Annotated in this window: 50 protein-coding genes (2 of these 50 running past the window's edge); 38 read left to right on the top strand and 12 right to left on the bottom strand. The window is 60.0% G+C overall.

What is annotated here, in order from left to right:
- Positions 1–1,823, bottom strand: the 5' portion of a protein-coding gene (locus tag RO009_03610; protein ID MDT3684113.1) for an FAD-dependent oxidoreductase. The gene continues 148 nt to the left of window position 1, outside the view; the window shows 1,823 of its 1,971 coding nt (coding positions 1–1,823); its start codon is at positions 1,821–1,823; its stop codon lies off the left edge, out of view.
- 12 nt (positions 1,824–1,835) lie between these two features.
- On the bottom strand, positions 1,836–3,488 hold the full coding sequence (locus RO009_03615) for an AMP-binding protein (GenBank protein ID MDT3684114.1): 1,653 nt from the start codon (positions 3,486–3,488) through the stop codon (positions 1,836–1,838).
- A gap of 160 nt (positions 3,489–3,648) precedes the next feature.
- Here RO009_03615 and RO009_03620 point away from each other — a divergent pair, with 160 nt between their 5' ends.
- From RO009_03620 to RO009_03705, 18 genes are all read left to right on the top strand, one after another.
- Complete coding sequence (locus RO009_03620; GenBank protein MDT3684115.1) at positions 3,649–4,482, top strand: IclR family transcriptional regulator; 834 nt, start codon at positions 3,649–3,651, stop codon at positions 4,480–4,482.
- Between the two features lie 261 nt (positions 4,483–4,743).
- Complete coding sequence (locus tag RO009_03625) at positions 4,744–5,439, top strand: GntR family transcriptional regulator (GenBank protein MDT3684116.1); 696 nt, start codon at positions 4,744–4,746, stop codon at positions 5,437–5,439.
- On the top strand, positions 5,423–6,628 hold the full coding sequence (locus tag RO009_03630) for a thiolase family protein (protein ID MDT3684117.1): 1,206 nt from the start codon (positions 5,423–5,425) through the stop codon (positions 6,626–6,628). Before RO009_03625 ends, RO009_03630 begins: the two co-directional genes overlap by 17 nt.
- Positions 6,629–6,638: 10 nt before the next feature.
- On the top strand, positions 6,639–8,156 hold the full coding sequence (locus RO009_03635; protein MDT3684118.1) for an AMP-binding protein: 1,518 nt from the start codon (positions 6,639–6,641) through the stop codon (positions 8,154–8,156).
- A 20-nt stretch (positions 8,157–8,176) separates the two neighbouring features.
- Positions 8,177–10,306, top strand: coding sequence for a hydantoinase/oxoprolinase family protein (locus tag RO009_03640; GenBank protein ID MDT3684119.1), 2,130 nt, complete (start codon positions 8,177–8,179; stop codon positions 10,304–10,306).
- Positions 10,303–11,970: a hydantoinase B/oxoprolinase family protein gene (locus RO009_03645; protein ID MDT3684120.1), complete on the top strand. Its 1,668-nt coding sequence runs from the start codon at positions 10,303–10,305 to the stop codon at positions 11,968–11,970. The genes RO009_03640 and RO009_03645 overlap by 4 nt, the downstream gene beginning before the upstream one ends.
- Positions 11,960–13,093 (top strand): acyl-CoA dehydrogenase family protein, encoded by a 1,134-nt coding sequence (locus RO009_03650; GenBank protein MDT3684121.1) that lies wholly within the window; start codon positions 11,960–11,962, stop codon positions 13,091–13,093. Before RO009_03645 ends, RO009_03650 begins: the two co-directional genes overlap by 11 nt.
- Positions 13,090–13,488 (top strand): cobalamin B12-binding domain-containing protein, encoded by a 399-nt coding sequence (locus tag RO009_03655; GenBank protein MDT3684122.1) that lies wholly within the window; start codon positions 13,090–13,092, stop codon positions 13,486–13,488. The genes RO009_03650 and RO009_03655 overlap by 4 nt, the downstream gene beginning before the upstream one ends.
- 10 nt (positions 13,489–13,498) lie before the next feature.
- Positions 13,499–15,112 (top strand): methylmalonyl-CoA mutase family protein, encoded by a 1,614-nt coding sequence (locus tag RO009_03660; protein MDT3684123.1) that lies wholly within the window; start codon positions 13,499–13,501, stop codon positions 15,110–15,112.
- A 10-nt stretch (positions 15,113–15,122) separates the two neighbouring features.
- The gene (locus RO009_03665; GenBank protein MDT3684124.1) at positions 15,123–15,989 is read left to right on the top strand and encodes a xanthine dehydrogenase family protein subunit M; all 867 of its coding nucleotides are present in this window, start codon (positions 15,123–15,125) and stop codon (positions 15,987–15,989) included.
- The gene (locus RO009_03670) at positions 15,973–16,455 is read left to right on the top strand and encodes a (2Fe-2S)-binding protein (protein MDT3684125.1); all 483 of its coding nucleotides are present in this window, start codon (positions 15,973–15,975) and stop codon (positions 16,453–16,455) included. The genes RO009_03665 and RO009_03670 overlap by 17 nt, the downstream gene beginning before the upstream one ends.
- A 1-nt stretch (position 16,456) precedes the next feature.
- A complete protein-coding gene (locus tag RO009_03675) occupies positions 16,457–18,844 on the top strand; it encodes a molybdopterin cofactor-binding domain-containing protein (GenBank protein ID MDT3684126.1) in 2,388 nt (795 codons plus the stop codon).
- Positions 18,841–20,031, top strand: a complete 1,191-nt coding sequence (locus RO009_03680) for a CaiB/BaiF CoA-transferase family protein (GenBank protein ID MDT3684127.1) — start codon at positions 18,841–18,843, stop codon at positions 20,029–20,031. The genes RO009_03675 and RO009_03680 overlap by 4 nt, the downstream gene beginning before the upstream one ends.
- Positions 20,028–20,588 carry a V4R domain-containing protein gene (locus tag RO009_03685; protein ID MDT3684128.1) on the top strand — a complete coding sequence of 187 codons (561 nt, stop codon included), beginning with the start codon at positions 20,028–20,030 and terminating at the stop codon, positions 20,586–20,588. Before RO009_03680 ends, RO009_03685 begins: the two co-directional genes overlap by 4 nt.
- Positions 20,589–20,706: 118 nt before the next feature.
- On the top strand, positions 20,707–21,846 hold the full coding sequence (locus RO009_03690; GenBank protein MDT3684129.1) for an ABC transporter substrate-binding protein: 1,140 nt from the start codon (positions 20,707–20,709) through the stop codon (positions 21,844–21,846).
- Positions 21,847–21,906: 60 nt separating this feature from the next.
- A complete protein-coding gene (locus RO009_03695) occupies positions 21,907–22,947 on the top strand; it encodes a branched-chain amino acid ABC transporter permease (GenBank protein MDT3684130.1) in 1,041 nt (346 codons plus the stop codon).
- Positions 22,947–24,719, top strand: coding sequence for a branched-chain amino acid ABC transporter ATP-binding protein/permease (locus RO009_03700; protein MDT3684131.1), 1,773 nt, complete (start codon positions 22,947–22,949; stop codon positions 24,717–24,719). Before RO009_03695 ends, RO009_03700 begins: the two co-directional genes overlap by 1 nt.
- Entirely contained in the window at positions 24,703–25,446 is a 744-nt protein-coding gene (locus RO009_03705; GenBank protein ID MDT3684132.1) for an ABC transporter ATP-binding protein, read from the top strand. The genes RO009_03700 and RO009_03705 overlap by 17 nt, the downstream gene beginning before the upstream one ends.
- 37 nt (positions 25,447–25,483) lie before the next feature.
- Here the strand turns inward: RO009_03705 and RO009_03710 are convergent, their stop codons facing one another.
- Positions 25,484–27,496: a 3-hydroxyacyl-CoA dehydrogenase NAD-binding domain-containing protein gene (locus RO009_03710; GenBank protein ID MDT3684133.1), complete on the bottom strand. Its 2,013-nt coding sequence runs from the start codon at positions 27,494–27,496 to the stop codon at positions 25,484–25,486.
- 213 nt (positions 27,497–27,709) lie between these two features.
- On the opposite strand from RO009_03710, the gene RO009_03715 reads away from it, so the two are divergent.
- From RO009_03715 to RO009_03735, 5 genes are all read left to right on the top strand, one after another.
- On the top strand, positions 27,710–29,242 hold the full coding sequence (locus tag RO009_03715; protein MDT3684134.1) for an AMP-binding protein: 1,533 nt from the start codon (positions 27,710–27,712) through the stop codon (positions 29,240–29,242).
- Positions 29,243–29,671: 429 nt separating this feature from the next.
- On the top strand, positions 29,672–31,189 hold the full coding sequence (locus tag RO009_03720; protein ID MDT3684135.1) for a DUF5906 domain-containing protein: 1,518 nt from the start codon (positions 29,672–29,674) through the stop codon (positions 31,187–31,189).
- 421 nt (positions 31,190–31,610) lie between these two features.
- Positions 31,611–31,967 (top strand): transposase, encoded by a 357-nt coding sequence (locus RO009_03725; GenBank protein ID MDT3684136.1) that lies wholly within the window; start codon positions 31,611–31,613, stop codon positions 31,965–31,967.
- Positions 31,964–32,308 carry an IS66 family insertion sequence element accessory protein TnpB gene (gene tnpB / locus RO009_03730; GenBank protein MDT3684137.1) on the top strand — a complete coding sequence of 115 codons (345 nt, stop codon included), beginning with the start codon at positions 31,964–31,966 and terminating at the stop codon, positions 32,306–32,308. Before RO009_03725 ends, tnpB begins: the two co-directional genes overlap by 4 nt.
- A 73-nt stretch (positions 32,309–32,381) precedes the next feature.
- Positions 32,382–33,986 carry an IS66 family transposase gene (locus RO009_03735; GenBank protein MDT3684138.1) on the top strand — a complete coding sequence of 535 codons (1,605 nt, stop codon included), beginning with the start codon at positions 32,382–32,384 and terminating at the stop codon, positions 33,984–33,986.
- A 611-nt stretch (positions 33,987–34,597) separates the two neighbouring features.
- On the opposite strand, the gene RO009_03740 is transcribed toward RO009_03735, so the two are convergent.
- Together RO009_03740 and RO009_03745 are read right to left on the bottom strand one after the other, a co-directional pair.
- Entirely contained in the window at positions 34,598–35,086 is a 489-nt protein-coding gene (locus RO009_03740; GenBank protein MDT3684139.1) for a hypothetical protein, read from the bottom strand.
- Complete coding sequence (locus RO009_03745) at positions 35,086–35,790, bottom strand: DUF3800 domain-containing protein (GenBank protein ID MDT3684140.1); 705 nt, start codon at positions 35,788–35,790, stop codon at positions 35,086–35,088. Before RO009_03745 ends, RO009_03740 begins: the two co-directional genes overlap by 1 nt.
- 187 nt (positions 35,791–35,977) lie before the next feature.
- Here RO009_03745 and RO009_03750 point away from each other — a divergent pair, with 187 nt between their 5' ends.
- The 8 genes from RO009_03750 (at position 35,978) to RO009_03785 (ending at position 44,562) form a co-directional block, all read left to right on the top strand.
- Entirely contained in the window at positions 35,978–36,781 is an 804-nt protein-coding gene (locus RO009_03750) for an RES domain-containing protein (GenBank protein MDT3684141.1), read from the top strand.
- 177 nt (positions 36,782–36,958) lie between these two features.
- On the top strand, positions 36,959–37,480 hold the full coding sequence (locus tag RO009_03755; protein MDT3684142.1) for a hypothetical protein: 522 nt from the start codon (positions 36,959–36,961) through the stop codon (positions 37,478–37,480).
- 105 nt (positions 37,481–37,585) lie between these two features.
- On the top strand, positions 37,586–38,236 hold the full coding sequence (locus RO009_03760; GenBank protein ID MDT3684143.1) for a hypothetical protein: 651 nt from the start codon (positions 37,586–37,588) through the stop codon (positions 38,234–38,236).
- On the top strand, positions 38,223–38,450 hold the full coding sequence (locus RO009_03765; protein MDT3684144.1) for a hypothetical protein: 228 nt from the start codon (positions 38,223–38,225) through the stop codon (positions 38,448–38,450). Before RO009_03760 ends, RO009_03765 begins: the two co-directional genes overlap by 14 nt.
- A 231-nt stretch (positions 38,451–38,681) precedes the next feature.
- Complete coding sequence (locus RO009_03770) at positions 38,682–40,433, top strand: Mu-like prophage major head subunit gpT family protein (GenBank protein MDT3684145.1); 1,752 nt, start codon at positions 38,682–38,684, stop codon at positions 40,431–40,433.
- A 424-nt stretch (positions 40,434–40,857) separates the two neighbouring features.
- Positions 40,858–41,892, top strand: coding sequence for a tyrosine-type recombinase/integrase (locus tag RO009_03775; GenBank protein MDT3684146.1), 1,035 nt, complete (start codon positions 40,858–40,860; stop codon positions 41,890–41,892).
- 17 nt (positions 41,893–41,909) lie between these two features.
- Entirely contained in the window at positions 41,910–42,962 is a 1,053-nt protein-coding gene (locus RO009_03780; protein MDT3684147.1) for a hypothetical protein, read from the top strand.
- Positions 42,963–43,266: 304 nt separating this feature from the next.
- A complete protein-coding gene (locus RO009_03785; GenBank protein MDT3684148.1) occupies positions 43,267–44,562 on the top strand; it encodes a site-specific integrase in 1,296 nt (431 codons plus the stop codon).
- A gap of 432 nt (positions 44,563–44,994) precedes the next feature.
- On the opposite strand, the gene RO009_03790 is transcribed toward RO009_03785, so the two are convergent.
- The 3 genes from RO009_03790 to RO009_03800 form a co-directional block, all read right to left on the bottom strand.
- Positions 44,995–45,645: a NifU N-terminal domain-containing protein gene (locus RO009_03790; protein ID MDT3684149.1), complete on the bottom strand. Its 651-nt coding sequence runs from the start codon at positions 45,643–45,645 to the stop codon at positions 44,995–44,997.
- A gap of 159 nt (positions 45,646–45,804) precedes the next feature.
- A complete protein-coding gene (locus RO009_03795; GenBank protein ID MDT3684150.1) occupies positions 45,805–46,065 on the bottom strand; it encodes a DUF2249 domain-containing protein in 261 nt (86 codons plus the stop codon).
- Positions 46,062–46,442: a hypothetical protein gene (locus tag RO009_03800; protein ID MDT3684151.1), complete on the bottom strand. Its 381-nt coding sequence runs from the start codon at positions 46,440–46,442 to the stop codon at positions 46,062–46,064. Before RO009_03800 ends, RO009_03795 begins: the two co-directional genes overlap by 4 nt.
- Before the next feature lie 138 nt (positions 46,443–46,580).
- Here RO009_03800 and RO009_03805 point away from each other — a divergent pair, with 138 nt between their 5' ends.
- The 5 genes from RO009_03805 to RO009_03825 all read left to right on the top strand — a co-directional run bounded on the left by RO009_03805 (position 46,581) and on the right by RO009_03825 (position 51,765).
- Complete coding sequence (locus RO009_03805; protein ID MDT3684152.1) at positions 46,581–47,414, top strand: DUF2249 domain-containing protein; 834 nt, start codon at positions 46,581–46,583, stop codon at positions 47,412–47,414.
- 108 nt (positions 47,415–47,522) lie between these two features.
- A complete protein-coding gene (locus RO009_03810) occupies positions 47,523–47,801 on the top strand; it encodes a hypothetical protein (protein MDT3684153.1) in 279 nt (92 codons plus the stop codon).
- Positions 47,802–48,643: 842 nt separating this feature from the next.
- On the top strand, positions 48,644–49,630 hold the full coding sequence (locus RO009_03815; GenBank protein MDT3684154.1) for a tripartite tricarboxylate transporter substrate binding protein: 987 nt from the start codon (positions 48,644–48,646) through the stop codon (positions 49,628–49,630).
- Positions 49,631–49,639: 9 nt separating this feature from the next.
- The gene (locus tag RO009_03820; protein ID MDT3684155.1) at positions 49,640–50,851 is read left to right on the top strand and encodes an NAD(P)/FAD-dependent oxidoreductase; all 1,212 of its coding nucleotides are present in this window, start codon (positions 49,640–49,642) and stop codon (positions 50,849–50,851) included.
- Positions 50,848–51,765 (top strand): ABC transporter substrate-binding protein, encoded by a 918-nt coding sequence (locus tag RO009_03825; protein MDT3684156.1) that lies wholly within the window; start codon positions 50,848–50,850, stop codon positions 51,763–51,765. The genes RO009_03820 and RO009_03825 overlap by 4 nt, the downstream gene beginning before the upstream one ends.
- 49 nt (positions 51,766–51,814) lie before the next feature.
- Here the strand turns inward: RO009_03825 and RO009_03830 are convergent, their stop codons facing one another.
- Complete coding sequence (locus RO009_03830; protein ID MDT3684157.1) at positions 51,815–53,188, bottom strand: UbiD family decarboxylase; 1,374 nt, start codon at positions 53,186–53,188, stop codon at positions 51,815–51,817.
- Positions 53,189–53,195: 7 nt separating this feature from the next.
- Positions 53,196–53,828 (bottom strand): non-oxidative hydroxyarylic acid decarboxylases subunit B, encoded by a 633-nt coding sequence (locus tag RO009_03835; GenBank protein ID MDT3684158.1) that lies wholly within the window; start codon positions 53,826–53,828, stop codon positions 53,196–53,198.
- Between the two features lie 184 nt (positions 53,829–54,012).
- Here RO009_03835 and RO009_03840 point away from each other — a divergent pair, with 184 nt between their 5' ends.
- Positions 54,013–54,537: a helix-turn-helix domain-containing protein gene (locus RO009_03840; protein ID MDT3684159.1), complete on the top strand. Its 525-nt coding sequence runs from the start codon at positions 54,013–54,015 to the stop codon at positions 54,535–54,537.
- A gap of 73 nt (positions 54,538–54,610) precedes the next feature.
- A complete protein-coding gene (locus RO009_03845) occupies positions 54,611–56,056 on the top strand; it encodes a UbiD family decarboxylase (protein ID MDT3684160.1) in 1,446 nt (481 codons plus the stop codon).
- A gap of 125 nt (positions 56,057–56,181) precedes the next feature.
- On the opposite strand, the gene RO009_03850 is transcribed toward RO009_03845, so the two are convergent.
- Both RO009_03850 and RO009_03855 read right to left on the bottom strand, forming a co-directional pair.
- Entirely contained in the window at positions 56,182–57,459 is a 1,278-nt protein-coding gene (locus RO009_03850) for a TRAP transporter large permease (GenBank protein ID MDT3684161.1), read from the bottom strand.
- Between the two features lie 19 nt (positions 57,460–57,478).
- Positions 57,479–57,671, bottom strand: the final stretch of a protein-coding gene (locus RO009_03855; GenBank protein ID MDT3684162.1) for a TRAP transporter small permease subunit. It continues 320 nt past the right edge of the window; the window shows 193 of its 513 coding nt (coding positions 321–513); the start codon falls outside the window, past its right edge — the gene reads right to left on this strand; it ends in the stop codon at positions 57,479–57,481.

Below are 57,671 nucleotides of genomic sequence, written 5' to 3' on the forward strand. Positions count from 1 at the left end.
ATCACCGTGTCGGCGGCGACGATCCGGTTTTCGCCCTTGCCGTCGACGACATGCACGCCATCAGCCGCCACCTTGAGCGTGCGCGCCCCGGTGATGGACGCGATCTTGAGCTCTTCGACCCATGCGCTATGCCGCCACTTGAACGAGGGCATAACGTCGCCCGCCAGCCGTTTCTGCGCCTCAATGATGGTGACGGTGTGCCCCTGCGTGGCAAGCGATTCCGCGATCGTCAAACCGACCTTGCCGCCGCCCAGCACGGCCACCGTTCCGGTTGCCCTCTCCTTCCCGAGCGCAACATCGAGCGCATCGAGAATCTTGCGGCCGTCCTCACAGGGCGGCAACGCCGCGCGATGCAGTACCGTGCCTGTGGCAATCACCGCCACGTCGTAGGTATGCAGCATCTCGCGCATTAGCCGCGGATCGACCGTCGTGCCAAGCCGCAGCTCGACGCCCTGCTTCCTCGCCATGGTCTCGTAGTAGGAAATCACCGAGAGAAGATCGTTACGGTTGGCGAGATCGTTGGCGGCATAGCCGAGCAGCGCGCCGCCGACCTTGTCCGACTTGTCGAACACGGTGACCTCGTGGCCGCGCTGCGAGGCAGTGATCGCGAATTCCATGCCGGCTGGACCAGCGCCGACCACCATGATCTGCTTCTTCACCGCGGCGGGCGTGATCGCATATTCCGGCTCGACCTCATGCCCGAGCGCCGGATTCATCGTGCAGGTGTAAGGTAGATCGCGGAACAGCCGCGAGAGGCAGTTCAGCGAGCCGACGCAGCGGCGCACCTCGTCCATCCGGTCTTCCGCCGCCTTGTGCAGCATCTGTGGATCGGCCAGCAAAGGACGGCACACTTCCCAGAAATCAAACTCGCCGTTTTTGATGCATTCGTTGGCCATCGCCGGATCCGGCAGACGCACGCCGAAGGCGATCGGCGTATTCGGCAGAAGTTTCTTGGCGCGCGCGGCGAGCCGGTTCCAGTGGCCGGGCGGAATATCGCGGCCGATGGAGGAATCCGGCGCCTCCTGCCAGCCCACGGTGACACTGATCATGTCGACACCGCAGGAGGCGGCCTGCTGCATCAGCTCGAAGCACTCGTCCTCGGAATTGCCGCCCCAGCGGTCCATCAGCTCGGCACCGTTGAGGCGCACGATCAGCGGATTATCCGGCGTCGCCTGCTTGATGCTGTCGATCAGCTCGCGCATGAAGCGGCCGCGATTCTCGATGGAGCCGCCATATTCATCGGTGCGCTGGTTGGTAAAGCGAGAATTGAAGGTCGCGAGCAGATAGCCCATGAAGCTCGTGACCTCGGTGCCGTGGAATCCCGCCTTGACGGCGCGAACGGCGGCTTCGGCATGCTCTTTGATCGTCTGCCGGATCTGCTCTTTGGTGATTTCCCGGGGTGGCCGGAAGTGCGGCAGCGTCTGCGGCACGACGGACGGCTGGATGCAATAGCCGAGATCAATGCCGCCATAGCGGCCCGCATGCAGGATTTGCTGGATCGCAATGCCGCCATTGTCGCGGATCATGCGCGCGATGACTTCGAACTGCGGCAGGAACTTGTCGTCAAAGATCGCCACCTGCCGGAAATAGGCTTTGCCCTCGCCATGCGGATCGGGATAGGCGCCCTGGTTGGTGATCATCCCGCAGCCGGTCTCGGCGATTACCTTGGTGCGCGCCAGCTCGCGCGGCGTAATGAAACCGTCGCGGGTGTTGTAGTTGGACACGCAGCAGGCGCCGTACTTGACACGGTTCTTCAGTTCGAACCGTCCCCACTTGGCGCGTTGGAACAGATGGGACAGCTTCACTTCACCCGGCTTGGTCATCGTTGGCACCTGTTACGAAGAAAGGGACTGTTCGTTGCGTAGCTTGGTTTCGATCATCTCGCGCAATGTGCGGCGCAAGATCTTGCCGGCGCCCGAGACCGGGAATTCCGCGAGGATTTCCAGGCGTTCGGGCAGCTTGAATTTCGCAATCCGCTGCGTGAGCAGAAACCGGCTCAGTTCCTCGAATGTCAGCGTCGTGCCCGGATTGAGCACGACGAAAGCGCAGGCGCGTTCGCCGAAAGCCGGATCCGGCATCGCCACGATTGCAACGCTGCGGACGGCCGGATGCTTGAGAATCAAATTCTCGACTTCGTCGACGCTGATCTTTTCGCCGCCGCGGTTGATCAGGTCGTTCTTTCGACCTTCGACGGTCACATAGCGCCCCGATTTGCGAACATAATCCCCCATCCGGTAGAAGCCGTCCGCCGTGAAGGCCCGAGCGTTGATCTGCGGCGCATTGTAATAGCCACGAATCGTATAGGGCCCGCGCGCGACGAGCTCGCCGACCTCGCCATCGGCGACTTCGTTTCCTTTCTCGTCGAGCACCTTGATCTCGTCGTCGTCGCAAATCGGCGCGCCGGAACTGTGCAGAACGACGTCGTCGGGATCGTCGAGCCGCGTCAGATTGAGCAAACCTTCCGCCGTTCCATAATCTTCCTGGAACTGACAGCCGAGCCGCTTACGCAGGCGGTCGCGTAATTCGGACGACAGCCGCGCTCCGCCCTGCTGCACCACCTTCAGCGACGAGAGATCGAAGCGATCAAGCGCCGGATCGTTGAGCCAGTTGACGATAAGCGGCACCGCCGCCTGGATGACGGTGACGCGCTCTTTCTCGACCAGTGAGAAGACAGTGCTGCAGTCACCGCGTGGGGCGATGATGACGCGCCCGCCCAGCGCGAGCGCGCCCAGCATTCCCGGCGAACCCAGATTGTAATTGTGCGCCAGAGGCAACGTCAGCAGCAGCACGGTATCCGGACCGAGGCCGGCAACGCGCGCGCTCTGCGAAAAGTTGTAGATATAGTCGTTGTGAGTCCGCGGAATGAGCTTGGGCAATGCGGTGGTTCCGCCGGAGAGCAGCATGAAAGCGACGTCGCCGGGATCATGCTCGATCCGGTCGATGGCAGCCACATCGTTGGCATCCGCGCGACGCGCCATTAGCGCATTGAGCGAGACATCCTGCTCGCGGGCTTCGCCAAGAACGAAGACGTTTTGCAGCAATGGCGCTTCGGCTTTGACAGCGTCGGCCATCTGTCTGAAGTCGAATTCCTTGATCCGGTCGGGGATCAGAAGAGAAGACGACTCCGCCGATCTGATATAATGAGCGATTTCGGTTTGTCGGTGCGACGGCAGCGCCATCACCGGGATGACACCGACGCGTAGCAGCGCCAGGAAAGCAATCAGGAATTCGGCGCCGTTCGGCAACTGAAAGACCGCGCGCTGGCGAGACTGCAGGCCAAGGCCGCGAAAGTGCGCGGCCAACTGCCCGCTCTGCTCCCAAAGCTGGCCGAGGCTTATGCGGCGTTCGCCGTCGACGATAGCAAGGCGCTCAGGCGCAGCGCCGGCAAGGCGCGCGAAATACTGCGGGATTGAAACGTCGAGCCAATAGCCCTTGCGGCGATACTCACGCCCGAGCTCTTCGGGCCACGGAACGCACCCCGGCAGCATCGACTCTCCCTTACATTTTATTTTATTGCCTTTTGTGCAAGTGTTTTTCCAATATCCAAACTGGGGCCGGGCAGACATGACCAAGGTCAAGCCCGGGATCGTGGCGCTGTTTCAATGAATCGCACAAAGAACGGTGGACGCGCCGGAGCAGGCCGCGAGCATGGCTAAGCGCTCCAGAAGCGGACAGCGGCGGACAGCGACGCCGGCACTGCGCCGCGCGCCCGCAACCGTGCTGGTCCGCCGCGGTATCCAGTCGGCGGGAATTGCTTTTGACGTGCTCTCAGCGCTGGCCGCCGAACCAGAGGCCGCCGGGCTGACCGCGGTGGCGCGGCGCGCGGGCCTTTCTGCCTCGCAGACGCATCGCTATCTGGCGAGCCTGATCCGCGCCGGCTTCGCACGGCAGAATCCGGATTCGGGATTGTACGACCTGGGTCCGGAGGCCATCCAGATCGGCTTGGCCGCCCTGGCGCGCACGGATGTGTTCGCGCTCGCCGACCCGGCGATCGCCGAATTCACACGCACGACAGGTCGCAGTTCACTGCTCGCTGCGCGCGGCCCGCTCGGCCCGACGGTCGTGCGGTGGCACGCCGGGCGCATCCCGGTGATCACCTCGGTCTCTGTCGGATCCGTGCTGCCCTACCTGCGCTCGGCCACCGGTCGCGTATTTCTGTCTTTCCTGCCGGAAAACGAGACCGCAAAGGAAGTCTCCCGCGAGCTTACGACGGCGCGCATGCAGAAGCCATTCAACATTCGCGCTATCCGCGCGCGGGTGCGCGCCGACATGAGTGCGTCGGTCGACGAGCTCTTGATCGCCGGATTGCGGGCAACAGCCGCACCTATTCTTGACATCCAGGGACGCGTCGCTCTGGTCGCCACCGTCATGGCGACACGCGCTTTCGATCCCGCCGAGGACGCGGCCATTATAGAACAGCTCAAAACGCTCTGCCGCCGGCTCACCGAAAATATCGGAGGACGTTGGTCGGCATCAGGTTGATGGGTTTTGCGTTGCCAAACACTCGATCGACGCGATCACGGATCTCAGATTCAGTTTCTGCGAATGCCAACGTTCCGGATGCGCAAGATCAGAACGTTGTCTGATTCCGCGACGCAGCAACGCATGTGTTTTGAAAAATATTGATCTTCACAGACCAACGATGCTGTGAGGTCTCACTCACCATTGACCAAAGTCAAGGACGTCTAGCCGACCGATTTCAAGTATCCCGTATACAGGACACAGGCATCGGGACGCGACGTCATGTTACTGGGTGCAATTGATCGGCCCCAATCGTTGACTGATCGCGTCTATCAGACCTTGCGCGAGCATGTCTGTTCCGGACGATTGCCAAGCGGACAACCGCTTCAGGAAGCAGCCCTCGCCGCGCAGCTTGGCGTATCGCGCACTCCCGTCAGAGAAGCACTTGGCAGGCTTGCCAGCGAGGGACTGCTCGACACTCTGGGACGCAGTCTCATCGTTCCATCGCTGTCAGAAGCTGATATCAACGACATCTATGAACTGCGCCTCCTGCTCGAGCCGGAGGCGCTTCGGCAGGTCGCTCTCTGTGTCGATGCGGCCAAAACCTTGATGCCGCTGCGCCACGAACTGGCCAGCATGGCGGCTGCTCACTCCAACAGCGATGCGAGCGCATTTATGCAGGCCAATTATCGCTATCGAGCGGCATGGCTGGCGCTCGTTCCAAATCAAAGGCTTTTGCGTGCCATCGAGCTCTATGCGGATCACGTCCGTTACTTACGAGCGCTGACACTCGGAAAGCCGCAAACGCGGCAGGTCGTGCTGCATGGCCTCGAACGCCTGGCCACAGCGCTTTCTTCGAGAGACGCGGACGCCGCTGCCGCCGCCATGCGCCATCACCTGTCGGAGGCGAAGCGTATTCTGCAGGAGCTTCTCAGCCGACGGGACAAGGGAGAGAACGGCCGTGGCATACCGGGCTGAGATTCCATACGGCGCTTATTGGAGCACGCCGTTCGCACGCTGGCAGGGTGCATTCTCCAACCTGCATGCCATCGAGTTCGCCGCCTTCGTCGCAAAAGGAGAAATGGCTCGACGCGGGATTGCCGGCGAGGCAATCGATTACGGCGTACTCGGCATGAGCGTTCCGCAAAAGCATTCGTTCTATGGCATGCCTTGGCTTTGCGGGCTTGCCGGCCTTGGGCATGTTGGCGGACCGACCGTCATGCAGGCCTGCGCAACGGGTGCGCGCGTGCTGCTGACGGCGGCCGAGGAGGTCGGCGCCGGGAGATCGGCGGTAACGCTCGCCGTGACGTGCGATCGCACCTCGAATGGGCCGCATCTCTACTACCCTAATCCACGCGGACCCGGCGGCACCGGAGGGCACGAAGACTGGGTGATGGACAATTTCGGCTGTGACCCGCTCGGTCCCCACTCGATGCTGAGCACGGCTGAGAATGTCGCCACCAAACACCAGATCTCGACGGCCGAGCAGCATGACGTCGTGTTGATGCGCGAGGCGCAGTACCGCGATGCACTGGCGGATGATTGCGCCTTCCAGAAACGCTTCCTGACTCTGCCGTTCGAGGTGCCCGATCCATCGTATCGGAAATCGGTCGCGAGCCTGCCGTCGGATGAAGGCGTCAAGCTCTCAACAGCCGAAGTTCTTGCCAAACTCAAGCCGGTGGTTGATGGCGGCAGCGTGACATTCGGCGGGCAGACCCATCCTGCCGATGGCAACGCGGCGATCATCGTTGCCGCTCCTGAGCGCGCCCGCGAGCTCAGCCGTGATCCGAAGATTCGCATTCGGCTGCGCGGCTTCGGCGCGGTGCGCGCGGCGCTTGCCCATATGCCGGAGGCGCCCATTCCGGCGGCCCGGCGCGCGCTCGACGCGGCTGGGCTCAGCATTGAGCAGATGGACGCGATCAAGACTCATAATCCCTTCGCGGTGAACGATGTTCTGTTCGCGCGTCAGACCGGCGTCGATCTCGCGCGCATGAACAATTTCGGATGCTCGCTGGTCTGGGGCCATCCTCAGGCTCCCATGGGAACGCGCGCCATCATCGAACTTATTGAGGAACTGGCCAGCCGCGGTGGTGGCCTTGGTCTGTTTACAGGGTGCGCGGCCGGCGACACGGCAATGGCGGCGGTGATCGAGGTAGGCGACGAGTAGGTCAACGAAAATGGATCTCGCCCATTGGATCGAGCGGCACGCGGCGTTCTCGCCTGAAAGGCCTGCGATCCGCTTTGGCGGTGGCGCCCTGACCTACGCGGCTTTTGCACGGCGTATTCGACAGGCTGTCGCGCGGCTCGGCGCACTCGGCGTCGCAGAGGGCGACATCGTCGCGTTTCTCGGCCACAACAGTCCGGACATGCTGGTGGCTTTGTTCGCATGCGCGCGACTGGGCGCGATGCTGATGCCGCTCAACTGGCGCCTCGCTTTGCCGGAACATGCGCGCGTGCTCGGACAGTGCACGCCCTGCATGGTCCTGATCGAGGAAGCGTTCCTCGCGAGCAGCCAGGAGCTGCGCGATGCGCACCCCGACGTCATTTGGACAGTTGTCGACGATCTCTTGGCGGCGGATCGGGCTTGGGAAAGCCTCCAGGAGAAGCCTGGACCTGCGCAGACGCGCACCTCGGCCGATGAGGCCGATCTCCCGGTCTTGTTGTGTCAGACCTCCGGATCGACCGGCGCCCCCAAGGGGGTCGCGCTCACCCAGGGCGCGTTGTTCTGGAATTCGGTCAACAGCGCGCACATGCACGATCTGACCAGTGCCGACCGCGTGCTGACGACGCTTCCCATGTTTCATGTCGGCGGGCTCAATATCCAGACCTTGCCGGCTTTGCGTGCGGGTGCCTGCGTGACGCTGCATGCGCGATTCGATCCTCTGGCTACAATCGAGACCATCGAACGCGATCGTATCACCCTGACCGTGCTGGTTCCCGCGCAGCTCATAGCGATGATGGAGCATCCGCGCTGGGCAGAGGCTGATTTGTCGAGCCTGCGCTCGATCACCACCGGTTCAACGATCGTACCTGAATCGTTCGTGCGGCGCGTCAATGCTCGCGGGCTGCGGCTCATTCAGGTTTATGGCTCCACCGAGACCTGCCCGATTGCAGCCTATCTGCGCGCCGAGGAGTCCGATCGCAAAGCCGGCGCTGCTGGGCTGCCGGCGCTGCACTGCGAGGTGCGTGTGGTCGATGACGACGGCAACGAACTTGCGCCTGGTTGTGACGGCGAGATCGTGGTGCGCGGACCCAATGTGATGCACGGCTATTGGAACGCGCCGCCAGCCACTGCCGCCGCGCTGCGCGGCGGTTGGTACCGCTCGAGTGATATCGGGCACTTCGACGATGAAGGCTATCTGCACGTTGTGTCGCGCAAGAGCGACATGATCATTTCCGGCGGCGAAAACATCTACCCGGCCGAGCTCGAGACCATCCTCGCCGAATGCCCGGCCATCCGCGAGGCCTGCGTCGTCGGCCAGCAGGACCAGCATTGGGGAGAGATTGTCGTGGCGTTCGTGGCGCTGCAGCCGTCTGCATCCATGAACGAAGCGGATGTACTCGCGCTCTTTGCCGGCCGCATAGCCCGCTACAAGCATCCACGCGCCGTGCGCTTCGTGGACGCCTTGCCGCGCACCGAGCTCGGCAAGATCAAGCGGTCGGCGCTGCAAGCCGTTGAACCGGCGATGGCATGAACGGGATGCGGAACGTAACCATGGCACTCAAGATTGGCATCGACGTCGGCGGCACCTTCACCGACTTCATCGTCGCCGGACACGGCGCCGAACCGCTCATTCACAAAATCTTGTCCTCGCCGAACGACCCGTCAATCGCGGTGATTGCTGGCTTACGCGAACTCGCCGAAAGGCTGGCGCCGGGCGAGACTTTCGAACGCTTCGTCGGCTCGATCGGCACAATCGTTCACGGCACGACGGTGACGACCAATGCAACGCTTACGCACACCGGCGCGCGTTCTGCCCTTCTCACGACGAGCGGCGTCCGCGACGCGCTGGAAATGCGTCGCGGCATTCGCGAATGCCAATACGACAACCGCTACACCAACGTGCTGCCGCTGGTCCCGCGCTATCTGCGGATTGGCGTTGGCGGGCGGCTGGACCGCAACGGCCGCGAGATAGAGCCGCTCTCGCTCGCCGACATCCGTCAAGCCATCGCGCTGTTCAAGGCGGAGAAGGTTGAGGCGATCTCCATTTGCTTCATGAATGCCTTCGCATCCCCACAACACGAGCGTGCCGCAGCAGACCTTGTGCGCCGGGAGCTTCCGGATGCCTATCTGACGGTATCGACGGCGCTGCTGCCAACCATCCGCTTCTACGAACGGGTAAGCACGACTGCGCTCAATTCCTATGTCGGACCGAAACTGAATCGCTATCTCGACCGGTTGGTCATCAGCCTGAAGGAGGTCGGCTTCGGCGGCATCCTGCTGATCATGCAATCAAACGGCGGTGTGATGTCACCGCAAATTGCCCGAGAAAAAGCTGCGCTCACGCTGCTGTCGGGACCGGCCGGTGGACCGGCGGCCGGGCTGTTCTACGCGGGGGCGCATGGCATCGACAAATGCATCACGACCGACATGGGCGGCACTAGCTTTGAGGCGTCGGTGTCGTTTGGCACTCCCGCGTTGGTCAACGATGGCGAGATCGCCCGCCACAAGATCGCGCTGCCGATGCTCGACATCCACACCATCGGCGCGGGCGGCGGCTCGATCGGCTGGCTCGACGAGGGCGGCCTGCTGCGCATGGGTCCACAGAGCGCAGGCGCGGCGCCAGGTCCGGCCTGCTACGGCCAGGGCGGCACCGTGCCGACGGTGACCGATGCCAATCTGGTCCTCGGCTACCTCGACGCAGGTTATTTTGCGGGCGGCAAGATCAGGCTCGATCCGGAAGCCGCGCGCCGCGCCATCCGCGAGCACATCGCCGAGCGCATGAAGCTGACCATCGAGCAGGCCGCCGCCGGCATGTATCGCGTCGCCTGCAACAACATGGCGCAGGGCGTGCGGGAAGTGACGATCAAGCGCGGCTATGACCCGCGCGAATTCCCGCTCATCGCCGCCGGTGGCGCCGGTCCAATTCACTCGTGCCTGATCTGCAACGAGTTGGAAATCCCACTCCAGATCGTGCCGCGCTCCTCATCGGTTCTGTGCGCGTTCGGTATGCTGCTGTCGGAACTCAAGCACGACTATGTCCGCACCTTCGTGTCGCGCCTCGACTCCCTCGACTGGCAGCGCCTTGAAGCGGTGTTGTCCGAGTTGCGGCGCGAGGGCGAAAGCGTGCTGGAAGAAGAGCGCATACCCCAGTCGCGACGACGGTTCGCCGTTCGATTCGATTGCCGCTATGCGAAGCAGTATCACGAGGTTTCCTTTGCGGTGACGCAGTCCGCGCTCGACCGCCGCGATACCAAGTCGATCGCACGCGATTTCCATGCCGAGCACAACAGGCTCTACGGCTATTCGCTGGAGTCGGAAGGCACACCGATCGAGCTCATCAACGTGCGGCTGCAAGCGATTGGAGCCGTCGAAGGCCGCGAGCATGCCGAGGAGCCTTATCATCGCGGAAGTGCCGGCCATGCCCTGAAGAGCCTCCGCTCCGTCTACGTGCCGGAAAAGGCCTCGTTCGATGACGTTGGCGTTTACGACGGCCACGCCCTGCGCCACGGCAACCGGATCACCGGCCCCGCCTTGATCGAAACGGTCACAACCACTGTACTTGTTTCGGCGAATTTTGACTGCGTGGTCGATGGCTACGGGTCGTTCGTTCTCTATCAAAAAGGCCGCGAGGACCTCGTCCGCCATTGCCTTCGGCGCGAGGAAGCGGAGGCTCTGGCATGAAGGTCGATCCGATCCTGCTGTCGGTCTATGCACGCACCTTCAGATCGATCACCGACGAGATGTCGATCTCGATGACGCGCACCACCCGATCGCCCATTCTGTGCGAGGCGAAGGATTTCGTTACCGGCCTTTATGATGCCGAGGGCCGGATGCTCGAGCAGACGGAAAATCTGCCGATCCTCGCCTTCTCGCTCGCACCGGTCTGCAAGCACATACGCTCGTATTTTGGCGATGATATCCATCCCGGCGACGTCATCTTTCATAATGACGTCTTCTCGCTCGGCAATCAGAACAACGACGTCGCGGTCTACAAACCGGTCTTCTTCGAGGATGAACTGGTCGCCTGGACCGCGGTCAAGGGTCATCAAGCCGACATCGGCGGCGCGGTTGCCGGCGGTTACAACCCCAACGCCGTCGAGGTGTGGCAGGAGGCGCTGCGCATCCCCCCAGTCAAGGTCTATGAGCGCGGCAAGCTGCGCAAGGACGTCTGGGACCTGATCTTCGCCAATATTCGCTTCGATATCGTGCAGCACGACATGAAGGCCGAGATCGGCGCCTGCCGCGTCGGCGAGCGGCGTGTCATCGAGCTCTTGAAGAAATACGGCCGCGAAAGCTTCGAACTTCACAAGCAGGCACTGTTCGAGGCGACGCGTAAGATGATGGAAGCGGAAATCGCGACCATCCCCAACGGTACCTACAAAGGCGAAGGCTCGGTCTACTACGACGGCCGCCATCCGGACTCACAGTTTAAGGTGAGGGTCAAGATCACGGTCGAGGACAAGCGCATCACGTTCGACTATTCGGAATCCGATCCGCAGACCAACGGCTTCGTCAACGGCACGTTCACCTCCAGCGCGTCGGCTACCATTCTGACGCTGCTGCAGATGGTCAATCCCGACATCCCGCACAATGAGGGAATGGTTGAGCCGATCGAGATCGTCATTCCGCAAGGCACCATCCTCAACGCCGCCTATCCCAAGGCCACAACCTTCGGCAACCATCTCTGTCCGCCCAACGCCGACGCCATCCAGCGCGCACTGGCGCCGGTCATGCCGGAGCGTGTCACCGCTGGCTGGAACAACCTCCTCTGCTCGCTCACCACCGGCATCGATCCCCAGAAGAATGAGAAATACGTCGACATCGGTTTCATGGGCCTCAAAGGAGGCTCGGGCGCCATGCGCGGCACCGACGGCTATGACCATATCGGCATGATCGACGCGTCCGGCGGCGTGCTCGATCAGGACTACGAGATGTTCGAGCAGCAGACGCCGCATCGGCTGATCAAGCACGAATATCTGTGCGACTCGGCCGGCCCCGGCCAGTGGCGCGGCGGCCTCGGCGTCGAGACGATCTTCGAGATCGGCTCCGATGACACCCAGTTGGTGACCTTCGGCGACGGCGATTTCGAGCCTGCCTTCGGCCTGTTCGGCGGCGGGCCCGGCACGCTCAATTTCATCCGCCTCACCTACCCGGACGGTACCGTGCGCACACCGCGCAACAAGGACCTGATCACCGGCGTGCCCGCCGGCACCCGCTATCACCAGCAGGCGGGCGGCGGCGGCGGCTACGGCGATCCGAAGCTGCGCGATCGTGTGAAGCTCGCCGAGGAGGTGCGCGACGGGGTCATTTCCGAGGATGCCGCGCGGAGGTTCTATGGACTTTGACCTCAGCCCCGAGCAGCGCGCGATCCGCGAAACCTTCGCCCGCTTCTGTGACGAACGCATCGCCCCGCAAGCGGCCGCGCTCGATGCCGCGCACGCGTTTCCACGCGCGCTGTTCGGCGAGCTTGCCGCCCTGGGGCTCTTCAGCATGCGCTATCCGGAGGAGGACGGCGGCTCCGGGCTCGCCCTCACCGAATTCTGCCTTGCGCTCGAAGAGATCGCGCGCGGCTCCATGTCGGTGGCCGGCTGCGTCGCCATGCAATCGCTGATGGCGACAAAATTTCTGCACATGCTCGGCAACGCCGACATTCGCGAGCGCCTGTTCAGACCGGCACTCAAGGGCGAAAAGATCGGCGCCATCTGCATGACCGAGCCGAATGCCGGCAGCGATCTCAACGGGATCGCGACCAGGGCATCCAGGGTCGATGGCGGCTACCTGCTCAACGGCCAGAAGACCTGGGTGACTTCGGCGCCGGTCGCCGACTTCTTCACGGTGTTCGCCAAGGCGGGGAACGAGAAGAAGCTGACGATCTTCCTCGTCGAGCGGAACTTCCGCGGACTCACGATCGGACGCAGCATCGAAAAGATGGGGGTCTGGGCTCTGCCGACCTCGGAAGTCGCATTCTCCGATTGCTTCGTGCCGGAAAGCCACCGCCTGTCGCAGGAAGAGGGCGACGGCGAGGTGCACCTGCGCAAGACACTGGCCGAAATCCGCATCATCACCGGCGCGATGTCGAACGGAATCGCGCGTGCAGCGCTCGACGCAGCGGTGCACTACGCGGCGGAGCGCAAGCAATTCGGCAAGCCGATCGACCGCTATCAGGCGACCCAGATGAAACTGGCCGAGATGGCGACCAATCTCAAAGCCGCGACCCATCTCGTTCACCATGCTGCTTGGCTGCGCGACAATGGCAGGCCGCACCACAAGGAAGCGGCCATGGCCAAGCTGTTTGCCAGCGAAGCGGCGGCGCGCATCTGCGACCGCGCGGCGCGCATTTTCGCCTCCTACGGCTACGCGATGGAATACCCGGCGCAGCGCTTCCTTCGCGACGTTCGCTTCACACTGATCGGTGGCGGAACCAGTGAAATCCTCCAGCTTGTTATCGCCAAGGAGGTCTGCGCATGACGCGCACGAGCCCAATCCGCATATTGCTCGCCAAGCCTGGCCTCGACGGACATGACCAGGGCGCCAAGGTCGTGGCGCGCGCGTTGATGGAGGCCGGATTCGAGGTCATCTACACCGGTCTTCGCCAAACTCCGGAGGCAGTGGTGCGCGCCGCCAAGGACAATGACGCGGATGTCATCGCGTTGTCCTCGATGGCGGGTTCGCACGTGCCGTTCTGCGAGAAGTTGACGCCGCTTCTGGAAAAAGCGGGGCTTGCCGACCGCCTTTGCATCATCGGCGGCAATTTGCCCAAGCGCGATCACGATCATCTGCGGCAGCTCGGTTTTCGCGGCATCTTTCCGTCGAGCTCGCGACTCGACGACATCGTCAACTACGTCCGGGCGAACGTGCCATGAGTAACGTGCCATGAGTGACGAGCGTCGTTCAAACACTCGCCGGGTGGTCAATGAATCCGGCATCGAGATCAAGCCGGTCTATACGCCGGCCGACGTGGAGCAGAGCGGCGGCTTCTCATTCATCGGCGAGCCCGGCGCCTACCCCTTCGTGCGCGGCATCCATCCGCTGATGTACCGCCACCGGCCCTATACCATGCGGCAATATACCGGCTTCGGGAATGCCGCCGATACCAATGCCCGCTTCAAATACCTGATTGCCAACGGCCAGACCGGGCTCAATGTCGCCTTCGATCTGCCGACCCAATGCGGGCTCGACTCCGACGACCCGCTTGCGCATGGAGAGATCGGCCGCGTCGGCATGGCGGTCGATACCTTGCGCGATTTCGAAATCGCCTTCGATGGCATCGACCTCGACAAGATCACGGTCTCGCTCACCATCAACGGCGCGGCGCCCCAGCTCATCGCCATGTATCTCGCAATGGCGCAAAAGCGCGGCTACGACGTGCGCAAGCTGCGCGGCACAGCGCAGAACGACATCCTCAAGGAATTCATTGGACGCGGCACCTGGATCTACCCGGTCGAACCGTCGGTCAGGCTCGTCGGTGATACGATTGAGTACTGCGCGCAGCACGCTCCGAAATACAGCCCGGTTTCGGTCTGCGGCTATCACATCCGCGAATCCGGCGCGAACCCGATCCAGGAAATGGCCTACGGCTTTTGCATCGCCAAGGCCTATGCCGACGAGGTGGTCGCGCGCGGTCTCGACATTGACGAATTCGCCGGTCGCCTGTCGTTCAACTTCAACGTCTTCGGCAACATCTTCGAGCAGGTGGCGAAGTTTCGCGCCGGCCGCGGCCTGTGGGCGAAGATCATCAAGGAGCAATATGGCGCGCAAAAGCCGGAATCGCTGTGGCTGCGGATGCTGGCCGGCGGCGGCGGCGGCGGACTGACCTTCGAGCAGCCGGAAATCAATATCGTTCGTGGCGCCTACTACGGGCTGATCGCCGCACTTTCCGGCGCGCAGACCACGGCTTTGTGCTGCTTCGACGAGGCCTACACGATTCCGAGCGAATATGCCCAGCGCATATCGCTCCGCACCTTGCAATTGCTCATCACGGAGATGGGACTGGCCGACACCGTCGATCCGCTGGGCGGCTCCTGGTACGTCGAGACGCTGACCAACCAGATGCGTCAGCGCATGGAAGAGGTGATGGCGGAGTTAGATGCGGAGGGCGGCATCAAGGCGCTCATCGCCGATGGTACTATCCAGGCCAGGGTCTCCGCGCAGGCCTATAGCACCCAGCGCGCGATTGAATCCGGCGAGTTTCCCAAGGTTGGCGTCAATTGCTACCGCAACGAAACCGCCGAGGATATCGACGTGGAGATGCATCCTTACGACGAGGAGGACGGCGCACGGCAGATTGCCGATCTGAACGCGACGCGGCGCAGCCGCGACGCAACGTGCGTCCGCGACACACTCGCGCGCCTGCGCAGCGATGCGCAGGCTGGCCGCAATGTGATGCCCGCCATCGTCGAAGCGGTGAATGCCTACGCGTCAGTCGGAGAGATCACCACGGAGCTTGCGGCAGTGTACGGGCGTTACCGCGAGCCGGTGAAGTTCTAGGGGTTCATGCATGTCGGATATCAACAATTACGTCGCCCCACGCTCGCTTGATGAAGCCGCAGAAGCGCTGCGCGCGGGCAATGTCACACTTCTTGCCGGCGGAACCGACCTGATGCCGCAGAGCCGCAGCGGCCGTACACCATTGCGGCCGACGCTGGTGAACATCCGGCGCATTCCGGAATTGCGTGGCCTCTCGGAATCCGGCGGCACGATCCGGATCGGACCGCTTGCCACCATCACCGAGCTGCGCGACTCAGCTCTCGTGCGCGAACGCCTGCAGGCGCTGTGGCAGGCATGCGACAGCTTCGCCAGCGACCAGGTCCGCAACGCCGCGACCATTGGAGGCAACATCTGCAATGCCTCGCCGGCCGGCGACACGCTCGTGCCTCTCCTTGTTCTCGATGCGCAAGTAGAACTCGCGAGCAAGCCGAACGGCGCGCTTGCGAAGCGTGCCCTGCCCCTTGCGGATTTCGTGCTCGGGCCCGGCCAGACCGCCCGTGCCTCAACCGAGCTCCTCTCCGGCATCGTCGTTGCGTCGTCGCCTGAGGATTTCATCAGCTCATTCTTCAAGTTCGGAACGCGGCCGGCGCTCGATATTTCGATGATCTCAATTGGGTTTGCGGCACGGCGCGCCGGAAAGACGCTGCGTGATGTTCGCGTTGCCTTCGGCGCCGTGGCGCCGCGGCCGATCCGGGCACCGGCGACCGAGGCTGCGCTCGAGGGCAAGGCGCTCGACGACAATGTCATCGGCGCTGCGGCAAAGGCGGCCGACGCGGAAATTCATCCGATCAGCGATGTGCGCGCTTCCGACTGGTACCGACGCGAGATGGTGAGAAACATGTTCACGAGGATGCTGACCCATGTCCGCGACCATTGATATCCGATTCCGGCTCAACGGCGTCGACACCGAGGTGTCGGTGCCGGCGACCATGAGCGCGCTGGAAATGCTGCGTGATCGTCTTGACCTGACCGGCACCAAGTACGCCTGCGGCGAGGGCGAGTGCGGCGCCTGCACCATCAGTGTGGATGGCGTCACGGTCAATTCGTGCCTGATGTTTGCAGCCGACTGCGACGGGCGCGAGCTGATGACCATCGAGGGACTTGCAGCGAGCTCAGTCGGCGAGGCGCTCAGGGCGAGCTTCACCAGGAACGGGGCCGTGCAGTGTGGATTCTGCACGCCTGGCATCATGATGCAGGCGCACAGCGTATTGCAAAAGCACGGGAGCTGCGAGCCCGCCGATCTGAAGCGCACGATCGAAGGCAACCTGTGCCGGTGCACCGGCTACGTAAAGATCATCGATTCGATGGCCGAGGCGTGCGTGGCCGCGGATGAAGGAGCCTGACATGGGTGTGGCGTTGGACATCACTCGAGGTGAAACGCTGATCGGCAAGCGCGTCCCCAAGATGGACGCGCCGGAGAAGGCGAGCGGCAAGACCCGCTACATCCACGACATCAACCTGCCGGGTCAGCTTCATGCCAAGATCCTGCACGCCGGCGTCGTTCACGCCCGGATTGTTTCGATCGACACCAGCGCCGCCAGGGCGCTGCCGGGCGTGCACGCGGTGATCACCGCAGCCGACGTGCCCTGGCAACGGCCGATCGGCGTCGCCAAGGATCATCTGCCGCTTAAGACAGACCGCGTGCGTAGCCCGCGCGACGAGATCGCCGCGGTTGCGGCCGACAGCGCGGAAATTGCCGAAGCCGCGCTCAACCTGATCAAGGTTGTATATGACCCCCTCCCCATCGTGAGCAGTGCCGAGGACGCCCTGCAACCAGGCGCGCCGCTCCTGCACGGCGAGGAGCTGGCATGGACGTCACCTGACGGGCGCCGCGAAGTGCTGCACGCGCCCTCGCTTGACAACGTCGCCATGACATTCAACTACGCACAGGGCGATGTGACGTACGGCGAAGCGGAGTCCGACGCGGTCGTCGAGGACGTCTTCTGGCTGCATTACGTCACGCATTGCTGCATGGGTGTCTCCGGCGTCATCGCCGAGTTCGAAGCCAATGAAAACCTGCGGCTCTACTCGAACACGCAAGTACCGTTCCTGCACAAGCGCGAATTTGCCGAACTTCTCGGTATTGATCCGGGCCGGGTCCGTATCATCCAGCCGCCCATCGGCGGCGGTTTCGGTTCTAAACTCGATATCTATCCGTTTGAACCGATTGCGATCTTCCTGGCGAAGATCACGCGGCGACCGATCAAGCTTGTCTTTACGCGCGAAGAGGAATTCATGGCCTCTCCGACGCGCCAGCCTGTCTTGCTCAGGCTCCGTTCCGGCTGCAAGCGCGACGGCACCTTGACCTTCCGCACCATTGATACGCTGCATGATAACGGCGCGTATACGTCCTGGGGGGCGACGACGCCCTTCGTGATGATGCAGACGTTTTCATCGCTGTACCGCGTGCCGCATTGCCAATATCGCACACGTGCAGTGTACACCAACAATCCTTACGCCGGCTCCTTCCGCGGCTACGGCAACCTGCAGGCGACGTTCGCGGTCGAAGCGCATATGGACAAGCTTGCCGATGCGATCGGCATGGACCCCCTCGCCTTCCGCTTCAAGAACGCGCAGGAACCGGGCGAGGTCACGCCGCAAGGCATGTTGTTCAAATCCTGCGGCTTCAAGGACTGTCTGGAGACGGCGGCCTTGCGCAGCGATTACAGCCGCAAGCACGCCGAATACCGGGCGAAATGGCACGACGGGAATCCAGTCAAGCGCGGCGTCGGCATGGCCTCGATGCTGCATGTCGCCGGGGGCGCAAAAATCTATCCGTCCGATGGCTGCGGCACGATCCTCAAGATCGATGACTTCGCGCATGTGACCCTGATCACCGGGGCCTCGGAGATCGGTCAGGGCTCCGAAACGGTGCTGGCGCAACTCGTTTGCGAGGAGTTGGCCCTGCCTCTGTCAGCCGTGACGGTGGTCAACAACGACACCGATATCACACCCTGGGACGTGGGCGTGCACGCATCGCGCACCACCTTCATCGCCGGCAATTCGGCGATCGGCGCAGCGCGCAAGGCGAAGGCAAAGATTCTCGCTGCGGCTTCGGCAAAGTTCGAGCTGCCGGTCGATCGCCTCGAACTGCGCGCCGGCCACATCGTGGAGAAGGACAGCGGCAACAGATTCATCGAGATCGGCAAGCTGATCCGCTCGCTCCACTTCTCCGACAAGGCTGAGCTGGTCATGACGACGCATTATTACGAGCCGCCGAGCCAGCATCAGGATCGTGAATTCAAGGGCGACGTATCCGCGGCTTATGCCTGGGCCACGCAGGTCGTCGAGGTCGAGGTCGACACGATGACCGGCATCGTGCGGCTGCTCCGCGTCACCGGCGCGCATGACGTCGGGCGCGTGCTTAACCGCCTCGGCATCGAGGGCCAGATCGAGGGCGGCATCGTCATGGGACAGGGCTATGCCACGACCGAAGACCTGATCGTTGAGAATGGCGTCGTGCGCAACCCCAGCTTCCGCGACTACAAGCTTGTCACCGCGCCCGAGATTCCTGAAATCGACATTTCGTTCATTGAGACGATGGACGGCGAGGGTCCGCAGGGCGCCAAGGGCGTCGGCGAAGCACCAGCCATCTGTGTTGCGGCGGCGGTCGCCAACGCGATCTACAACGCCACCGGCGTCAGGCTCTATGCCTTGCCGTTCACGCCGGAAAATGTCTATCGGGCGCTCAAGCAGCAGGCGCGGCCGCCGGTCTGGAGGGTCGCGCCGTGAAACGCTACACCGTGCTGAGCATGGAGCAGGCTCTGTCGCTGCCATCGGCGACACTGCGCTTTGCTCAGCTTGGATGGCGCGTGATCCGCATCGAAGCCACGCCTTCCGGCAACGGCCTGCCCGGTGATCCCAACCGCTATATCGGCAGCCGGATCGCCGACGACGACCGGCGCAGCTATTTCATTGCACCGAATGTCGGCAAGGAAGCGATCGCTCTCAACCTGAAGGATCAGACCGCGCAGGAGGTGTTGCGGCGGCTGATCACGGCGCTCGATGTCGATGTGTTCTGCTGCAACACCGTGCCGTCGCGCTACCAGTCGCTCGGCATCGACTATGCGACCTTGTCGGCGGCGAAGCCGGACCTGATCTGGGCGGGTATTTCGGCCATGGGGCCGGCTTATCCCAATGCACCGGGCTATGACCCGGTGATCCAGGCGATGTGCGGTTACATGGAAGTGACGGGTCATCCGGAGGGCACGCCGACAGTGATGGGATTGCCGGTGATCGACCTGAAAGCCGGCGACGAGGTCTATTCCAACATCCTGCTCGCCTTGCTCGAACGCAGCGCGACGGGGCGTGGCAAAGAGATCAATATCTCCATGCTGCAAGCGGCCGCGTCCTGGCTGATCACCGTGCTGCCCCTCATCGATTTCGGGTGTCAGCCGAACGAGATCACGCGCGCCGGCAACGAGCATCGCAAATTCATTCCGACCAACGTCTATCCGGCCAAGGACGGCTTCATCTATCTGGCGATCGGCAGCGATGTTCAGTGGCGACGGCTTACCGGATCGGAGAAATTCAAGAGTCTCGCCAACGACGTGCGCGCGACCAACGAGGGACGCCATATCGAGCGCAACTCGATTCACCGCGACATGGCGGCGGTGACGATCAACTACATGGCCGACGAGCTCCTGTCGGACTTGCGTGCTGCCACAATTCCGGCGACGAAAATCTTCGATATCCGGCAGGTCCGCGAATTGCCGCAGCTTGCCGACAAGCTGACGCGCACCGCCCTGCCGGATGGCCGTGTTGTGCACATGCAGCCGATGGCGGTCGACATCCCGAACGCCTCTCTCGATCTGCCCTTCCCGCCGAAATACGGAGACGATACCCGCAAGGTTCTGGCTGAAGCGGGATACACCACAGGCGAGATCGACGCGCTCGCCGCATCGGGTGCTGTTGCATGAGCGCATCGGCTTCATTCAGGGAGCGGTTGACATTCGACGAACACCGCGGCGAATGGCGCGACGGCGATGCGCGCTATTTGATGATCCGTCACGATTCGCTGACGGGCATGTTTGGCCTGTTGCCCGCGGCAACGCGGCAAGCCGCGCTTGATGCATTTGCCGAATCGGTGGCGAGCCACGGTCGTCGCTCGGTTGAAAACTATTGCCAAACAGCTCCGGCGACCGAGTCACTCATGGACGTGATTGCGGAAACCGCAGCACAGCTCGGCTGGGGGCGCTGGCGCTTCGAGCGCGCCGCCGAAGATGAGATCCGTCTTGTCGTGACGAACAGCCCGTTCGCTGCCGGCGCGGGAGAAGCGCAAGAACCGGTCTGCGCTGCGGTTATCGGCATGCTGCGTGCAGTTGGCGGAACGATCTTCGGAATGCCGGCGGTTGCGGAGGAGATTTCGTGCGCCGCAGCCGGCCGCAGCGACACCTGCCGGTTTGTCGTGCGTCCGCACACGTCCAGGCCCGAGCGTCTGCCGATTTCTGGTCATGATCCGCCATGGCCGACGTGATCGCGTCTCTGATCGCATCTGCGAACGGACACGATACCTGCTTCGCGCATCGCGCGGGGTCCCAAAGCACAGAAATGCATCGCATGAACGATGCAGCTACCTAGAGGAGGAAATGACAATGTCGAGACGCAGTTTTCTGCTGGCATCCGCCCTGCTCGCCTCGCTCGCCTGTGCGGCGTCGGCGCAGGAAGTAACCGTTGGCGTTACGCTCGGGGCAACCGGTCCGGGCGCGTCGCTCGGTATCCATTACAAGAACGCCTTCCAGCTCTTTCCGAAAACCTTGGGCGGCCATCCCGTCAAGTACATCATCCTTGAAGACGCGACCGATCCGGCCAATGCAGCGAAGAACGCGCGCAAGCTGATCGCCGAAGACAAGGTCGACGTCATCATGGGATCGGTGTCCGTTCCCTCCACGACGCAGGTGGCACAGATCGCAACCGAAGCGAAAACGCCAATGATTGCGCTTTCACCGGTGGCCTTGCCGCCTGACAAGCTTGAGTGGACGTTTGTCGTGCCGCAACCGGTCCCGCTGATGATGAGCGCGGTCGTCGAGCACATGAAGACCAAAGGCGTCAAAACGGTTGGCTATGTCGGCTTCTCGGATTCCTGGGGAGATCTCGTGCTGAAGGCGCTGGAACAGCACGCGAATCCCGCGGGCATCAAGGTTGTGACGAACGAACGCTATGCGCGTGCCGATACCAGCGTGACCGGACAGGTGATCAAGGTTCTGGCAGCAAACCCTGATGCCGTCGTCGTCGGCGGCTCAGGTACAGGCGGCGCCCTGCCCCATCTCGGTTTGGTGGAACGAGGCTACAAAAAGCAAATCTATCACAATCACGGAACGGTGAATCGCGAATTCATCAAGGTGGGCTCCAAGGCAGTCGAGGGCGCCATCGCGCCGACCGGGCCGCTGATCGTTCCGGAAGAATTGCCCGCCGACAATCCGATCAAGAAAGTGGCCGGCGAATTCATCCAGCGCTATGAGCAGACATTCGGCGCAGGAAGCCGCAATGCCTTCGCCGGCTACAGCTATGACGGCTTTCTGCTCTTGAATGCGGCCGTGCCTGGTGCCATGGCGAAAGCCAAGCCAGGAACGCCGGAATTCCGGTCAGCACTGCGCGACGCCATCGAATCGGCGAAGAACGTCGTCGGAGCGCACGGCATCTACAACATGACAGCCAAGGATCACACCGGCCTTGACAATCGGGCGCGCGTGCTCGTGCAGGTAAAGGACGGAGCCTGGCGCCTGATGAAATAAGGGAAAGCGGAGCAGCGGAAGGAGGCGCGATCGCCTCCTTCCGGCCCCGCGACCGGCGTCATGACGATCGATATCGCGCTCTGGCTGACTCAGGACGCCGTGACCAACGGCGCCGTGTACGCATTGCTCGCGCTGGCGCTTGTGCTTGTCTACACGGTGACGCGCGTCATCTTTGTTCCGCAGGGCGAGTTTATTTCTTTTGCGGCGCTGTCGCTTGCCACCTTGCAGGCAGGCAAAGTGCCGGGCACCGTCTACCTTCTGATAGCGGGTGGCGCTCTCGTAGCCCTTCTTGATGGCGCGGCAGCCTTTCGGTCCGGTCATCTGCGACGGCTGTTCGGGATCGGACTCCTTAACATCGGGTTGCCGGCGTTAGTCGCCGCTGCTGCCTGGTTTGCGGCGCAACGTCCCGATAATCTATGGCTTCAAATGCTGGTGACGCTTGCGATCGTAACCCCATTCGGACCGATTATCTATCGCCTGGCGTTTCAGCCGCTCGCCGAAATGTCGGTCCTTGTCCTTCTCATCGTCGCCGTCGCCGTCCATTACCTATTGACCGGTCTCGGATTGGTGTTCTTCGGCGGTGAGGGACTGCGTTCGTCTCCCTGGTCCGATTTCTCTCTCCACGTCGGCGTCCTCAACATCACGGCGCAGAGCCTGTGGGTGATCTTTTCCAGTTTCGTTCTAATCTTCGCGCTCTGGCTGTTGTTCGAACGCACGCTCTATGGCAAGGCGTTGCGCGCGACTGCGATTAACCGCGTCGGCGCGCGGCTCGTCGGCATATCGGCGGCGTTCGCAGGCTCGCTCAGCTTCACCCTCGCCGCGCTGATCGGGGCAATTGCCGGAATTCTGATCTCGCCGATCACCACAATCTATTACGACACCGGCTTTCTGATCAGCCTCAAGGGATTCGTCGGAGCCATCATCGGTGGCATGGTCAGCTACCCGCTGGCCGCGGCCGGCGCGCTGCTGGTCGGATTTCTGGAGTCGTTCTCCTCATTCTGGTGGAGCGCGTTCAAGGAATCGATCGTGTTCACCCTGATCATCCCGGTGCTGCTGTGGCGATCGCTGACGACGCGCCACATCGAAGAGGACGATGAGTGATGTCGCGGTCGGCTGCTGGAATCGCGCTGCTTGGGTTGCTGGCGGTTGCACCCTTTCTGCTGTCGGATTTTCACGTCGCTTTGCTCAACTATATCGGGCTCGCCAGCATCGTGACGCTTGGTTTAGTGCTATTGACGGGCGTCGCCGGGCTCACCTCATTCGGACAGGCAGCCTTCGTCGGCATTGGTGCATATACCAGCGCCGTGCTCACCACCTCGTACGGCATTTCGCCGTGGCTCACGCTTCCCGCCGGTTTGGCGCTGATTGCGGTCGTCGCACTTTTCCTTGGCACAATTACGCTGCGCCTTTCTGGCCACTTTCTTCCGCTGGGCACCATCGCCTGGGGCATCGCCATCTATTTCATGTTCGGCAACCTGGAGATACTGGGCAAATACAGCGGCATCGCCGAGATCCCTCCCATCCAGCTATTCAGCAACCCGCTCAGCGACGGGCGAGAGATCTATTATCCGATCTGGATCGTCACGATCGGCATGATGTTTGCGGTTCGCAACTTGCTTGATTCACGCGTCGGCCGCGCAGTCCGGGCCCTGAAATCGCGCGGCACCATGGCGGAAAGTGTCGGCGTCGACACAAGCCGGCTGAAGATCATCATCTTCCTGCTCGCCGCACTCCTCGCCGGCATGTCCGGGTGGCTCTACGCACATTTCATGCGCTACGTGAACCCAACCCCTTTCAACATCAATTCCGGGATCGACTACCTGTTCATGGCTGTGATCGGCGGGTCGAGCCATGTCTGGGGCGCCGTTATCGGCGCAGGCGTTCTTACCCTGCTCAAGGAATGGCTCAAGGATATTCTGCCAAAGCTGATCGAGCACAGCGGCAACTACGAGATCGTCGTATTTGGGCTGCTGATCGTCGTGCTCATGCACCGCACCCGCGACGGAATATTGCCGTTCCTCATGCGTCTTCTCCCAGCGGGCGAGCGTCCAAAGCCGCCTGCGGCCGCTCCGGCACTGCCCAGGCGGCCGCGGCCTGCGAACGGCGAGCGCCTGCTTGAAGTGCGCCAGGTCCAAAAGAGCTTCGAGGCACTGGCGGCAGTGCGTGACCTGTCATTCGAATTGTATGCAGGCGAAATCCTTGGCTTGATCGGCCCGAACGGCGCCGGCAAAACCACGATGTTCAACCTCGTCAGCGGCGTGTTGCCGGCCAATGGCGGCGAGATTTGCTTTCGGGGCGAACGCATCGACCGGCTGCATGCGCGCGAGATCGCCCGCCGCGGAATCGCCCGCACCTTTCAGCACGCCAATATTTTGCCGGGCATGACCGTGCTCGACAACGTTGCGCTCGGTGCTCATCTGCGCGGTACGGCCGGCGTCGTTTCAGCCTCGCTTAGGCTCGATCGTGCCGACGAAGCGCGCCTGTTGTGGGAAGCAAGGACGCGGATCGAGCAGGTCGGCCTAGCCGCACACATGTTCGACCATGCTGGCAATCTCTCGCTCGGATCGCAGCGAACGGTCGAGATCGCCCGTGCGATGTGCGCGGACCCGGTGCTTCTCCTTTTGGACGAGCCGGCAGCCGGGCTGCGGCATCTCGAAAAACAAAGGCTGGCCGACCTTCTGCGCGATCTGCGCGAAGCCGGTATCAGCATACTGCTGGTCGAGCACGACATGGATTTCGTGATGGGTCTGGTCGACCGTCTCGTGGTGATGAATTTCGGCGAGAAGCTGAGCGAAGGCGCGCCGCACCAGGTCCAGCGCGATCCGGCGGTGATCGAGGCCTATCTGGGAGGCATCAATGAGCTTGTTGCTTGATGTGCAAGGGCTCAGCGCCGCCTACGGCAAGGTTGAGGCCTTGCACGGCATCCATATCAACGTGCCGCGCGGCAAGATCGTCACTGTGATCGGCCCCAACGGCGCCGGCAAGACAACGCTGCTTGCGGTCCTGATGGGATTGCTGGCGGGACGCGGGACGGTGACCTACGACGGCAATGACATTTCCGGCTGCACGACCGAGACGCGGGTGGCACAAGGACTTTGCCTTGTCCCGGAGCGGCGCGAGCTGTTCGGCGGGTTGCGGGTTGAAGACAACCTTTTGCTGGGGGCATTCCCGCGTATCGGCAAGGCGACGCAAGCCATCCGGTCCGACCTGGACGGCGTCTATCAGCGCTTCCCGCGCCTGCTTGAGCGGCGCAACCAACTCGCAGGCACGCTGTCGGGTGGTGAGCGACAGATGCTTGCCCTCGGCCGGGCGTTGATGGCCAAGCCGCAGTTGCTCATGCTGGACGAGCCGAGCCTCGGGCTCGCGCCGCGCATCGTACGTGACACCTTTTACGCTATTGCCGATCTCAGACGCTCCGGCGTCTCGATCCTGCTCGTCGAACAAAATGCGCACGCCGCATTGCAGGTGGCCGACTACGGCTATGTGCTCGAGACTGGCGAAGTTGTCCTTGAAGGCACCGCCTGTGCGCTGGCCAGCAATCCGCGTGTGATACAAACCTATCTCGGCCTGTCCGGGCGTTTTGCGCGTACTACGATATGAACCAAGTTGCGGTCGGTCGAACGCATGGCCGACCTGCCTATCCTGTCTTTGCAAAGTCAGGGGCTCGGCGCTCCTGAAAGGCGCTGATGCCCTCGCGGACCGCGGCAGTGCATGCGCTCACTCCGAATGCGGCGTATCCGATTTCGAGCGCATCGTTCAAAGTCGGCGCCGCGGCAGCTTCGCGAATAGTATTTTCCAGGATGCGCATGACCTCAGTGCTCAGTGCCTGGCCGTCTGCGGCGACAGGCGTGATCGGATCGAAGTCAGCGATGTTCACGGAAGTCCCGTCGAGCGGCCGGACCTTGCCAGCCAGCGCATGGACTTGCGCCACCGCGGCAGCGATCAGGCCGGCGTAATCCTCCGCCAGGGCTGCGACGATGCCCATATCGTGCGCGGCTTCCGCCGTGAGCCTCTCCGCTCGGCGCAGCATGCCATGAAATACTGCCGCCGCCGCAGGCCAGCGCCGATACGGCACCACCATGGCCCCCAATGCCGGCACCATTCCCAGCATGATCTCCGGCAACTGCAGCCACGCGCCGCGCATGGCGACGATGCGGTGGCATCGCAGCGCCAGCTCCAGACCGCCGCCAAGCGCCATGCCGTTCAAGGCGGCCACCACCGGTTTGCGCATGCCGTCCAGATGAACGAGCAACCGCGAACAGTCGCGCGCGTATTGCGCAGCAGCGGCGGCATCGCCGAGGACGCGGGGGAAACGGCCGATGTCGGCGCCGGCAGAGAAAGCGCGCATGCCGTAGCCCGTGATCACAAAGCCCGCGACCAGGGTGGAGCTTTCGGAGGCGCGGATGACATCAAGAATCTCGTCGGTCAGTTCGTCATGCATCGCGTTGAGCGCCTCCGGCCGCCGCAACGTTATGATCCTCACGTCGCCAACGTCATCAACGAGCACATGACGGCGAAATTGCTGATAGTCGCGGAGCGCCCGGCGCGGGACCGGCATGCCTGGTCGCTCGCGCGTGAAGCGCGCGGCGACGCGTATGACTTCGGCGTCACCGAGCTTACGCATCAGCTCAAGCGGACCGGACTTGAAGCCGAGAGCCAGCCGGCAGCCGAGTTCGAGATCTGCCGGCTCTCCGATGCCGCGGTCGAGAATGTCCCCGGTCTGCGAAATCAGGACACCAAGCAGCCGGTCGCGCACGTCAGCGGCGACCTTTGCATCGACGAGGGCCTGCTTGCCGGGCGCAACGGTGTGCCATTTCTCGACCGAACGGAAGATTGCAGCCGGCGCATAGTGCTCTCCCTCCTCATTCGCCTGCAGCGTGTTGGTTTCGACAATGATCGGATTGCCGTGCGCAAGATTGAGAACGAAGAAGGGCCCGGCATGAACAAACTCGGACGCCACGGTGTCAATCTCGGCGGCGGTCGCCCGATCGAGCATCTGCCCCGACTCGTTGCACCAATTGTCGAAAACCCGGTCCAGCATGAAGCAGACGACATCGTCGGTAACCATCGGCACCTTGCCGGTGACGCAGAATAACCAATTGAGATAATCCACGACCCCGGTATCGACGGCCGGCGTGCGCACAACCTCGACAATTGGATTGCGCCAGGCCGGCGCGAAGAAGTGAGTGACCGTCGCGCGCCGCTTGTGAACCAGCTCCGAGAAAATTCGCGCAGCGGGCAGCGAGCTGGTGTTCGATGTAATCAGCGCATGTGGCGATACAACGGCTTCCACGCGCGCAAAAATCTTCCGCTTGAGCGCAAGATCCTCGGTGGCGGCCTCGATCACCCAATCGGCCTCTCGGATGGAATCATAATCGAGCGTGGCATTCAGTCTTTCGGTTACCTGACGCGCCTGCGCCTCGCTCATCTTGCCGCGCTCCGTCGCCTTGCGCGCGTAATCGTGAAACCGCTGAACGGCGCGATCGAGCTGTGGCTGCGCCACGTCAACAAGATGCAACGTGAGGTTAGGAATCGCGGCCTTGAGGTAATAGCCGATATCGGGACCGATCGTGCCGGCGCCAATCACCGCTACTGTCTTCGGCAGACCGCGGCCGGGTTTGTACAGGAGTGGATTAGCAAAGCTCGTCATCACTGATTCACCGCGGATGCGTTGCCCAAAAAAGCAAATAATTATCGATGCCCGGCAACTCGCTTAATTGACCAAAGGCAAATTTGATCTCGAAATTGACCGCATAATTCGCTGACTCTTTGAGGAACAGATACGCCCGTAGACCGCCAATCTTGCGAGAATGGATCCAGGACAAACAGCGGCTTCGAAGCGGGCCGCGACCGGAGGCATGACGTGACGGCACAAATGCCCTTCGCGCACGAAACCGTGGTGCACATGCTGCGCGACGCCGCGCTTCGCAGCCCGGACGCAACCGCGCTGGTTTGTGAAGGCGAAAGGCTGAGCTATGGCGAATATGCAACCTGCGTCGCCGGGCTCGCGCAGGAGCTTAGCGCACTAGGTGCAGCTGGCGGCCGCGTGGCACTGCTGATGGCCAACTCGATCGACATCGCAGTGGCAACATTCGCCGTCCAATCGGCCGGCGCCCAGGTGGTTCCGTTAAATCCGGCCTATACCAGCCATGAGTTGGCACCAATCCTCCAGAATGCCGCGCCCACGGTCTTGATACACGACACTGCCATTGCAGACATGATCGAAGATCTCGCACAGCGCGTCGCCCTGCCTCAACGGATAGCCGTGGGTCCATGCGCGCAGCGATTCACCGAATGGCGCGCGCGAACCGATCTCGCTCGCACGATCCAGCTACCCGATCCGGATTCGCTGTCCACCCTACAATATACAGGCGGCACCACCGGTCGCCCGAAAGGCGCAGATCTTTCGCATCGCAGCATATCAATCAACGTGGCGCAACGCGAAGCATTGCTTCCGACCGAACCTGAGCGCGAGCGCATTCTCGCCATCACTCCGCTCTTTCACGTCTATGCCGTGGCCATGGGACTTTATCTCGCCGCCTATTGCCGGAGCGCGTTGTTCATCCTCCCTCGCTACCGAGCCGATCTTGTGCTCGAGGCAATTGAAAATAACAGGATTACATTATTGTCCGGCAGCCCAACGATCTACACGGGATTGTTGGCGCATGAGCGTTTCGGCGCAACCGATTTGAGTTCGCTGCGACTGTGTTTCTCCGGCGCATCGGCGCTTTCGGAGGAGACGTTGCGTCGCTGGGAGGCCGCTACGGCATGCCCGGTCTGCGAAGGTTATGGTCAAAGCGAAGCCGGACCTGTGCTCACCTTCAATCCCCGCAATGGCCGGCGCAAGGCTGGATCGGTCGGCGTGGTCGTTCCGGCGACGAATATCCAGATTGTCGATGCAGCGACCGGTACACGCGCGCTCGGTATTGGCGAGGCGGGTGAGATACGTGCGCGCGGGCCGCAGATCATGCGTGGCTATCGCGGTCTTGCCAGGGAAACTGACGAGGCATTGCGCGACGGCTGGCTCTATACTGGAGATATCGGCGAACTTGACGCGGACGGTTATCTCTATATCCGCGACCGCAAGAAGGACATGGTGATCGTCAGCGGGTTCAACGTCTATCCGCGCGAAGTCGAGGAAGTTCTTTACGCTCATCCCGCCGTGCTAGAGGCCGCGGTTGTCGGCGTGCCTGATTCCTATCGCGGTGAAGCACTGGTCGGATTTGTCGTTCCGGCCGGGCTGCCGGCGCAACCCGATGACCTGCGTGCCTATCTTGCTGAGCGACTCGTGCACTACAAGGTCCCGTGCGAAATCCGTATCGTCGAGTCGCTCCCGAAGACGACAGTCGGGAAGGTCGACAAGAGACTATTGCGGGGAATGAGCAGCAATCCCTAGGCTTGGACAGACAAAGGTCGGCGGCGACCTAACGCCAAGCGCAATCACATCCGCAATGATGACGTCGTTCGCGATCCGGTGAGTGACGTAGTGAGTGCTGCAGTCGGGACTGCTGATGGCTTGCCGCGCAGCTGTCTGGCAAACGCGTTCAACTTACCGATCACGGCAAAAAGGTCTCTATTTTATCCGGACCATAGTGGCGCTCCCTAGGGGACTGCGCAGAGCTATATAAATCAAGAGCTTATGGAAAAGTGGGACACGACATCGTTCCACGTAATTCCAATGCTTTTTGCCCTTAGTGTCCCACCGATGTCGCGCTGCTAATCTAATCAATTAACCTCGTGTACACGCGAATCACGCAGACTCGCCATTGTCCACGATTGCAGCCCGGCGCCGAAAGGCGGCCGGGTTTTTCGTTTGGAATATCCCGTGACTGACACCACCCAAGCGCTAGAAGCCGCCAATCGTATCGCGGATATGATCGAAGCGGAGGAAACCGCTTCAGATGCCCCGGCAGCCGCTGAGCGGCCGTCTGCAGCCGAAAGCGATGCGCCCGCCACGCCACGAGCAATGGGTTTTGATGTTGCGGAAATCAACCGCGAGCACGCGCTTGTCCTGATGGGGTCCAAGGCCGTTGTCGTGAAAGAGCAGCCGGCCGGACCGATCGAAGATCGGGTCCGCGTCCTGTCCATTGAGGCGTTTCGGGCGTGGTACAGCAATCGTCCGACCGAGGTGGTTGGATCAGATGGGAAGATCAAGGCGACGAACTGGGGCGCGGCCTGGCTTACCCATAAACGCCGCCGGCAATATGCCGGGATCGAGTTTTTTCCCAATCCGGACGGCGCCGAAGGCACACACGACTATCTCAATCTATGGCGCGGCTATGGAGTCGAGTCTGCTAGAGCGGGAAGTTACGCGATCTTTCGCGATCATCTGTTCAACAACGTGTGCGACGGCGATCCCGAGATATTTGCTTACGTGTGGGCGTGGTTTGCTCACATTTTTCAGAGGCCGCGTGAGCGCATTGGGACGGCGCTCGTCCTGAGGGGGCGCATGGGTTCCGGAAAAACAAAGGTTGGCGAGGTCATCGGCTCGCTGATCCCGGCCCACTATTTCATGGTTGACGATCCGCGATACATCGTGGGCCAATTCAACGCTCACATGGCTAGTTGCCTCTTGCTGCAAGCGGAGGAGGCGGTTTGGGCCGGCGACAAGCATGCCGAAGGCCGATTGAAAGGCTTGATCACCGCAGAATCGCAGATGATCGAGAGCAAGGGAATCGATCCGATCCGCATCAAGAATTACGTGCGCTTGATGATGACCAGCAATGAGGATTGGGTTGTTCCGGCTGGAAAGGATGAGCGGCGATTCTGTGTGCTTGATGTTCACCCGCGCTGCGCCCAAAATCATCATTACTTTCGCGAGATGGATGAAGAACTGAACGCGGGTGGACGCGAGGCGCTGTTGCGCGACCTTCTAGATTTCGATCTCAGTACCGTCAATCTTCGCCAGATTCCGCGCACACGCGCGCTCTTGGAGCAAAAGGTTCGATCTTTCGATTCAGTCGAGAGCTGGTGGTACAATCGACTCATGGACGGCTCGCCGGTTCGGTCGCTGGATGGCTGGCCGAGTGAAATCGCAATCTCTGCCGTGTTTGACGACTATATCAAAACCTCCGATACGATCGGCGTCGGACGCAAGCGCGATCCGGCGACGTTCGGATTAAAGCTTGCGAAACTTGTGCCGGGTATTGGCAGGACGCGCCCGCGTCGCGAGGGGGATGATGGCGCCGAGCGGCGGATATGGTGCTATTCCTTGCCGCCGCTGGACGCCTGTCGCGATGCGTTCGAGGATGCGATCGGACAGTCAATCGATTGGCCGGCTTTCCAAGCGGGCGAGAGCGAAGCGCCGGCGCAGGAAGATGATCTGGACGCCGTTCCGGTCTAGGCGGTCTGGGCGCGCTTTTGTCGCATAGACCGAAACTAAGCCAATAAAATCACGGGTTGGTCCTAGCGGTCCTAGCGGTCCTAGGAGACTCGCGTGCGTGTGAGAGGTGCAGACGATGGATGGCACCGCTCCGTCCGCGATCCTACTAGTTTTTGAAAATACCTAGACCACTAGGACCGCTAGGACCAAGCGGCGCAGCATAAGGGTTTCCTTTGGTCTGGGCATTCCATCGATGCCTAGACCGCTAGGACCAAAGCAAGAAAGAGGTAGTGATGACTAATCCCACACAGGAGCAGATCGTAAGCGACAAGGACATCCCATCTAGCGTAGCGGGTGGCAAAGGAGCGATGGTGGCCCTGCTATTGCGAGCGGGGTGTCAATTTTCATGTCTACGCCTATGCCTGGAGATAGAAGCTTTCAGTTGATCGAGGCGGTTGCGGATCGCATCGAGGGTGCGCCAGTGGCGGGGCGCCGGCGCTGGTCGGATGCCTTCAAGGCGGAGATGGCGGCGCGGAGTTGTGAACCGGGCGCGAACGTTTCGGCGCTGGCCCGGGAGATCGGAATCAGCCCGTCGCAGTTGTTTGGATGGCGTTCGGTTTTGGTCCGGAAAGGCGCAATTGAGCGCCGTGACGCGGCGGGTTGCGGGGTCAGCTGTGAGCCGCAAAGGGCGCCGTCGCGGGTCATTGAGATCGACGTCAACGGCATGACGGTTCGCGCTGACGCGGATGTTGACGAAGCACATTTGCGGCGTTTTCTGCGCACGGTGCGTTCGGCATGATCCCGGCAGGCGTAAAGGTTTATCTGGCGAGCCACCCGGTCGACTTCCGCAAAGGAATCGATGGTTTGCTGGCGCTGGTGCGGGATGCTGGCTCGGATCCGTTCGATGGCGCACTGTATGTGTTCCGGGCGAAACGGGCGGACCGGATCAAGATCGTGTGGTGGGACGGCAGTGGCGCGTGTTTGTATTTGAAGCGGCTGGAGAAGGCACGATTTGTCTGGCCGCCGATCGGCCATCATCGGGTCCAGCTGCATCATGCCCAATTGATGGCTTTGGTCGACGGGATGGATTGGAAGCGGGTCCAGGCGACACCGATGGTGCGTCCGGAATCAGTCGGCTAGATATCGCTGCGGCACAGTGAATCAGGCCGCGAAAGCAGCGGGCAAACCATCGCCGGGTGTGCTCTGATTGGACATGGGGTCCCCTGAACCTGAGCTTCCGGATGACGTCGATGCGCTGAAGGCGATGATCCTCGCCATGGATGCGCAGCGGGCGCAGGTCGAGGCGCGGAATGTCGAACTCGAACAGCGCAACACCCATCTTGAGGCGATGACCAAAGCCGCCGACGAGCGCATTGCGCGGCTGACGGCGACGATCAAGGTCCTGGAACGGGGCCGCTTCGGTCGCCGCTCCGAACGGCTGGGCGCCGATGCGCTGAGCGAAGAGCAGTACGCGTTGGTGTTCGATGAGATCGCAACCGGCGTGGCGGCGATCAGGGCGCAACTCGCCAAGGCGGCGGGACCGTCGAAGAACCCGCGTGCACCGCGTCCACGCAAGAACTTTTCCGATCATCTCGAGCGAGTCGAGATCGTGATCGAGCCCGAGGTCCCGGTCGGTTGCGAGGGGCTGGAGCGTATTCTGATCGGCGAGGACGTCTCCGAACGGCTCGACGTGACGCCGGCGAAGTTCCGGGTGATCGTCACGCGCCGTCCCAGATACGTCTACAAGGGCTGGGATGGGGTTGCGCAGGCGGCTGCGCCCGCCCGCATCATCGAGAGCGGCATTCCGACGGAGGCGCTGCTGGCGCAGATCGCGGTGGCGAAGTATGCCGATGGCCTGCCGCTTTACCGCCAGGAAGCGATCTACGCGCGCGACAAGGTCGAGATCGACCGGGCGTTGATGGCGCAGTGGATGGGTCGGATCGGCTTCGAACTTGAGCCGCTGGCCGAACATCTGCTGCTGCGGATCAAGCAAGGCGAGCGGATTTTTGCCGATGAGACGACCTTGCCGACGCTGGCGCCGGGATCGGGAAAGACCAGGACAGCGTATCTTTGGGCGTATGTCCGGGACGATCGCCCCTTCGGCGGCAGCGACCCGCCGATGGTGGCGTATCGCTTCGAGGACAGTCGCGCCGGTGCATGCGTTGCCCGTCATCTGGATGGCTATAGCGGCATCCTGCAAGTCGATGGATATGCCGGATATCGGCGACTGGCCCGCACCGATCAGGGCAACGACGGCGTGACGCTGGCCGCGTGCTGGTCGCACGTGCGGCGCAAGTTCTATGAACTGCACGTCGCGGACCAGTCAGCGATCGCTTCGCACACGATCGCGCTGATGGCACCGCTGTGGACCATCGAGGCGGAGGTCCGCGGCCACGATCCCGAAATACGGATGAAAACGCGCCAGGATAAGTCCGCTCCCACCGTCGCCGCTCTCTTCGCGCTGTGGGAAAAGGAATTGCCGAAACTGTCGGGCAAGTCGAAGCTCGCTGAAGCGATCCGCTACGCCGTCTCCCGGCGCGGCGCACTCGAACGCTTCCTCACCGACGGCCGGATCGAAATCGATTCCAACACCGTCGAGCGTGCGATCCGACCGCAAACGATTACGCGCAAGAACAGCCTGTTCGCCGGCAGCGATGGCGGCGGTCAAACATGGGCGACCATCGCGACCCTGTTGGCGACAGCCAGAATGAACCAGGTCGATCCACTGGCCTGGCTCACCCGCACTCTTGAACGCATCGCCAACGGATGGCCCAATAGCCGTATCGATAAAATCATGCCGTGGAATTATCCACGCTGAACGGCCTCGGCTTCTCGCTTACAGCAGATCGACTTTGCTCACCAGATGACATCGAAACAATGGGCCGTGCTGCGATCTCTGATCATGTTCCCGTTTCCGCTCACCGCAAGCGAGCGCGGTGATCCGCTTCTGTATGCATTGATCCGGTGTGGCCTGGCTGTTGTGACTGCCCACAGCAGAGAGGGCTGCCCGATCTGGATAGCAAGCGATGCTGGCAGAGCTATCCTCCGTGATCTACGGCCTGACGAATGGCGTGCGATCGGTGCAGACAATTGGGCGCCGCTTTCAGCGCGCCTTGAATCGACGGGTCCTTCCCCGGCCCCCGGGGGGTGCGCCCGCGCGGCGGCCCGAGATCGCGCTAGCGACGCAGTGAAAAATCTGACCTGACACGGTTGACGCCCGGTAGCGCTGCGGCTGAATCCAAGTATCTGACAGCAAGGGGATTTTTAGGACGGAACTTGACTGATAAACTCTTGTTAATACACTGAAAATAGGTCAGTTTTTCCTACTGGAATGCTTGAAAAATTGGTTGGCACGCGTATATTGATGCTAGCTCATCCACCAGCCTCAAGCGTCAGTGTGGAAGGAGTTACAGCCCCGCTCCGGCGGGGCTAGCCATTTGTGGGCTCATTATTGGCTTCCCACCTCCCCTGCAATTTCCTTTGGTAGTGAGCTTGCGGCACGTCAAAAGCTGTCCACGGAAGAAGAAAGCTTTCGCGATCCGCCAGCACTACCAAGTATTCCGCTGGTTCGCACCAGATGTGAATTCTCGTTTCGCTATTCTTCTGTTCCTCCCAGACTTTCAAGCATGGATCAGTGCAATTATCCAAAATTGCTCTAGGCCAACCTATCCTTTCGCATCGTCTTAGGTCGACTAGTCGATCGGATTCACTCTTCCCAGAGGAAATGAAGTGCCAAAATGTCGCTTCCTTTCCGTTCTCAACGGGATGCCGCTTCAGCCCGAGCCTCCTGCCCTGATACTCAAGATTTGCGCCAACAAAATCGTTGTGAAAAACGGCGTACACCGCTTCAAGGTATTGCTCCCAATCTCCATTGTGATCGGTTAGCAAAATCAATTCTGGGAGCCATGCTGGCAACATCAATCGTCGCCGCCTTGCCAAACGAAGATGTTGAACTTTTCTTCTTTGTAGAGCGTGGTTCGCTCTAGAGAATATCCGCTGCGCTGCGCAATTCTCTTTATAATCTCCGCCTTGCCTGCATTCTTTTCGCCACCTCTGAATTTGTAGGACATCGCGCCGATTAGAACATCGGCCATCTGCAATGGCGCAGACTCGTGCGATCTAATCTGCTGAACCTTGCGAATAACACTCCGCGAGAAATCATATGCGTTGTTACAAAGCACATCGTGCAGCTTTTCCACTTTGGTCTTACTGCGCGTGTCTTTGATATCTAGATAAACATGATAAGCGTCGGTCGGCTTGAGGATCACCTTCAACATATTGAAATACATTTTGTAGTACCAATCATCATGCGATTGGTTGAACCGCTCATGATCAATTTTCGATTTGTCTGGAATTACAAGACAGCGAAACTTGAGATGGTCATCGTCAAAAAAGTAATCAACTAAATCCAGATACATTCGGACTTTGCTGACACCAACCTTAGTCCACTTGAATTCAAACGACCGCGGCATGTGATGCCGAGAGCGAATGTCATTCACCCTCTCCGCGATCTCTCGTTTCTTATCATCCGGGCACCAGACAGCCCCGAACACCATCGCTGAGTGCCCATCCCGCTCCAAATGGCAGGACTCGTCGCAATATATATTCAGAAGCTCGGACATACTCGCTTCACATCTTTTTTGAGGATACAGCTTAAAGCTCTTGTTACTGCATGAAATTCCAAACAGACAAGGACATTCGGTCAAGCGTAGACTGGCCAGCCAAGAGCGCCGCTCCGCACTGCCCCCGATTCGCCGACCCCTGCTGTGGTAAATTATAGCGATTCGGAGCCCTGCAGTCTGGCGCGCAATGAAACATCAAGACCTGCGCAAGCTTATCCATAACGCCAAAGAAATAGCGCGTACTGACGGCTATTGTGATCGGTTGTTCGATGCGCTTCTGAAGATTCGGACAGGTTATGTCACCGTTCCGATTCATCTAAGCCTGAAGGCCGCCTATCGTGCGCGCCTGCTTAAACCCGGAGTGATGCCTTCCAACTTGAGCGAACTATGGCATCCGCTCCCCGGTCAGGTCCTTAAGTTCGGTCGGGTGAACTTGCCGCACAGCCCAGTTCTTTACTGCTCAGACCGCGAATTGGTTGCAATAAATGAGGTTGGGGGCAAAGTCGGAGATCACGTTGCCATACTTGAGGTTGGGCTTGCCGCAGAGCGACCCTTTGTTTTTTCAATAGGAGAGGTCCTTCATCGGTATCGAACAAAGCGCTCGATGATAGGAAATAGTCCCGACGAGTCGATCGAACAAATTAAACGATTGGGAGCAAACCTTGAGCGCATCTTGATGATAGAGCGGTTTTTCTCTGGCGCGTTTTCTTCCAATGATGAAAGGGCCTATCTTCTGAGTGCCGCAATAAGTCAGTCTTTCCTGATTAGCGAGAGAATTGACGGATTGGCATACCCAACGGCGGCTAGGAGCGAAGGCTTTAATTTGGCTTTGAAGCCTGACTCGGCCTTGAGGCTTCTGGCACCAAGATCGGTAAAGGTAATTCGCCTAGAATCCATGATCCGAGACTCCTTTAAGGCGCGCTACGAAAACTTGTCAGAGCGCATTCTTCCGGATGGAACGATCTTGTGGCGCCACGCTGCGGCAGCTTAGCCGGCCATCCGCGATCTCCTGCAAATAGATTTGGTTAGGTGATTCGCTCTTGTCTCACGGACGGTTTTCGGTTGCCGGCATTGCCGAACTCCGAATTGCTGGTCATTTTAAATAGTTAGGGCGCCACTTTACCAGCCGTTTACTGCGGCGGCACAGCCTTGTGCGACTGAAGAATCAATGAAGGCAGAGATGAAATCGAAGCAACGTACTGGCGTGCCAAAACAGTCCGCCAGCGAGAAGAAAAAGAACGAGCGTCACCTCTCAACTCTCGCGTACCTGGCCGTTAGGGGCTCCCTAGATGCCAACGTCGACACAAACAAGATGCTTTGGCAGGCTGGGGGCGAATGGTTTCGGATCATGTGCGACGCCGACGGTCACGTGGAACTTTCCGCGATTGATCCCGGGCGAGTGCGCGTCGATGACGCCTCTGTGATGGCGCGCATGGAAGACAGAATTGCGAAACGCTTAGATTGGGATTTCAATCTTAGCAAAACGCGCGTGGGGCTGAAATCCGGGTTGTCGGTTTGGCACAAAGAAATCCTCAAGCTCATCGTCGCGGAAAACCGCACTATCAGCGAAGCTGCGGAGAAAATATTCGGCTTCGCCGGGAAGCTACAAGAAGAGAGAACTAGGGAACGCCTACGTGACGCGCTCATGCAGGTGGCGCATCTCCTCAGAATTCCCGGGTACTCAGGATAGTCCGGATTTGGCCGGTACTGAGAATCGCGCTAGTTTTTTTATACAGATTATTGCGCCCGGCGAGCCCATCGCCGGGCGTATTCTTTTCCCAGATCAGAGGTAGCAATGACTAGACGTGAAGTGGGCGTGCGGATCGATGGGATCGCCGCCCTTTGCCAAATGAGCAAAGAGGAGTTTCTGCAAAAGCTCGTTCAGGCTCCCGAATCTGGCTTTCTTCCGGGATCGAGGGGGCGTTTGCTTTCGGAGCGACAGCTTCGGTGGACCTACGCTGATGCTCTGGCAATCGAAGTCAGTCGCCAATTTCACGACAGCGAAGCGGGCCGCCAGTTCTTGGATGCCAACGGCATTGGGCTTTATGAGGCACTCAAGATTCAAATGTCCGCCGATGCGATTCGGAAATTCTTTGCGACAGCCACCACGGTCTCTGTGCGGAGCAAAACGCTTTCGGATTTCTGGGTTGCGGTGATGGCGTCCCGCAATACGTGGGGATCGGCGCCGCGCGGCTCTTGGCCCGTGACGGGGTTTGGGCCGGGCGAGTATTGGAGCCAAATCCATTTCTGCGGAATCATCGATGACGTGATGAGCGAGGTCAAGGAGTGGATGCTTCGCGACGAGGAAGCCTATCCGGACTCGGACCCGGCGCGCATCTTCATGACCAACATTTCGGCCGCCGACCGGCGCCTTCGCAAGCGAGCGGAAGAGCTTGGAATTGAAATCGCCGGTTATGACTTTGAGGGTGATGATGCCGAACGATGAAATCACCATCGTCCATCTGCCTCCTGATTTTGCGCGCCGTCAGAAAGAATTTCGGCGTCGGCGACGCGCCGGTCAGCAGTTTACGATGGAACAGGCGGCCGAATTGCTCGGCGTCGATTTCGAATTTCTGTCGGCCGTTTCTGCAGTCCATCTCGCATTGCTGACCGGCCAACCCGTGCTGGTTGATCCGTCAACGGACGCCAAGCCGCATTAGCGCACCTCATCAAGTCTGAAATGCACGGACCCGCCGGCCTGCGGCCGGCGGGCGTTTTTTTGCGTCCAAAAGAAAGCGCAGACAATGGATAATCCGACTATTGCAACCCGGCGAGCTGATCTGAGCGCCGGATCATACGACTCCAAATCCGGGACATTCACGGCGATCGCAGCGACCTCATCTCCCGTTCAGCGCCGCATCTTTGGTGAAACCGTTTTTGAAGTCTTGTCGATGCGGCCCGAATCCGTCCGCCTCGATCGGTTCCGGTCCGGCCGCGCACCGCTGCTCGATAGCCATCGCGCAGGCTCGATCGCAGATCAGATTGGCGTCATTACTGGCGCGCGCATTGAGAGCGACCAACTCACCGTGCGCGTAAAGCTTTCCGACCGGAACGACGATCGGATGAAGCAAATTCGCGCTGACCTCGCCGCCGGCGTCATCCGCAATGTGAGCGTTGGTTATAGCGTCTACGCAAGCGAGGAGGCGGAAGGCGCTGGTGGCATGTCCGTGATTATCCGCACAGATTGGGAGCCGGCTGAGCTTAGCCTCGTGTCGATTCCCGCTGATCCTCAAGCTCACATCCGATCCATGAAAGGAAAAAGTATGGATAAGACCGCGATCAATGACGACACCGACACCCGGGAGGCCGACCCGATCGAGTCCGCCGCTCTTGCGTCGGACGATGGCTCCGACATTTCCCAGGTCCGACGCACCATGTCTGATCGGCACGCGCGCGAGGCGTACACCATTGCCGCACGGGCTGGTTTTTCGGCCGAGTTCGCTCGCCAGCACATCGAATCCGGCGTTACGCTCAAAGAATTCCGGACGATCATTCTCAACGAGAAAGCCAACGAGGCGGATCGCTCGCGCACTGTCAGTTTCGCTCACCAAGGAGAGGAACGAAGCTTTAATAATCCGGAATTCCTCGGTCAGTCGATTGAACAGGCCCTGTATGCCCGCATGACAGGCAAGGCGCCGGAAGGTGCCGCCCGCGAACTCATGGGACGATCGCTGCTCGATATGGGCTCCCTGCTCTTGCAGGCGAATGGTGAGCGGGTGTCGTGGTCGAACCGTGAAGCATTGGCTTCACAAATCCTCACGCGCAACTATCACACCACAAGCGATTTTCCGGTTCTCCTGACAGGCGCCGGAAATCGCGTCCTCCTCGATGCTTACAAGGCCGCCGAATGTCCGCTCAAGCGGCTTGCGCGCCGGCGTAACGCGGCTGATTTTCGTCCGCTGTCGCTGGGGAAGCTGAGCGAGGCGCCCCGCCTACAAAAGGTTGGCGAGGCTGGCGAGGTGACTTACGGAAGCCGCTCGGAGGCGAAGGAGGGCTTTAAGGTCGAAACCTTTGCGCGCATCTTCTCGCTCTCCCGTCAGGCGATCATCAATGATGATCTTGGCGCGTTTGCCGATTCGAATATGGCGTGGGGGCGTGCAGCCGCCGAAACCGAGGCCGATCTGCTGGTATCGCTGTTCACCGCGAATTCCGGCAATGGTGTTAATCTCGATGACGGCAATCCGATCTATACGACCGGCCGCAAGAACAAGGCAGCGGCCGGTGCCGCTCTTGACGTAACGACGCTCGGCGCGGGCCGTCAAGCTATGCGCGAAACCAAGGGGCTTGATGGCAAGACACCGATTGGCGTAACGCCTCGGCATTTGGTTGTGGGGCCGGCGAAGGAAACGCAGGCTGAACAGGTTTTGGCGGCGATCGCAGCGGCGCAAGTGGCTGACGCCAACCCGTTCAGCGGCAAGCTGACGTTGCATGTTGAACCACGCTTCACTGGCAATGGCTGGCGCATTTTTGCCGATCCTGCGGAGCTTGCAACAATCGTGATCGCGTATCTTAATGGTCGCGAGGGTCCGGTGCTTGAAACCCGTGAGGGGTGGACGACACTCGGCGCCGAATTCCGCGCCGTTTTGGATTTCGGATGCGGCATTGCCGATTGGCGGGGCACGTATCTGAATCCCGGTGAATAATCTCTAGGACGCGGCGGGGTCTTCTCTGAGGGCGTCGCGGCCCGTCCAATAACGAAAGCTTTCCTCCCTTCCCCGCCTTTGCTTGTCGGCGCGCCGCCGGCCGGTGCGTTTCGTGGGTCAAGGAAAGCAAGGCCGCACCATTTTCCAAAGCAATTCCGATGAACTCACCCAATCCACAGCGAGGGCGCAGGCTGTCGGTCCTGCCCCCATCGCTACCGCCACGCGGTATCTCGCGTGAGCAGGCGGCCGAGTATATCGGAATCAGCCCGTCTACCTTTGATAAGTTGGTCAAGGATGGCCGGATGCCTCAGCCAAAGCGCATTGATGGGCGGGTCGTTTGGGAGGTCCGCCGACTTGACTGCGCGTTCGACGCCTTGGACGATGTCGGGAACGGTAGCAACCCGTGGGACGAAAACTAATTCACATGCGAATTCGGCTTAAATTCCTTTGTGAGGACGTTGACCGCCACGGCAACGTGCGCCGCTATGTGCGCTTGCCTGGCCGCAAGAAGGTCCGCCTGCGCGCTTATCCCGGCAGCGAAGAATTCATGAGCGAGTATCACGCCGCACTCGCCGATAAGGTTGAAGCGCCGCGTCAAGCGCGCGTGATGGCGCGCGGTTCATTCGGTTACGTCTGCCGAGCTTATTATGCCAGTGCCGCATTCAAAGCCTTGGACGGTAGTACCCAGAGTTGGCGGCGGCGCACGCTGGACGAAATCTGCGAGAAAAAGGGTAGCCATCCGATCGCCATGATGCAGCCGCGTCATGTGCGCGCATTGCGCGATGAAAAGGCGAACACGCCGGGCGCAGCGAACATGCGGGTTAAGGCGTTGCGCGCGCTGTTTCGTTGGGCTGTCGAGGCGGACGAGGCGCCACATGATCCTGCACGCGAAGTGCAATTGACCCGCTATGTCACCAAGGGGCATCACTCATGGTCGCTTGAGGAGGTAGAAGCCTTCGAGGCCAAACATCCGGTCGGAACCAAAGCCCGACTGGCGATGGCAATCATGCTTTACACCGCTTGCCGGCGAGAGGATGCCGTTCGCCTTGGCCCTCAACACATACGCAACGGCCGCTTGCACTACGTTCAAGCGAAAAACGAACATCGCAGCCCGGTGACACTGGATATTCCCGTTCACCCTGATCTTGCGGATGTTATCGACGCGACACCCTCAAGCCATCTAACGTTTCTGGTGACGGAATATGGGAAGCCATTTTCGGCTGCGGGTTTCGGAAACAAATTCCGCGAATGGTGTAATAAGGCCAATTTGCCTTACTGCTCAGCGCACGGCTTGCGCAAAGCCGCCGCCTCACGTCTCGCCGAGCGCGGCGCAACCCCTCACGAGATCATGGCAATTACCGGGCATCGCTCACTTGAAGAGGTCGAGCGGTATACGCGGGGTGCACAAAAAGCCCGGCTAGCAGATTCAGCGATGAAAAAAATGCGCCGACATGATTGACCACTAAGATTTCAAAAATGACCGCTCATCTCGTTCCGGCAAAAGTTCGAACCATGGATGTGTTCCAACACATCGACATGGGATTCATTAATCGTAGACTTTGCTTGACTGCGCTTCCACAAGCATTGCGCTATGAGTTCATATCGAAATCACGCGACGATTCGAACCATCTTGATCGCCTCTGGAATGATCATTTTCTTGTAACGCTGCTTCTGGATGTGTGCGATGCGTCGCATGCTCCGACACTCCTTGAGGCGCTACAAATGGGTCATCCCAGATGCGTGTTTCGGAGCACCGAACGACTGGCACCCTGCCCTGAAATATATAGCGCTGATCGTGTGAGTCACGATGTTTTACTCGACATCGATTTTGGAAAGCCGGTGCGCATCTCCTATCACACAAAACATCTAGTGAGCGACACGGGCAAAATGACATTGTCGGAAGGCGCCCCCGAGGGGTACGTCGAGTCGATGGTTGGTATTCTCCACGATCGCCCGAAGCAATTCACAATTGAGCCGCTCGTGATCGGCGCACCTTGGCTGGAGCATCCGCGAAATCAAGACGGATCGGAGTTGGTTTGGTTCGGTCGCGACTTTGGCGAATTATTGCCAGAAGATATTGAGCAATTTTCGAAACTCGCGGACATTAAGGTCGGCTCGCCGGATGAATGGATGAGCGTAATGAAAAACCTTCCCGAAGAGGATGTGAAGAAGGCATTTGCTGCCCTACTCGGCGAGCCATTCAAGAAAGATTGGGGCGGAGAATCGAACGATCATTTTTCAAGTAACGTTACTGTCGCGGGTCGTCGGCGGACCGCCGCCTTCATGTTCAAAGGGCCGGCCGTTTTTCGTGAAATGACTATGGATATGTGCGGAAAGCGCGCCGATCAGATTTATCGACTAACTAACTCTGGCGCGGATATTTCAATTGTACAGCATGCGCATCTGATCGGTGAGGCCGTCCGAGCAACACTACGTAGCCTCACGGTATATCCGGGGCGGCCACGAAAATATTGTTTGATTGATGGTCAGGCCACCTATCGCATCCTAAAGGCTTACGGCTCAATTTAGGAATTCACACGGAGACCATTTGTCGAACGGATCATGTCCCACTCTGTATAGCGGTGGGACAAAAGCCCGAAAAACCACAATGCCATCAATGTGGCTTAACTTGAATGGCGCTCCCTAGGGGAATCGAACCCCTGTTTCAGCCTTGAGAGAAATCTTTTCGGTCGTCGGCGAACGTCGACGAACGTCTGCAAACGTTGATTTTATTGATGTTTTTCGCTAGTCTGCCTTCAGCGTTCGCCGATGTTCTGCAACATCTTTTCCGTACAGTTTCCGTACGCGGCGCCGCCTCTAGGAACGAAATCACGTGGCCCGCGCCGTCCGCAACGCCAAAATCGATAGCCGTTCTGCGCGCGCTCGCTTGCCAGCGCGGCGCGAGCCTTACTGGACGGTTATTTCGGCCGGCTGTGCCCTTGGCTACCGCCGTGGTGCGTACGGTGGCACTTGGGTGGCAAGACTGCGCGACGAAACCGGAAAACAGCACTACGAAGCCCTAGGAGCCGCGGACGACGCCCGCGACCCGGACAACCTCACTGTCTTCTCCTTTCCACAGGCCCAAGCACTTGCCCAGGCATTTTTTGAGCGGCGCGCTCGCGAGCTCGCCGGCGATATGGCTCCCCTGATCGGTCCGTTTGTCGTTGCCGATGCGATCGACCGCTATGCCGAATACTACAATCGCCGCGGCGGTAAAGAGCCCGAAAAGATTGCCAGCGTCGCCAAGAACTACATTTTGGACGAGCTCGGCAGCATACCGGTCGCCAAGCTCACCAAAGGCCGCATCGAGAAGTGGCTGCAAGACATCGCCAGTTCCCCGGCTCGGGTTCGCACCTCAGCGGGGAAGCCGCAAAGATTCCGCTCGCCTGCAAAGACGCGTGATGGTCAGCGACAGCGACAAGCAACCGCCAACCGGGTCCTCACGATCCTGAAGGCTGCGCTCAATCATGCCTACCACGAAGGGTTGGTGGCGCACGATGATGCTTGGCGACGGGTGAAAGCGTTTCGCGGCGTGGACACATCACGCGTCCAATACCTGACTGACGAAGAATGCCGTCGGCTGGTCAATGCATGCGAGCCAGATTTCCGCAAGCTGGTTATCGCAGCTTTGATGACAGGTTGCCGATATGGCGAATTGATTGCCCTCAACGTCGATGACTTCAATGCAGACGTGGGCAGTATTCGCATTAGGTATAGCAAGAGCGGAAAGCCACGGCATGTTGTGCTCGCAGACGAAGGCCTTGCTTTCTTTCGGCAGGAGACTGCGGGCCGAACGAGTGCAGATCTCTTGTTCAGGAAAACCAATGGGCGTGGCTGGAAACGAGCAGAACAGCAGCGACCGTTTCTTGCGGCCTGTGGAGTCGCATCATTAAAGTCGGTCCGCTTTCACGGTCTAAGGCACACTTATGCGTCTCGCCTCGTCATGAACGGCGCGCCGCTTGCCGTCGTGGCAGCGCAACTCGGTCATGCTGACACGCGAATGGTCGAAAAGCACTATGGACATCTAACGCCGAGCTATATCGCGGACACTGTTCGCGCTGCATATGGGCGCATCGGGATTGGCCAATCGGTTAACGTGGTGCCGTTCAAAGCAACCGGCACTAGCTGAATGGTTGGTAACCTGCAAGCGGTCCCCGGCGTACAATGCCAAGCGCAATAATCGGCATCGATTAAGCTGCGTTTCGAGATCGGACGCAGGGGTAATTTGTTTGATTCGCAATGAAACGATGGGCCAAGTAGTCGAGCCAACCGCAACTTCCAATCCAGGAGACTGAGCAGTCGGCCAGCAAAGCGCAGTGACCTTTTTGTGTCGGGTGAGTATAAGTTTGGTTCTCTATGCGCCTGTGCAATGACAGAAGCCTGACTCAGATTTTTGCAATTTCCAGTAGGCGCACCATGAGATGCCGAGAACGCAAAACGCGCGGTGCAAATGAACCGCGCGTTTGCTCAACTTCCTGACTTTGGATGCAGGCGACCCAGCAGCACCGCACGAGTCGCCGCGCACACTCGGCCGCACTCGCTTCCGCCAAACCATCCAGGCTCACCATCTTCCTCCGTCGCGTATTCCGAGATGCGCCTTGCCTTCGGAGCTCATCATCTCCGGCGTCCAGCGGGGCTCGTAGGTGAGCGTTACCTCGACGAACTTAACCCCCGGCACGTCACTCGCCGCGTCGCCTGCACCCCGTTTCAGATAGTTCGTCGCCGGGCATCCCGGCGTCGTGGTGGTCATGGTGATACGGACAATGCCGTCCTCTTCCATGACCACATTATAGACGAGGCCCAGATCGACGATGTTGCAGCCAAGTTCCGGATCGATCACCCGGCGCAGCGCATCTCTGATGCGCTCGACCACAACGGCCTGATCATCGTCAGGCAAGGATGCAGGTGACAACCCTTCTGCGGGAGCACTCTGGCGCAGAATCGGCGCACCGGACATGAAATGCTCCATGATCGCTCCGAAGATCGCCGGCTTGAGGTGCTGCCAGTCGCCGTCCGACTTGGTTATTGTGATTGAATCCTTGCCAAGCGAGACGGACGCAATGCCCGAGATGGCAAAGAGCCGTTCAGCGAGCGGCGAGACTGCAGCTTCCATCCGGCCGGGCAGTTCGACGGTACCCGCGGAGAGAACCTGGCGGTCAGGCAGGAACTTCAAGCGGGCTGGATCCGCTGTCGCTTCGGTCTGAATGAACATGGCTCACACGATCCCTGCTGAATACGGACACGGCAGCGGGCCTGACGGAGCGCCGCGGCAAAATTGGATGTCGTCCATCAGAAGAGTGAACGACAAACATCACAACCCCCTGGAGGCTCGCCCTGATACTCAAATCGACTCGAGATCCGGAGAATGAACTCAGGCAGCCTTCGCAAGCTTGCCGATTTCGACCCGCCAGACTTCTGGTCCGCGTTCGAGATAGGTCCAGGAGAACTGCTTCGGATATTCCGCTTCGAGCTGATAGTAGAGCGGCTTCGGGTCGTGATCGTTGACAAGTATAAATGAGGCGCCACCCGTCAGCTCATTGACAAGCTCGAAGATTTTTGCGTGGCGCTGTGCAGGCACGAGGCTGCGCACGTCAACCACGTTGGCGGCGGACACATTGGTGGCGTTTGTCATGAAAAAGCTCCTTGCTCACTGCTGGGTTGATCCGAAACGCCTGGCGGCGGCGACAGCTTTTGCCTGCCGTTAAGATTGGGATCAGCGACATGCTGACCTTTGGCGTATCTACCTGCGATCACGGCGGAAATATCAGCGCGGCCGATGCCGAGCTCGGCGAGCTCCCGGTCGGTCATGCCGACCAGTTCGTCGTAGAGCTGTGACATTCGACGGGCCTCGGCAATTCCTTCGGCGAGCGCCTTGCCCCAATGACCGACCGTGTTTCTGGCGCCATCTAACGCCAAGCTGAAACGGGACCGGCGTTGCCGCGCGACCGGTGGGGATGCGTTCGCCGGGGATACGCTCGCGCAACTTTCGAATGAGAGTGCCTTGTTCATGATCATCACCCCAGCACCTGTGGGAACGGTGCTGGTACTGTCTCCCTTAAAAGATATATTGTCAATATATCTTTTTGGATCTATGTGTCTAAAGAGAGCGCGACTGGCAATATTCAGGAATTCGAAATGGAGAGCGCGATGCTGATTCAGCCCGGCGAATATGCGATCGCCCCGACCCTTAGTGTTGCAACCCGCGAGCCCACGGATATGGTGGATGGTGCCGCTATTAAAGTCCGCAGCATCGGAAATTTGCTCAAGCGACAGGACGCCTCACCGGATAGGGAGATCGTGGCCGATGATATAGCCAGTGCCAGCGGACATGTCTTTCCATGCACGGCAAACGATCTGCCTGGAGTCGACCTTGGCGATCTTGTGCAACGATTGGTCGCAGCGTTTCGCCGGCATCCGCATATCAGCAACGTGATGACTCACATTAGCGGCGCGAAATGGGAGCGGATCGAACAAGCTCTTCGGGCCATTCTCGATCCCTCCGCCACACAAAACGATCTTGCGCCGCTCGCTCGAAATATTGTTGAGCTGATGTGGGCTGAGCGCGGCGTCACGGGGCGGATCCTAAAGCCCTATTTGCATGAACTGTTTGCCGGCATCCTGCCGCGGCCGGTTGCCGACCGCCTTTTGGGCCACATCGCCGACTTGTGCGGACGCCAAGCTCCGCTTCCCAGCCATCGTAGGGGGGCGCGGGTGACCGAAAGGACTCCGATTACAAACGAACGCTTGGTCGATGTACGCGAGATCAAGCCGCGCGTCCGCCATACGGTGATTTTCCAGCTCTTTGAGCGCCTCGACGAGACAAACTCGCTTCAGCTTATTACCGATCATGATCCACGACCCTTGCACCTCCAGCTTGAGGCGCAGCACGGCAGCCATTGCGAGTGGATTTATCTTGAACAAGGCCCGGACGTCTGGCGCGTCCGGCTGCACCGTCGAGATCGCGCGGAGGTCAGATCGTGACCGGTGCGTAAATTATCTTGAGAACACTGTCATGAGGGCTCGCAGGATCATCGCGAGTGAGGTGCGCGAGCGCCACCACCGGGACTGGCTGGGCGACAGGAGGATAGGATGGGTACTTCAGACAATGGCGTGCACAGTAACAGGAATGGAATTTTCAATGCGATCCAGCCAGCCTACGAACGCGAATGGATAGATCACGCGCTATTGATTCAAGCCGATTATGAACGATGCCATCCGGAGGACACGTTCACGGATCTCCTGCACCGTGCGCGGTTCACCAAGGAAGACAAAGGGCTTCTCCGCCATTGGATGACCGTCGCAGCGCGGCGGGCGAATGCAACGCGATCCCAGCAGACGGTCGCAGACTCATGCCGTACGGCGGCATGAGAGGGCAATTCATACATTCCGAGAAGGCGACGAGGTGCGCCGTGCCGCGCAGACCCGCCATTGCCCCTCATTTCACACTGAGACTTTTCGAATTGAGCCTTGCCGGAGCCGTCACAAGAACCGGATCTGCACGCTCGCTCGTCGATTTTGAGGTAAATGGAAGGCACGATAGAGGCCGCGTCGGTCTTCTCGGCCGGGGTAGAAGCAAGCGACGCATACGAACCTCACAAGATCGGACACGCACGTCTCCGGGCGCGGCTTCTTTGCGCAACAGATTTCGCATAAGCGAAGCTCTGCCGAATCTCGTGCAACAGTAGGCCACGTCGACAGTAGCGAGCCATAACGCCCCTCCAAAATCCTTGCGGCGAGAAGAACGCGCCTGAGTGTTCTTCGGACAATAACCAGGCGAGACGCATGTCAATTCGCTTTACAAAGCAGATATTATAGTGAAATATCACGATCGAATGGATATGCTGGATCATTCAGTTCCACGATTCGAAACGCGCCGTGGCGATATAATGACAACCCCAAGTCACCATCGCTGGCTAGACTGGGGGAAACGCTGGCGCTGTGGCACAGCACATTGCCGAGTTGAAAGTGTTGGGGGTGAAATCACCCCGCGCGCACCTTTGATCCATACATCTCATCTTCACGAGTGACCTGCCGCGTCGCGGATCGAACTGCAGGGACGACACATCAGCGTCAGAATTCTGGAAAACCTTCATGGCCCTTCAAGTCCGGTATCGGCTGTACTCTCCACGACGCGGGTCAGTGCAAACCGCACTGGCGCCCGAATCATCACATCGCCCTCTGAGACAACGCCAAACAGAATGGAGTTTGCCATGCGCAATCGTCGCGAATTCATCGTATCGACAGCAGGACTCGCGGTCGCTGCCGCCATCATCGGCACGAACGCCTCAACTGCCCTGGCACAGGATTGGCCGCAGCGGCCGGTGACGATCATCGTGCCGTTCGCCGCGGGCGGCAATACTGACGGCATTGCACGCATCACGGCGCAGCGCCTGACAGAAACGCTTGGTGGCCAGTTCGTGGTCGAAAACCGGCCCGGCGCCGGCGGCGCGCTTGCGGCCGAGACCGTGGCAAAGTCCCCGCCTGACGGCTACACGCTGCTCATCGCCGCCCTGCCGGTCATGGCCATCGTGCCAGCAATCAATAAGGTGCGTTACGATGCGCAGAAGAACTTCACGCCAATTACCAACATCGCGACCAATCCGTTCGTGCTGGTTGTGAACAAGGACGTTCCGGTAAAAACCCTCAAGGAATTCATCGCCTATGTAAAGGCTCGCGACGGACAGTTGACATACGGCTCCGCCGGCATCGGTAGCCTTAATCATCTCTCCATGGCGCTCTTCCTAAAAAAAGCCGGTATTGAGATGACGCACGTGCCCTACAAGGGGAATGCACCGGCATTATCCGACGTCGTCGCGGGTCACGTTCCGGCGATGTTCTCAAATTTCTCGGACGCGCTGCCGCAGGCCAATGCCGGTCACGTGCGTATGCTAGCGCTCTCCTCGAAGGAGCGTTCGCCGCTCGCAAAGGATCTTCCGACCGTGGCTGAATCTGGCTTTCCGGATTTTAACATCCTGACCTGGAATGGCCTGATGGCACCGTCCGATACACCAAAGCCGATCGTTGACAAGATCGCTGGGGTCGTCGCCGCGGCGATTAAGGATCCAAAATTCTCCGCGCGGCTCTCCGAATTCGGCGTCGATCCGCTCGGCAGTTCCCCGGAGGAATACAGGACGATGCTCGCCAAAGATGTCGCGACCTGGGCCGACGTCGTTAACATTGCCGGCGTCACGCGATAGGAGAGATGGATGGGCATGTCTCCTGTCCTGATCGCAGGCGGTGGCCCGGTCGGCATCATTACCGCTGTCGCTCTCGCACAGCGCGACATCCCAGTTCGCGTGTTTGAGGCCGCGCAAAGCGTCAACGACGCACCGCGCGCTTCGACTCTGCACCCGGCGACGCTGGAAATGCTGGCGGATATGGAATTACTGGATGGGATCATTGCGCGCGGACTTGTCGCGCGCACCTTCCAGTTCTGGGACAGGCCGACCAGGAGCGTGGTCGCTGAATTCGACCACGCGATCCTGAAAGATGACACACCATATCCGTTCGTCGTTCAGTGCGAGCAGCACAAGATCGCCAATATGGGCATCGCTAGGCTAAAGACATTCAAGCATGCTGAGGTGAATTTCGCATCGCCGGTCATAGCGATTAACCCGCTGGATGATCGTGTCGAGATTACCGTCGAGATATCCGGCAAGCCGCAGACTATCTCGGGTAGCTATCTTGTGGGTGCAGACGGCGGCCGTTCGCTGGTGCGAAAGTCGCTCGGCATCGACTTCGAAGGATATACATTCCCCGAACGGTTCCTTGTACTGACGACGCTGTTCGATTTCGCAGCCGAGCACGGCGTTGCATATCGCGCCTATTTCTCCGACCCGGACGAGTGGACCAACCTGTTCAAGGTCGCCGGTGACGACGGCAAGGGCCGCTGGCGTGCGGTTTTCCCAACCCTGCCCGGCCAGACTGACGAGGACGTCCTCAACGAGATGGCGACCGAATCCCGCCTTCAGAAATTTTTCCCGAAGGCGGGACGCTATGAGATCGTCCATCGCAACATATATCGCGTGCACCAGCGTGTCGCAGCGAATTTCCGGCACGGCCGTGTATTTCTTGCGGGCGACTCTGCGCACGTCAACAACCCCATTGGCGGGCTCGGGCTCAATTGCGGCATCCATGACGCCACTCATCTTGCAAAGTTGCTGTCGACCGTGCTGCGCGAAGAGCGCCCGCACAGCGACCTCGACACCTACGATGCCGTGCGCCGGCCGATGAACATCGAATATGTGCAGCAGCAGACCATCGCCAACAAGAAGCGGTTGGAGGAAAAGGATCCCGCCGTCCGGGAGACCAATTTCGAGTCCCTGCGCCGCATGGCCGAAGATCCGCCTGCACATCGTGCGTTCCTGATGCGCACATCCCTTCTGGAGAGCGTACGCAAGCAGAAGGCTGCCCCATGACCGCTAATTCCAGGCTGAAGATCGCCGTCCCCGATCTGATCTCGAATTCTTACTTTCCGGCCGTCGCCGCCGTCGAGCTTGGCAAGTTCAAAGACCATGGCTTTGACGCGGAGATCGAGCTGGTCTTTCCGGTCAACAAAGCCTACGCAGCTTTGCGCGATGGCACGGTGGATTGCGTCGCGGGATCAGCCCATTCGGCTCTTTCAACATTTCCGGAATGGAGGGGCGTGAAGCTTGTCTGTGCGCAGGGACAAGGCATGTACTGGTTCCTCGTCATGCGCTCAGATATCGAATGCGCGCGTGGCGACGTGAGTGTCGTCAAGGGCCGCAAGATTGGTGCCGCTCCCTGGGTCGATCTCGGCCTGAAGCAGTTGCTGGTCGCCGCCGGCATCGATGAAATGCGCGACAACGTCACAATTGCGCCCGTGCCGAATACGGGAAGTTCCAGCGTCAATTTCGGCCTAATGGCGGCGAAAGCGCTGGAAGAGCGGCTTATCGATGGCTTTTGGGCCAACGGAATGGGCACGGAAGTCGCAGTGCGCAGCGGCGCAGGCAAGGTCGTGCTCGATATACGGCGCGGCGACGGCCCGCCCGAGTGTTTCAACTACACAATGGCTTCGCTTGCGGTAAACGATGATTTTTTCGCGCAAGACCCGGGCGCCTCTGCACGCCTTATCGCCGCAATGAACGAGACGCATGCGGCTCTGAAGGGAGATATCGCACTGGCGGAACAGGTCGGCCGCAAGGTCTTCCCGGAACGTGAGGCGTCGCTGATCGCCACTTTGGTGGAACGCGACCTGCCCTATTACACCACGTCAATTTCGCAGGACTTCATTGCCGGCATGAACAACTTCGCACGCAAGCGTGGCATCCTTTCAGGAAATCCCGCATACAAGGATGTGGTGGCGGTCTGATTGCTCCGCTTGAGCTGCGACTGCGCCAGCCTGTCGGTTGCAATCGACATTACCGTTGCCCCAGTTCGGGTACCAGGCAATCCTGCCATCCCGGAACGTCGGCGACGTCCGGAAACGTCTCTCCGAACGGACGCGTTGCATCGACGCCGACGGCCGATGAAATGCGGGCAGCGGTAGAGCGCGTTTCGCCAACGGAGGGATCAAGTGGCCCTGCCGGCAACTCATCGACCAGGAACACATCGCGATCGGGACGCACGCGGAAGCAGGTGGCCCATTCCACTTCGGCTGAATCGTGAATATTGATATCTGGCTCGACGACTATCACCCATTTGGGGCGGATGTTGCTTGCCATGGTAGCCAGGATTGCCTGCCGAGCCTCTCCGGCGAAGCGCGGCCGCATGGAGATCACCACTCGGAATGACACGCCTCCCGAGGGCGAGATCGCGACGCGTTCGATTGTGGGGAACTGTGCTCGCAACGTCCGGCAAACCGACGTCTCGAACGGAATCGATTTCAGGATGTGATTTTCGGTGATTGGCTTACCAGTCAAAAGACCCTGGAAGTACGGCCGTTGCCGATGCGTGATGGCTGTTATCCGTGCGACAGGTTTGTGGGAGGCCGGCGTGTAGTAGCCAGTGTATTCGCCCAGCGGACCTTCCGAAACGGCACTGTCCAGGTCGACCTCAAACTCGATGACAACCTCGGCCGTGGCCGGGACTTCAAGATCAACGGTCTTGCAACGGACCAGTTCGACGGGCGCGCCCCGTAAGCCGCCAGCAATGTACCAGTCATCAGTATCATCGCTGGTCTGCACTTGGCAGGTGTATGCAAGAATGGGATCGACGCCGATGACAATAGCCCCCACCGGAGTTATCCCGGCGCGCTTGCATTTCAAAAGATACTTGCCGAAACGATGAAACGGCTGAGCAAAGAACGTGAAGTGATCACGATCGATGATTTGCGCACGGTAATGCCCGATGTCGCTGACGCCGATTTCCGGATCCTTCGAGATGAAAATGCCGGCGGTGATGTAACGTCCGCCGTCCTGAGGGCTGTAGATCGGGATCGGAAAGCGGGTGATGTCGATCTCGTCACCGGTCAGCACGACCTCGTGACTCGGCGCACCGCTTGAAACCAGAACTGGACCGATCGGATTGTTTAAACCCGACAACACCTTTTCAAATATCGTTTGTTCCGTTGCCTCGAACGCCAGCAAAGCTTTCTTGCGCGTGGAGTAGACCCCGCCAACGAGAGGATATTGCGTCCCGTTTTGCGTAAAGATGATGGCAGGTCCCTGCTGCGCGTAGCTCTGCTTAAGCACCTTTGCAACATCGTATTGCAGGTTGACTGGCCGATCGATCTCTATCAGGTCGTCATGATCACGAAGGGTCTGAAGAAACTCCCGAAAATCATTGTAGGGCATCGATGGCTCACTTATTGCTGGCGATCTTCTGATTTCCTGGCGCGCACCCTCTTTCGTCGTGTTTTCTGAGCTTGCGCATCTGGCCATTCCAGCGTTTCGCGAAAGGAGCAGAAAGCCCGAATTGATCGAGCACACGTGCAACGATGTGATCGACAATATCGTCCACCGATTGCGGATGGTTATAGAAGGCCGGCATCGGAGGCAGAATAGTCACGCCCATGGCAGCCAACTTGAGCATGTTTTCGAGATGTATGGGAGACAGCGGGGTTTCGCGCGCGACGAGCACCAGCTTGCGTCGCTCCTTGAGAATGACGTCGGCGGCCCGGTGCACGAGATGTTCGCCATAACCATGCGCAATGCCGCTCAACGTCCGCATCGAGCAGGGAATGACGACCATTCCGTCGGTCAGGAAAGAACCGGAAGAGACGGAAGCACCCATATCCGCCAAGTTATGTGTTACGCTGGCCAGCGTGCGGACATCATCGACGCTATAGGGCGTTTCATGCTCGATAGTTTGTTGCGCCCACTTAGTGATGATGAGATGCGTTTCCACATCGCATTTCTTTAGGGCCTCCAGCAGGCGGATCCCGAGAATCGCGCCGGTCGCCCCGGTCATTCCTACGATCAATCGCCGCTTCATTGGCCTTCCTTTTCTGCAACCCAAAATTTCGTTGCGATCTACTGGGACATTTGCGTCGGCCGGTACGATCAATGTGATAATTATAATCGCCAACAATGTTAGTTGACAACCTTATTTAACAGCACTAATGGACTGCAGAGAGCGCTCACATCTATGCTGCAGCGCGGAAAATGTCGAAGCAGACATGACCATTATCCTCAGTTCCAACCGGCTTGAAAGAAAGCGGCGAGAAGCGGTCCGATCTCGAACAATTGTCGATCGTCATCGCTATTTCGAAGGCGTCGCCCAAGCGCGGTTCGTTTTGCGCAAGGTGTTTAGGCTGATTGAGGAGCAGGCAAAGCTCGCCGGACTTGATCCGCTCGAGCACCAAGGATTGATTCAAATCTATGGGAGCCCGAGCAAACGCTTGCGCGTGAAAGAAGTCGCCGAGCGACTGGATATCGCTCCGGCATTCGCTTCCGGACTTGTGAAATCGCTGGAGCGGAAAGGTTACGTCACCCGTGTGCGCAGCGAAGACGACCAGCGCGTTATGTTTTCGGCGATCACGGCGAAGGGAATGAATACCCTGCACCGCATAGACGAGCAGGTACACGTCCATGTCGAGTATTTCGCCCGCCAGCTTGATCAGAATACGCGCGAGGCGGTCATATCGATAGTGATGTTCTATGTCGGGATTTCGCTCGCGACCCCGAGCGCGGCAAATGCCTGAGGACCATGCCGATCACGGCTGCAAACGCCGGGCTACGAGATAATTGTTATGTTCATCAAAGCAGGAGTTGCAAATGGCGTACCGTGACATGCGTGATTATCTGGCGGTGCTTCAGCAGCAGGGGCTCCTCCGGCGCGTGAGCCGCGAAACCGACCACAATTGGGAGGTGGCCTGCCTCGCCAAGTGGATGTATCAGGCGCTGCCGGTCGAACGACGATTTGGTCTGTATTTCGATAACATCAGGAACTCAAAAATTCATGTCATCACCGGTGCGCTCGGCGCCTCGCCGGCCAGCGTTGCGCTCGCGCTTCAGTGCGAGGTCGAGGAAATTAATAACAAGGTCATCGAGGCCCTGCGCCGCCCGTTGAAGCCGCGCGTCGTAGATAAAGGTTTTTGCCAAGAGGTGGTTTTCACCGGCAAGGACGCCGGCCTCGGCAGGCTACCGATCGTGACCTGGACGCCGGGCAAGGACAAGGCGCCCTATCTCACCACCATCGTCGTCACGCGCGACCACGACACTGGGATCGCCAATATGGCGGTCTATCGCACCATGGTGCGGGATGATCATAGCCTCGTGGTCAATCTCTCTCCAAACCGCCAAGGGACGATCAATGTCAAGTCCTGGCACGACAAGGGCAAGAAGGCACCGATCGCCTGGGTGATTGCGGCCGAGCCCGCAGTTCACCTCGCCACCGTCGCCAACCTGCCCTACGGCAAGGACGAAATCGAATTGGCTGGCGGCCTGACAGGCGAGCCAATCGAACTCGTTCGCTGCAAGACAATTGACCTGTTGGTTCCGGCTCGATCCGAGATCATCGTCGAAGCCGAAATCGCCCCCGGCGAAGTCGATAATGAAGGCCCCTTCGGCGAGTTTGCCGGCTATATGGGCGTGGTGGACAAGCGCCCGGTCGCGCATGTGACGGCTTTGACACATCGGAAAGATCCAGTTTTCTATGGCTACACCAGCCAGATGCCGCCGTCGGAAAGCACCACGATCCAAAGCCTGATGAATGCTGGCGTAATCCTGCAAATGCTCCGGGATCACATCGGAGAGCAATCGGTGACCGACGTGTGGATCGACCTGACATTCGGCGGTCTGCTCGCCCATTGCATCATCGCGATGACGCCGAAATTCCCAGCGCATGGGAAAAAGGTCGGCCGCATCGTTGCCGACGCGACGCTGATCAAGCGGGTAACCGTCGTCGATTCGGATGTCGACATCCGCGATCCGAGCCACATCGAATGGGCGATGAACTCCCGTTTCAGTCCACAGCGCGACACGGTTCTGATCGATGATGTTTACGTTCCGCTGCAGATCGATCCGTCTGTACGCGACGCCTACGGCAAGGTCACGCAGGGATCAAAGATGGTCATCGACGCCACGCAGAAGATCGAGTCGGGACCCTTCTCGCTGCCGCCGAAAGACATGATGATGAAGGCGCTGGACGTGTGGAAGGCGAGCGAGCTTCCGGAATTTCCGATCCCGAAGCGGGCTATGTTGCGCCTCGAAAATTCGTAACGGCGCTTGAGCAGAAGTTGTTGACACCGCATGGAATGGCCGGATCCCGGCCATTCGCGTTTATTGCCGCGGCTCCCGGTGCACGTTAGCTGCGCGCCTCGCGTGCTCGACAGCTCCGTTCCGAGCTAGCGGAAGAGTTGAAGCGGCCACAAGGTGATGGCCGGAATGTAGGTCAGCACCAGGAGCACGCCGAGATAGAGGAAAAAGAAGGGAAGCACGCCTCGATAGAGGGCGGGCAACGGCGTTCCAAACAAGGCATGAGACGCAAAGAGGTTGAGCCCAAACGGCGGCATGAACATGCCGACCGCCAAATTGACAGTGACCACAATGCCGAAATGGACCGGATCGACGCCTGCTTTGTAGGCAATGGGCGTCAGCAACGGCGTCAGCATCAAGATCGCAGCCGGCGGCTCGAGGACGCTGCCGACGAACAGCAGCACGAAGTTGATGACAAGGAGCAGGACCCAGGTATCCAGGCGCAGGGCATCGACAAAACCGATCAGCTTGCCCGGCAGGCCGCTGGTCGTGATCAGCCAGGCAAAGGCGCCCGCCGCAGACACGATAATCAGGATCTGCGCAATCAGCACGACCGAATCGATAGTGATCTGCCAGAGCTGCGACCAGTCCAGCTCGCGGTGGATGAAGACGGAGACGATGATGGCATAGACGCAGGCGAATCCGGCCGCCTCCGTTGGAGTGAAGATGCCACCGTAGATGCCGCCGAGGATGACAATTGGCGCGAGCAACGACCAGATGGCCTCTCTAGTCGTCGCCCAGATATTCTTCCACCGCGCAGCCGCCGTGATAGGGATCATCTTCGCGCGCGCATGGAGATAGACATAGACCGAGAGCACGAAGGCGACGAGAAGGCCCGGCACGAAGCCGGCCAGGAACAGCACCGTGATCGACTGCTGCGCGGTGACGGCATAGATGATCATCGGGATCGAGGGTGGGATAATGACATCAATCACGCCGGAGGCCGTCACCAGGCTCACCGAGAAGCGGTCGCCATAGCCGTTTTTGCGCAACGCCGGGACGGTGAGCTTGCCGATGGCGGCAACACAAGCAACGCTCGAGCCTGACAGCACGCCGAAGGCCGAGGAGGACGCGATCGTTGCAAGCGCGAGCGAGCCGCGGACTCCACCCACCAACGACAGGATCATCTCTATCAGCCGGCGTGCGATGCCGCCGCGCGCCATGATGTCTCCAGCATAGATGAATAGCGGGACCGCGAGCAGCGGAAAACTGTCGAGACTTCCGAACATCGCCGTATGCACGGCATGCACCGGACTATCGACGATGAAGACGCCAGCCAGTGCCGTCGCCATCAGCACGAGAAAGATCGGTACGCCGATCGCAAGCAGCACCAGCGGCAGAACGACGAGGACAAATATGCTGGTCATCGGATATGCCGGGCTGCCATCATCGGGTACGGCCGCTGAGGACGGCGGCGCCGAACATTACTGCGGTCAGCGCAAGGCCGAAGACCAGGAAGGCCTGGGGTATCCACATCGGCATATGTAGCGCGTCGCTGCGCTGGTCGAAGAGATATAGCATGGCGACAATTTGGTAGCCGGCTGCGGCGACGAGCGTCAGGATCACTACCGAGACGATT

The sequence above is a fragment of the Pseudorhodoplanes sp. genome, assembly GCA_032027085.1.
Taxonomy (GTDB): Bacteria; Pseudomonadota; Alphaproteobacteria; order Rhizobiales; family Xanthobacteraceae; genus Pseudorhodoplanes.

Bases quoted from the DNA above. Each gene is read 5' to 3' on its own strand.
- RO009_03615 (MDT3684114.1), bottom strand. From the start codon at position 3,488: ATGCTGCCGGGGTGCGTTCCGTGGCCCGAAGAGCTCGGGCGTGAGTAT.
- RO009_03620 (MDT3684115.1), top strand. From the start codon at position 3,649: ATGGCTAAGCGCTCCAGAAGCGGACAGCGGCGGACAGCGACGCCGGCA.
- RO009_03625 (MDT3684116.1), top strand. From the start codon at position 4,744: ATGTTACTGGGTGCAATTGATCGGCCCCAATCGTTGACTGATCGCGTC.
- RO009_03635 (MDT3684118.1), top strand. From the start codon at position 6,639: ATGGATCTCGCCCATTGGATCGAGCGGCACGCGGCGTTCTCGCCTGAA.
- RO009_03640 (MDT3684119.1), top strand. From the start codon at position 8,177: ATGGCACTCAAGATTGGCATCGACGTCGGCGGCACCTTCACCGACTTC.
- RO009_03645 (MDT3684120.1), top strand. From the start codon at position 10,303: ATGAAGGTCGATCCGATCCTGCTGTCGGTCTATGCACGCACCTTCAGA.
- RO009_03650 (MDT3684121.1), top strand. From the start codon at position 11,960: ATGGACTTTGACCTCAGCCCCGAGCAGCGCGCGATCCGCGAAACCTTC.
- RO009_03655 (MDT3684122.1), top strand. From the start codon at position 13,090: ATGACGCGCACGAGCCCAATCCGCATATTGCTCGCCAAGCCTGGCCTC.
- RO009_03660 (MDT3684123.1), top strand. From the start codon at position 13,499: ATGAGTGACGAGCGTCGTTCAAACACTCGCCGGGTGGTCAATGAATCC.
- RO009_03665 (MDT3684124.1), top strand. From the start codon at position 15,123: ATGTCGGATATCAACAATTACGTCGCCCCACGCTCGCTTGATGAAGCC.
- RO009_03670 (MDT3684125.1), top strand. From the start codon at position 15,973: ATGTCCGCGACCATTGATATCCGATTCCGGCTCAACGGCGTCGACACC.
- RO009_03675 (MDT3684126.1), top strand. From the start codon at position 16,457: ATGGGTGTGGCGTTGGACATCACTCGAGGTGAAACGCTGATCGGCAAG.
- RO009_03685 (MDT3684128.1), top strand. From the start codon at position 20,028: ATGAGCGCATCGGCTTCATTCAGGGAGCGGTTGACATTCGACGAACAC.
- RO009_03690 (MDT3684129.1), top strand. From the start codon at position 20,707: ATGTCGAGACGCAGTTTTCTGCTGGCATCCGCCCTGCTCGCCTCGCTC.
- RO009_03695 (MDT3684130.1), top strand. From the start codon at position 21,907: ATGACGATCGATATCGCGCTCTGGCTGACTCAGGACGCCGTGACCAAC.
- RO009_03700 (MDT3684131.1), top strand. From the start codon at position 22,947: ATGTCGCGGTCGGCTGCTGGAATCGCGCTGCTTGGGTTGCTGGCGGTT.
- RO009_03705 (MDT3684132.1), top strand. From the start codon at position 24,703: ATGAGCTTGTTGCTTGATGTGCAAGGGCTCAGCGCCGCCTACGGCAAG.
- RO009_03710 (MDT3684133.1), bottom strand. From the start codon at position 27,496: ATGACGAGCTTTGCTAATCCACTCCTGTACAAACCCGGCCGCGGTCTG.
- tnpB (MDT3684137.1), top strand. From the start codon at position 31,964: ATGATCCCGGCAGGCGTAAAGGTTTATCTGGCGAGCCACCCGGTCGAC.
- RO009_03735 (MDT3684138.1), top strand. From the start codon at position 32,382: ATGGGGTCCCCTGAACCTGAGCTTCCGGATGACGTCGATGCGCTGAAG.
- RO009_03740 (MDT3684139.1), bottom strand. From the start codon at position 35,086: ATGTTGCCAGCATGGCTCCCAGAATTGATTTTGCTAACCGATCACAAT.
- RO009_03745 (MDT3684140.1), bottom strand. From the start codon at position 35,790: ATGTCCGAGCTTCTGAATATATATTGCGACGAGTCCTGCCATTTGGAG.
- RO009_03750 (MDT3684141.1), top strand. From the start codon at position 35,978: ATGAAACATCAAGACCTGCGCAAGCTTATCCATAACGCCAAAGAAATA.
- RO009_03755 (MDT3684142.1), top strand. From the start codon at position 36,959: ATGAAGGCAGAGATGAAATCGAAGCAACGTACTGGCGTGCCAAAACAG.
- RO009_03760 (MDT3684143.1), top strand. From the start codon at position 37,586: ATGACTAGACGTGAAGTGGGCGTGCGGATCGATGGGATCGCCGCCCTT.
- RO009_03765 (MDT3684144.1), top strand. From the start codon at position 38,223: ATGCCGAACGATGAAATCACCATCGTCCATCTGCCTCCTGATTTTGCG.
- RO009_03770 (MDT3684145.1), top strand. From the start codon at position 38,682: ATGCGGCCCGAATCCGTCCGCCTCGATCGGTTCCGGTCCGGCCGCGCA.
- RO009_03775 (MDT3684146.1), top strand. From the start codon at position 40,858: ATGCGAATTCGGCTTAAATTCCTTTGTGAGGACGTTGACCGCCACGGC.
- RO009_03780 (MDT3684147.1), top strand. From the start codon at position 41,910: ATGACCGCTCATCTCGTTCCGGCAAAAGTTCGAACCATGGATGTGTTC.
- RO009_03790 (MDT3684149.1), bottom strand. From the start codon at position 45,645: ATGTTCATTCAGACCGAAGCGACAGCGGATCCAGCCCGCTTGAAGTTC.
- RO009_03795 (MDT3684150.1), bottom strand. From the start codon at position 46,065: ATGACAAACGCCACCAATGTGTCCGCCGCCAACGTGGTTGACGTGCGC.
- RO009_03800 (MDT3684151.1), bottom strand. From the start codon at position 46,442: ATGAACAAGGCACTCTCATTCGAAAGTTGCGCGAGCGTATCCCCGGCG.
- RO009_03805 (MDT3684152.1), top strand. From the start codon at position 46,581: ATGCTGATTCAGCCCGGCGAATATGCGATCGCCCCGACCCTTAGTGTT.
- RO009_03810 (MDT3684153.1), top strand. From the start codon at position 47,523: ATGGGTACTTCAGACAATGGCGTGCACAGTAACAGGAATGGAATTTTC.
- RO009_03815 (MDT3684154.1), top strand. From the start codon at position 48,644: ATGCGCAATCGTCGCGAATTCATCGTATCGACAGCAGGACTCGCGGTC.
- RO009_03820 (MDT3684155.1), top strand. From the start codon at position 49,640: ATGGGCATGTCTCCTGTCCTGATCGCAGGCGGTGGCCCGGTCGGCATC.
- RO009_03825 (MDT3684156.1), top strand. From the start codon at position 50,848: ATGACCGCTAATTCCAGGCTGAAGATCGCCGTCCCCGATCTGATCTCG.
- RO009_03830 (MDT3684157.1), bottom strand. From the start codon at position 53,188: ATGCCCTACAATGATTTTCGGGAGTTTCTTCAGACCCTTCGTGATCAT.
- RO009_03835 (MDT3684158.1), bottom strand. From the start codon at position 53,828: ATGAAGCGGCGATTGATCGTAGGAATGACCGGGGCGACCGGCGCGATT.
- RO009_03840 (MDT3684159.1), top strand. From the start codon at position 54,013: ATGACCATTATCCTCAGTTCCAACCGGCTTGAAAGAAAGCGGCGAGAA.
- RO009_03845 (MDT3684160.1), top strand. From the start codon at position 54,611: ATGGCGTACCGTGACATGCGTGATTATCTGGCGGTGCTTCAGCAGCAG.
- RO009_03850 (MDT3684161.1), bottom strand. From the start codon at position 57,459: ATGACCAGCATATTTGTCCTCGTCGTTCTGCCGCTGGTGCTGCTTGCG.